Source organism: Streptomyces rubiginosohelvolus (genome assembly GCF_014649875.1).
In the GTDB taxonomy this organism is placed as follows: domain Bacteria; phylum Actinomycetota; class Actinomycetes; order Streptomycetales; family Streptomycetaceae; genus Streptomyces; species Streptomyces rubiginosohelvolus.
The window spans coordinates 1-57,497 of record NZ_BMTW01000006.1 but is presented as its reverse complement, the minus strand read 5'-3'; the positions used below and the strand labels follow the sequence as shown (position 1 = coordinate 57,497).

Sequence of the window (57,497 nt, the reverse complement as noted above, 5' to 3'; positions counted from 1 at the left end):
CGGCGTTCTGGCGGTTGCCGCGCCCCGAGCGGCTGCGGGCCTTCGCACTGCTGCGGGAACTGGAAGCGCCGGTGCTGTTCACGCCCCGGCCCGGTACCGCGCGTACCGCCGGAAAGCCGTTCTACGCGCTGGTGCGCCATGGCGATGTGCGGACCGCGAGCCGTACGCCCGGAGTGTTCGCCAGCGCTCCGGGGGTCACCACTCCGGAGCCGGCCGGCTGGGCGAAGGCGCTGTTCGGGAACTCGATGGTCAACATGGACGGGTCCGAGCACGCCGCGCTGCGCCGGATCATCTCGCGGCGGTTCACGCCGCGGCTGCTGGCGGGCGTCGAGGAGAACGTCGGACGGCTCGCCGGGCGGCTGGTGGACGAGCTGATCGCCGAACGGCCCCGGGATTTCGTGCCGTCGGCGGCCTCGCGGCTGCCGCTGGAGGTGATCTGCGACCTGATGGGCATCCCGACGGCGTACCGGGCGCGGATCGCCGAGCAGATCGACCAGGCCTCCGAGCATGTCGGCGTCGAGCGGCGGGGCCGGGCCCGGATCCGGATCCCCGGTCGGGGGCTGGCGTCCCTGGCCCGGATGCAGTGGGTCATGGGGCGGCTCGCCGCGGAACGCCGCCGTCGTCCCGGGGACGACCTCGTCTCGGCACTCGTGTGTGCGGACATCGACGGCGAGGCGCTGTCGGGGCGGCAGTTGGGGGCCTTCTTCTCGCTGCTGCTGGTGGCCGGGGTGGAGACCACGCGCAACGCCATCGCGCACGGGCTGTTCCTGCTCGACCGGAATCCGGAGCAGCGGGAACTGCTGCGGTCCGACTTCGACCGGTACATCGGCGGGGCCGTCGACGAGATCGTGCGGCATTCGACTCCGATCATCCAGTTCCGCAGAACGGTCACCGAAGAATGCGCACTGGGCGGTCGCACTTTCCTCCCGGGCGAGAAAGTCGCACTCATTTACGCCTCCGCCAATCGCGACGAGGCGGTTTTCACCCATCCGGATCGCTTCGACATCACCCGCTCGCCCAATCCCCATCTGGGATACGGCGGCGGGGGCCCGCACCACTGCCTGGGCGCACATCTGGCCCGCCTCGAAATGACGGCCCTGTTCCGGGAACTGATCGACCGACGTCCCGTCATGCGGGATCTGGGCGACCCTGGACTCGTCGATTCGAATTTCGACAACCGCGTCGGCTCGCTGCCGTTCACGTTCGGCCCCACATTCACCTGAACGGCACGCCCACAACGCCGAATACGATAAATGGACTCCCTCCGCATGCCTCCGGGGCATGATGATGAAACGCTCTCCCCACCGGGCCGAATCGACCGGAATTCATCACAGCCAGGAGGAGCAATGCCGGCAAAGCGCCGACTCTTCGTTTCCTGCATCGCGGCGCTTGCTCTCAGCCTCCTGGCGGGTGGCGGCATCGCGGGCCAGTCACCACCGGGCACCGATTCCGTCGACGGTGCGGCCCCCGGCGGGCCGCGGGCGGGGAGCAGTACGGCACACGGGGCTTATCTGGACTACGGGCCCGCCGGGGTCAGCAGGATGGCCGAGTTCTCGCGCTGGCTGGGCGGGGCGGAGCTGCGGGTGGGGCACACGTATCTGCCGGGCGACCTGTGGGTGAACATCGAGGGCTCCCCCGATTTCCTCGACTCCTGGGCGGAGTGGAGACGGGCGGACCCGGACCGGATGTTCGTCCTGAACGTGCCGATGCTGGAGCGCAACGAGGAGCGGGTCCCGGACGGCGAGGTCCGCACCCTGCTCCGGGCGGGTGCGGCGGGCGACTACGACCAGCACTTCACCCGGCTCGCGGAGCGCCTGGTGGAGCTGGGCGTGCCGGACACCGTGATCGTGCTCGGCTGGGAGATGAACGGCACGACGTACACGCACCGGTGCGGTCCCGATCCCACGTCCTGGAAGGCGTACTGGGAGCGGATCGTCACGGCGATGCGCGCGGTGCCCGGTCAGGAGTTCCGCTTCGACTTCACGCCGAGCCGGGGGCGGGACGCGGTGCCGTGGACCGAGTGCTACCCGGGCGACGACGTCGTCGACATCATCGGGATGGACTCCTACGACCAGCCTCCCGGTGAGACCTTCGACGACCAGATCACCGACCCGTACGGGCTCCAGAAGCACGTCGACTTCGCCGCGGAGCGCGGCAAGCCGATCTCGTTCCCGGAGTGGGGGCTCTTCCGCAACGGCGACAACCCCGAGTACATGCGGCGGATGCTGGAGTGGATCGACCGGCACGAGCCGCTCTACCAGACGGTCACGGACTACTGCCCGCACGGTGTCTGGCAGTGCGGGAGCAATCCGCGGTCCTCGAAGGTGTTCCGGACGATGATGACCGAGATGGCCGCGCCCGCCGAGCCCTCCCCCAGCCCGACACCGACGCCCACCCCCACCCCCACTCCGGCGGACCCGAGCCCGTCTCCGACCGTCCCGCCGTCCGTCCAGCCCTCCCCGCCGGTGTCCCCCTCGCCCACCTCGCCGGGGGCCGGTACTCCGCCCGGCCGCCGGTGGTGCGTCACCCTGCCGTCCGCCGAGTGGCTGGGGCCGTGGCTGCCGGAGCGCGAGATCTGCTTCCGCTACTGACCCCGGGCATGGAAACGGCTCCGGCCCTCCTGTCGGGGGGCCGGAGCCATCCACCCACACGGGTCCAGCGCGGGGCAGGGGGACGAGCAACCGCTTGTCACCCCACCAACGCGGGCACGTCCCGCCGCGTCACGCCGCCGAACGAGGGACAGCTCGCGCGCGTACCGCGCACGCCGCACCGGGCGCGGTCCGGGGCGACGCGCGACCATGGAAACCTACAGAGGGTGGTGAGGTGCAATGGCATCCGCCGATGAGGGCTTCCCGGCGGAGCCCGGCCCGCTGCCCTCCGGGGACGGGCGGGGACCGGCGCGGATGGCCGACGACGCGGCCGCGGTGATCGCCGGGGACGGCACGGTCATCGGCTGGACCCGCGGGGCCGAGGCGCTGCTCGGGTATCCGGCGGCCGAGGTGGTCGGCCGGTCCGCCGCGCTGCTGCTGACCGGCCCGCCGGACCCCCGCCGCACGGCCGCGGTGGCCGCCCGCTGCCGGACCGGGTCGGCGTGGAGCGGGCTGGTCTCACTGCGGGGGCGGGACGGCCGGTCCCTGGACATCGATGTGCGGGTCACCGCCTCGTTCCAGATCGCCGGGCAGGAGGTCTTCCTCGTGTCCGGGCGGGAGCTCACCCCGCACTGGACGATGAGCGGGTCCGTGCTGGACGACTTCATGTCCCGGTCCCCCGTCGGGATGGCCGTGCTCGACCCCGGCCTGCGCTACCTCTGGCTCAACGACACCCTGGAGCGGTTCGGCGGCGTACCGCGTGAGCAGCGTCTGGGGCGCCGGCCGGGCGATGTGCTGCCGACAGCTCTTGCGGCGCCCATCGAGCGGCTGATGCGGCAGGTCCTGTCGACGGGCGAGGCGATCACGGACTACGAGTACCTGGGCTGGAGCTGGGCCGATCCGCACCGCAGGCGGGCGTACGCGAGCTCGTTCTTCCCACTGGCCGACGCCCAGGACCGGCGGATCGGCATCGGCTACATGGTCCGCGACGTCACCGACCGGTGGAACGCGCGTCGGCTGCTCGCCCTGGTCAACGAGGCCGGGGCGAGTATCGGCTCCACCCTGGACGTACAGCGTACGGCGCAGGAACTCGCCGACTTCGCGGTGCCCCGGTTCGCGGACTTCGTCTTCGTCGACCTGCTGGAGAACCCGTTCGGCGGTGACCGGCCCGGGTCGGCCACACCCGCCGAGGGCGAGCGGCCCGCCATGCGCCGGGCGGGCATGAGCTCGGTGCGCGAGGGCTGCCCGGAGGCGGTCGTCCGGGTCGGGGACGCGGTGGACTTCGTGCCGCCGCCGCACGACGCGCACTTCCTGCTGGCGGGCGCCCCGGTGCTGCTGCCGTCGCTCGACCCGGACAGCCACGGGTGGACGGTGGAGCACCCGGCGCGGGCCGCCCGAATCCGGGAGTTCGGGCTGCACTCGTTGATCTCCGTACCGATGCGGGCCCGCGACACCGTGCTGGGGCTGACCACCTTCATGCGGTCGCAGAACCCGGTGCCGTTCGACGAGGACGATGTGGCACCCGCCCGGGAGCTGGTGGCGCGGGCCGCCGTGTGCGTGGACAACGCCCGCCGCTACACCCGGGAGCACACCGCGGCCCTGGTGCTCCAGCGGAGCCTGCTGCCACAGACACTGCGGGGCGGCACGGCGGTGGACGTGGCGTGGTCGTACCTCCCGGCGGACGCGAAGGACGGGGTCGGCGGTGACTGGTTCGACGTCATCCCGCTGTCCGGCGCCCGGGTCGGCCTGGTCATCGGCGATGTCGTCGGGCACGGCATCGGGGCCGCCGCGACCATGGGCCGGCTGCGTACCGCCGTACAGACGCTGGCCGACATGGACCTGCCGCCGGACGAACTGCTGGCGCGCCTGGACGATCTCGTCCTGCGGCTCAGCGAGGAGGAGCGTGCGGGGGGCCCGGCGGAGCGGGGCGGCTCGACGGTGGTGGGGGCGACCTGTCTGTACGCCGTGTACGACCCGACGAGCGGCTGCTGCACGATGGCGCGGGCGGGCCATCCCCCGCCGGTGGTCGTCACGCCCGACGGGGCCGTCACCTTCCCGGACCTTCCCTCCGGGCCGCCGCTCGGGCTCGGTGGGCTGCCCTTCGAGTCGCTGGAGGTGGTCCTGCCCGAAGGGAGCCTCCTCGGTCTCTACACCGACGGGCTCATCGAGGGGACCGACAGGGACGTCGAGAGCGGTATGCAACGTCTGGGCCGGGAGGTGTCCCGGGGCGGACTGCCGCTGGACGATCTCTGTCCGGCGGTCGTCAAGGAACTGCTGCCCGTGCCGCAGCCGGACGACATCGCGCTGCTCCTCGCCCGGACGCATGTCCTGAGCCCGGAGCACCTGGTGTCGTGGGACGTCCCCGTGGACCCCGCGGCGGTCGGGGAGACCCGGGCGAAGGTCTCCCGCCAGCTGGAGGCGTGGGGGCTGGAGGAGCTGTCGATGACGACGGAGCTGATCGTCAGCGAGCTGGTGACCAACGCGATCCGGTACGCCTCCGGGCCGGTGCGGCTGCGGCTGCTGTTCCAGGCGGCGCTGACCTGCGAGGTGTCCGACGCCAGCAACACCTCACCGCGGCTGCGGCACGCCAGGACGACGGACGAGGGCGGGCGCGGCCTGTTCCTCGTCGCGCAGCTCGCCCATCGGTGGGGCACGCGCTACACGCCCCGGGGGAAGATCATCTGGGCGGAGCAGCCGATTCCCTGAGCACCGCGTCCGGCGACTGCTCGTGGGCGAAGAGGCGGGTGAGCGGGCCTCCGGCCCGGATCAGCTCGTCCCAGGTGCCCTCCTCGACGATGCGCCCGCCGTCCAGGACCGCGATCCGGTCGGCCCTGCGGACGGTCGCCGGACGGTGGGCGATCACCAGGGTCGCCCGGGTGGCGGAGTCGGCCGCGAGCGCCCGGGCCAGTTCCGCGTCGCCCCGGTGGTCCAGATGGGCGGTCGTCTCGTCGAGGACGAGGACGCGCGGGCCGCTCAGCAGCCCCCGGGCCAGGGCCACCCGGGCGCGCTGACCGCCGGAGAGGGTGGCGCCGCGCTCGCCGACCGGGGTGTCAAGACCGTCGGGCAGGGCGTCGGCGACGGTGTCGACGCCGCAGATCCGGGCCACCGCGTCGAGTTCGTCCGCCGTCGCGCCGGGGGCTCCCAGACGGAGGTTCTCGGCGAGCGTGCCGTGGAAGAGCGGGGCTTCCTGCCCCACCACGGACACGGCGGCGCGCAGGTCGTCCTCGGCGAGGTCCCGCAGGTCGACGGGGTGAGCCGGGGCGGGGGGAACGAGTTCCAGGGTGCCTTCGGCCGGGTCCCAGTAGCGGGCCAGGAGGTGGGCGCAGGTCGACTTGCCGGCCCCGGACGCTCCGACGAGGGCCACGGTCTCACCCGGCCGGACGGTGAGGTCGACGCCGTCCAGCACAGCGTCTCCCCCGTAGCCGAACCGCACGCCGCGCAGCCGCAGGCCGAGCGGGCCCGGGGGTACGGGGCGGGGAGCGGCGGAGGCGGGCGCCCCTGCGGGGGCGTGCACGGCGGCCCTGACCCGGGCCGCGGCGGCGCGCAGACCACCCGCCCGGCCGAGCGCGGCCGCCGATTCCGCGACCGGGGCCAGGGCGCCCAGGGCGAGCGCCATGGCAGCCGGGGCCCATGCCCCGTCGAGGCGTCCGGCGGACGCGGCGTGGGCGGCGGCCGCGACGACCCCGATGACGGCGGCGACCACCAGCAGGTCGCGGGCCGCGCCCGCACCGGTCTCCCACGACTGTTCGGCGCGCTGCGCGCGGGCGAGCCGCCGTCCGGCGGACCGGAGCCCGGCCCGCCTGCGGTTCAGCGACCCCGTCATCAGGAGCTCGCGCAGTCCGTCGACGCTCTCCACGGTCTCCGACGACAGCTCGGCCAGCGCGCTCCGGGTGCGGTGTCCGCGTTCGGCCCGCCCGCGCGCTTCGACCAGCGGCGACCAGATCAGCAGCAGCGCGGCGGGCACGACGGCGAGCAGCAGCCAGGGCCCGAGAGCGGCCAGCACGGCCGCCGACACCGCGAAGACCGCACCGGAGGCGAGGAGTTGGGCGATGGCGTGGGCGTAGAAGAACTCCAGTGCCTCGACGTCCCCGAGCGCGGTGGCCGCGAGGTCTCCGCTGCGTCGGCCCGCGATCCGGGCGGGGGCGCTGCGGGCCAGCCCGTCGAAGACCCGTACGCGCAGTTCGGCCAGGACCCGGTAGGCGAGGTCGTGCGAGAGGTCCATCTCGCGCCAGGTGGCGAGTGCCCGGAGGAGGACGAGCCCGATCAGGACGGCGACGGTCCCGGGGGCGGGCGGCCGGTGCTCGGTGACGGCTGTGCCCACCGTGTACGCGGCGAGGGTGACCAGGGCCACCAGGGCGGCCTGGTCGACGAGGGCGGCCAGGCAGGTGCGCAGCACGGTGGCCCGGTGCGCGCCGAGGACCGGGAGGAGCGAGCGCAGGGCGCCGGACGGTGCCGAGTCCGGGCACTGGGTCCTGCGTGGGACCGGGGGCGAGGCCGGGTCCGGAGCCTGGGTCGTGCGCGGGGGCGGGGGCGGGTCCGGGGAATCGGTCGCGCGGGGGTTCGGAGTCATGCGGCGCGCTCCTCCTGTGCGGTGCGTCCGGCCGCGACGAGCGAGGCGTACACGCCGCCGCCCGCGAGCAGGGTGGTGTGGTCGCCCGCCGCGACCACCCGGCCGGCGTCGAGGACGACGATGTGGTCGGCGTGGCGGACGGCGTCGAGCCGGTGGGCGACGACGATGCAGGTGCGGCCGCGCCCGGCCGCCGCGAGCTCCCGGACGATGCGCGCCTGGCCGCGTTCGTCGACCGCGCTGGTGGCCTCGTCCAGGATCAGGACCGGGGCGTCGGCCAGCAACGCCCGCGCCAAGGCGAGCCGTTGGCGCTGCCCACCGGAGAGCGTGGCGCCGCGTTCGCCGACGAGGGTGGCGTAACCGTCGGGGAGCCGGCCGATCTCCTCGTCGATCCCGGCGGTGCGGGCGGCGGTGCGCAGGTGGTCGTCCGTGGCGGCGGGGCGGACGATGCGCAGGTTCTCCGCGATCGTGGCGTGGAAGAGGTACGTCTCCTGCGAGACCACGGCGATGCCCCGGCGCAGCGAGGCGAGGGCGTACGCGGCGGTGTCCGTCCCGGATACGGTGACGCGGCCCCCGTCCGGGTCCCGTTGCCGCAGCAGGAGGCTCAGCACCGTCGACTTCCCCGCGCCGGAGGGGCCCACGACGGCGGTGGTGCGCCCGGCGGCAGCGGTGAAGGACACGCCGTCGAGGGCGGGCCGGGCGCTCCCCGGGTGGGTGAAGTGCACGTCCTCGAAACGGATTTCGGGCGCGGTCTCCCAGGCGGCGGTCACGGTGCCCCGGTCCGGGACGGCCGCCTCTGCGGTGCGCAGGGCGGCGATTCCGTCGGCCGCCGACACCCCGAGGTAGCCGGCGTGCCACTCGCGGGAGAGGTCCCGGACGGGGCGGAAGCACTCGGAGGCGAGCAGCAGCAGGAGGTAGGTGCCGGTGGCGGCGGTGCGGCCGGTGGCGGCCGAGGAGCACGCCACGAGGACGGCGGCGACCGTGCCGCCCTGGACGGCCAGGTCGGTGAGGCCGGTGTCGACGAGCGAGACCCGCAGTTTGGCGACGGTGCTGCGGTGCAGGGCGGCCGACCGCCGCTCCAGCCGTTCCCGTACGCGGCCGACGGCACCGGCGTTGCGCAGCGTCGGCATCCCCTGGAGCGCCTCCAAATAGTCGGCGGCGAGGGCTTCGTAGGTGTCCCAGTGCTCCTTGCCGCGCCGCGCCAGCAGCCGGTCCCACCAGCGCGGCCCGAAGAGGGCGAGCAGCAGGGCGGGCCCGAGGGCGAGGGCGGCGTACGGCTCGACGAGAGTGACGGCGAGGAGCAGCAGCGGCGGTACGGCGGCGGTGATGAGGAGTTGGGGCAGGTAGCGCGAGATGTACGCGTCGACGCCCTCGACGCCGTCCACCAGCGTGGCGCGTACGGCTCCGGCCCGCGCCCCGGTGATCGCTGTCGGGCCGAGTGCCCCGAGCCGCTCCATCAACGTGTCGCGCAGCCTCACCCGCACAGTGGCACCGGCCGTGACGGCGATCAGGCGCTGGGCGCGGCCGAGGGCGGCGCGGACCAGGACGACGGCGATCACGGCCGTGAGCAGCGGGGCGAGGGCGGCCGTCTCCCCCTGGGCGATCCGGGAGAGCACGAGGGCGAGGAGGACGGCCTGGGCGAGGTGGGTGGCGGTGACCGCCGCGAACAGGGCGGTGGCGAGGCCGAGCGGGCGCCGCGCGGTGCGCGCTGCGCGCAGGAGTTCGGGGTGAAGCATCATGGGCGTTCTTCCTCGCCGGACGGGGTCGCGGGGGCGGCGGATGCCGTGGGTGGGGTGGTTGGTGCGGGGGCTGAAGTGGCTGCCGCCGTGGCCGCTGTCGTGGCTGGGGTGGCCGCGGGCGTGGCCGGGGTGGCCGCTGTCGTCGGGCGTGCGCCGAGGGCAAGGCCGTGCACGATCCAGTGGCGTCCGGGGGTGTCGCCGAGGGCCGCGCCCAGGTCGGCCTGTTGCCAGGAACCGATGGGGCGTGAGCACAGGCCCAGTGCGGTGGCATACGCCTGGGCCGCGCCGGCCGCGTATCCGGCGACGAGGTGGCTGCTGCGGACAGTGGTCCGCGCTGCGTCCTCGGGGCAGCCGTGGGCAAGAAGCACCGCGCCTGCGGCGCCGATCCACTGCTGGCCCGCGGCCCAGTGCGCGAGGGTGGGACGCGCGTCGCCCACGGCGCGGACGTCGAGACCCGGCCTGCCGGGAGCCGCTGCGTACAGGGCCGGGGTGGCACCGCCCACGGCCACCGTCCAGTCGGGCCCGTCCGGCCGCGCGCTCCGGGCGGTGGCCAGGATCCTGGCGAGCAGCTCCTTCCCCAACGGGCGGTTCAGGTCCTCGGGCGGGGCGCTCCGGCGCGACTCCAGAGTCTCGTAGGTCAGCTCTCCGGGACGCCGGGCCGGGTGCCAGGTGCCGTCGGGCCGCCCGGGTGTTTCGGCTATGTGGTGCAACAGGTGCCGGGCCGCGGCGAGTTCACGGGGTGGGGTGGTGTCTGCTCCGGGTTGCGGCGTCGGGGCCGAGGCCCGGGGCAGAGCGGCCCAGGCGCCAAGCGGCGGCCCGGCCTCGACGGGACTGCCCGGGGGCATCAACCGTACGGCCGCGAGCGGTAGTTCCGGCTCGGTGCCGGGCCAGATGTCCTGCCAGTCCGGGGCACCCGGCATTCCGGCTGCGGCGGACAGGAGGGGGCCGTCCGCGTCGAGGGAGACCAGCACGTCGGCGGTCGCGGCCCCGGCCAGTGCGAGGGCGGCGGCTGCATGACCCGTGTCGAGGAGCAGCAGCGGCCAGGCCCGGTGGCCGTAGTGGGCGACGGTACGGGACGCGGCCACGGTGAGGACGACGAGAGCGCCCGGGGGTACGCCGTCGGGGGCCGGGCCACGCCGGTGGGCACGGTGGGTGCGCGGGTCGTAGGCGTAACGCCCGGGCGGCAGCGAACACCCCGGGCCGAGCAGCAGATGGGCGCGCACCGGGTGCAGAGCACCCGCCGAGGGAACGGGGCGGAGCCGGCCCGGTGTGCCGGGGGGCGCGGCCAGGGAGAGCCGCAGCACATGGTCCAGGTCGATCGCGGTCCCGGGCTCGGCGTACGCAGTCGCGGCGCCGTTCCACGGGAACGGGCGCTCCGGAACGTACGGGGAGAGCTCCGGAGCACGCGGCGACCGGGCGTCCGCGAGCGCCGCGCGCAGGAGGTCCGGTGCGGCGGGCAGGACGGCACCCACCTCGCGAACGGGCGCGGCGGCTCGGTCCGGCGTATCGGGCATGGTGGCGCGCTCCATCACATGTGCGGCGGCGGGGCGAGGGTGAAGTCCTCGGGTGCTGCGGGCGGTCGGGTGCGCCAGCCCCTGGCCAGCGCCGCTTCCGCGAAACGCGGGCAGCCGAAGTAGCCGAAGGCGGCCGGAGCGTTGGGGATCAGTCCGGAGACCAGGACGCGGGCGACGCGCAGCGTGGTCTCCGCCACGTCCTCCGTGGTGAGGTCCGCGGTGATGACCCGGTGACCCCCGGCGGCGAGCGCCGCGTCGAGCGCGGTGCGGCTGCCGGGAGTGATCGCGGTGAGCGGGACGACGCCCAGGGCGGGTTCGGTGAAGCGGCGGGCGAGCGGGGCCATCCGGTCGTCCAGCCAGACCTGGACATGGGCGCCGAGGTCCCGGACGGCGGCGAACTCGGGCCCGCAGTCGTCGAGATAGCGCCGGTCGGCCCGGTGGTCGAGGTAGAGGCCGCGGGCGAGCATCCCGGCCTCGACCGCCCGGTACACCCACCCGTCGGCATCCACCGTGCCCTGTGTGAACACCCAGGTGTGCACGGCCTCCAGGACGGCCTTGCGGGCCGCTTCCGCCGGGTCGTACCGGCAGGCGAACCCCGCCGCGTACATACCGCGCCCGGGATCGTGCACGAGGGCCGCTACGCAGGGGGCGAACTCGGAGGGCATCTCCACGATGTGCACGTCCAGCCCGCAGCCGGCCAGGTCCTCGGTGAGCCCGGGGACGCTCGCCGGGTCGATGCCACGGGTGGGTCCGTCCAGGTGCCACCACAGCTCCAGCGCGTCACGCTCGACGACTTCGAGCAGCCCGCGCTCGACGGCGTCGTCGAGGCCTTGCCCGGTGGCGATGCCCGCGTAGTTGAGGTGGTGGGTGCGGGGCAGCGAACGCAGCTCTCCCTGACGCCAGTTGAGATGGGTCAGGGCGACGGGGGCCCAGCAGGGTTCCCCGTTCTCGACCACCCGGGTCCACAGCGCCGGTGTGTCGGGGGTGAGTTCGGCGTACGGGAATCCCGGACGGCCGTACTGCCACGGTGCGTACGTCGGCAGCGCGCCGGGGCCGTAGAGGCGGGCCCCCTCAGCGGTGAGCTCGGCCGCGGTGGCCCGCCGGGGCTCCTGGGGGTGGCCGGGCGGCGGGAGCCGGTTGCCGCAGTAGCGCTCCACGGCCTCGGCCACCGCGGCGATCCAGGCGCCCCGGGGGTCGCCGAACGTGGTGCCGAGCGAGACCCGGTCGGCGGGCCAGGCGCCGAGGCGGCGGGCGTCGGCGACGTCGGCGGTCATCGCGGTGTAGCGGGGCGGCGCACCGGCGGGGTGCTCGACGGGGGCGACGGCACGGACGATCCCGCTGACGGGGTCGACGAGGGCTTCGAGGGGCAGGGCGCTGGTCAACGGCATATCTCCGGTACGGGCTCGACGTAGCGGCGTCGGGCGACGACGGGCAGGTGGAGGGCGCTGCCCCGGGGGTTCACGGTGCGGCGGGAGGGGACGAGCCGGGTGGCCGTGACCGGGTCGTCGCCGGTGTGCGGGTTGCGGGCGTGGGCGGGGAAGTGGTGTCCGGCGATCTCCGCCCGCAGCCTGGTCCCGGCGGGCAGCCTGCGGCCGAGGGTGCCGAGCGGCACGGTGATGTCGGCGGCTTCGCCGGGCGGGCCGGTGCGCCGGACGATGCCGAAGGCCAGCGGACCGGCCCGGCCGGACGGGTCGAGCGCGGTCAGGCGTACGGCCCAGTCGGCCGATGGGGTGTCGGCCGTGACGGTGATCCGGGCGACGGCGGTCCCTGCCAGATCGAGCGGGCGGGGCAGCGGCGGCGAGAGCAGCAGACAGCGGTCGGCGTGATCGCCGTCGACCGGGACGGCGAGGTCGTCGGAGCGCACGGGGCGCGTCGGGTCGGCGCTGAACTCGGCTCCGTGGAGCAGCCGTAGACCGGTGGACGAGCCGAAGGGCCAGCGGCACTCCGCCTCGGGAGCGGTCTCGGGCCAGTGGGTGCCGCGCACCCGGGTGGTGTGCCAACGGCCGCTGTCGCCCAGGGCGATGGCCCCGTGCCGTGTCGGTTCCAGGCGCCCGGCGAGCGCAGCGTGGGCCCACCGTACGTACAGCGCACCGAGGTTGAGGCGTGCGCGGGCCGGCACGGACCGGTCGGCGGTCAGGTGGTGCCCCCAGGGTCCGAGCAGCAGACGTGCCGGTCCGCCCCAGCCACGCCAGAGGGCCACGGTGTCCTCGGCGAAGGGGTCACGGGTGCCGCCGACGGCGAGCAGGGGAAGGCGGGCGGCGGAGCCGAGCGCGACGAGGCGGCCGCGTTCCCGGTCGGCCCAGAGCCGGGGCCAGGACGGCAGTTCACGCCCCAGACCCGTGGCCAGCCGCTCCGCCAGGCGGGCGACCGGAAGGTGTTCGAGCAGCCGGGGGTCGTCGGCCAGGGCGCGTTCCAGGGCGTCGGGGTCGGAGTCGCGCCGGTCGCCGTGGGCCGCCCACCAGCCGGCCCGGGCCCACAACCGCTCCGGCCCCCCGGGCTCGCGCGCTGTCTCGGTGAGCCCGAGCGCCGGAACGGCGGCGATGACGGCGTCGGGGGTTCCGTCGCCCTGCACCACGCCAGGGGCCGCGTCGGGGGCGTCGAGTGTGGTGACGAGGGCGCAGTACGCGGCGTAGGAGGCACCGACGGCGACGACCTCCCCGCTGCTCCACGCCTGCGTGCGCGCCCAGGCGACCGTGGCCGCGCCGTCCGCCTTCTCCTGATCCTGGTACGGGTGCCACTCCCCCGGTGAGCCGTGGCGGCCGCGTACGTCCTGGGCGAGGGCGGCGAATCCGTGTGCCGCCCAGCCGCGCAGCTCCGCGCGGTGGGCCTCGCGCCCGTACGGGGTGCGGATCAGGACGGTGGGACGCGGGCGGTTCCCGTCCGGGAGGCATACGTCGGTGGCGAGCGGGGTGGCGTCCGGCGCGGGGACGGACACGGTACGGGTTTTCATGGGCGGGCCTCGGCTGCGCCCGCCCCGGCGCGCGTCCCGACCGGGGCCGGCGCGGGCAGCGGCGCGACGTCGGGGACAGGGAGCACGGGGTGCTCGGTGAAGGTGAGATCGCGCAGATCGACCCGCCGCAGCCGACGGCGGGCCGGAAGGCCGGTCGGAAGGCCCGCCCCATCCGGTCCCGCAGCTTCGGCTTCGGCTTCGGCTTCGGCCCAGGCGATCAGGTCGGCGGTGAGCAGCGCGGCGATCAGGGCTGCGGACGCTTCGGTGGGGTGGGGGCCGGTGTCGGGGGTGCGGTGTCCGGCCCAGTATGCGGCGAGTTCACGGTGGGCGGGGGTGGCCGCGAGTCTACGGAGACGGACATGCCGGGAGGTGACGTCCCCCGGGGCCACGGCAAGGGGCTCGATCCAGCTGTGGGAGCCCTCACGGTGGCAGCGCAGCCAGGCGATACGTCGGTCCGGCAGCCGGTCCACCGTGTCCCAGAGCCCTTCGGGCACGGGCGAGTCCAGGCACCACACCACGGCGACACGCCCTTCGGGGCGGTGGTGGTCCGAGGTCGCCCGGGCGAACCCCGCCACCTGGTCGGGGGTGATCCGGCGGACCTCGGCTCCTTCCGCCCCGGCACAGCGCGCCACAGGCCCGGTGAGCACGGGGTCGCCGAGGACGTGGACCGTGCGGCCGGCGAGCGGAGCCCGGGGCGGAGCGGACACCGCGTGTCCACCGGCCTCGAACGCCTGCACGAGCCGGGCGAGTTCGGCGGTCCGCGGGTCTTCGCCCGGCATCTGCCCGCCCGGCGTCTCCTCGCCCGTCAGCCGACGCACCAGGGCTTCCCCGGTGACGCCGCCGGTGTCGATGCGCAGGAACTCCCCTCCCGAGGTCCGGAGCACGGGGGCGGCGCCGGGAACGGTGACGATCCCGGTGCCGGGAGCGAGTCGACTGCGGGTCACGGAATCCTCCGGATCGGAAGGGGGCGGGAAGGCGGGGACGGGATGTTCGGGGGCTGAACGGGGCGGGCCCGCCCGGGTTGTCACCGGGCGGGCCCGCCCCCGCGCCACGCGGGAGACCTGCCTTCAGCGGCAGGAGTCGCTTACTTCTCGGCCGCGGTGTCGGCCTCGACGGCGTCGTCGAAGGGGTTCTCGACGAGGGCGTTCGAGTGGGTGGCGGAGAGGTGGGCGAGCTGGCCCTGGTCGGCGATCGGGCTGAACACCTTGTTCTGCTCCATGAGTTGATGCCTCCATTCAGATCGGATGGGTGTGGGTCGCGGCGTTGGTGCGTGCCGCAGCACAGACACTAATGAATATGATTTTCATTCCGCAATAGCTGGAGTGGATCGAGAGGGTGATCTGGGTAACAGACGGGCCAGCCGCCCTCGTCGTCGATCCCCACCCGGCCGTCCACGCCGAGGACTTCGGCCAGGAGATGCCGGGTGACCACCTCGGCCGGGGGCCCGTCGGCGGCGATGCGGCCTTCCCGGAGCGCGACGATCCGATCGGCGAACCGGGCGGCGTGGTTGAGGTCGTGCAGCACCATCACCACCGTCAGCCGGCGTTCCGCGCGCAGCCGTACGACCGTCTGGAGCACCTCCAGTTGGTGCCGCAGATCGAGATAGGTAGTCGGCTCGTCGAGGAACAGCACGGGGGCGTCCTGGGCCAGTGCCATGGCGAGCCGGACACGTTGGCGTTCGCCTCCGGACAGCGCGTCCACGGGCCGGTCGGCCCAGGCGGTGACACCGACGTCCGCGAGCGCCCGTGATGTCACCTCGTCGTCGCCCTCCCGCAGCATTCCCAGTGGCCCCCGGGCGGCATAGCGGCCTTGCCGTACGAGTTGGCGTACGGTCAGTCCCGGTACGGCGGGTGCTGATTGGTGGAGCAGTGCCACGCGCCGGGCGGCGGTGCGGCGGGGCAGTCGCGCCACGTTGTCACCGTCGAGCAGGACGCGCCCGCCGCTCGGGGTGAGCAGTCCGGCGGCGAGTTTGAGGAAGGTGCTCTTGCCGCATCCGTTCAGCCCGATCAGGGCGACCAGTTCACCGGCCCGGATGCTCAGGTCCACCCCACGCAGCACCGGACGTCCGGGGTAGCCGAAGGCCAGCCCCTCCGCCCGGACGACGTCCGGGGTCTTCGGTGCCGCGCTCGTCATCGCGCTCTTCTCCACTCTTCTCTCCCTTGCTCTCTCCCTCATCTCTCGTCCGCCCGTCGCCGCGCCACGACCATCAGCAGCCCCGCCCCCACGCAGGTGGTCAGGGCGCCGACCGGGAGGGTCAGCCGGTCCGCGTCCAGCGCCGTCGCCAGCAGCCGGGACAGCAGTTGGGCCGCGGCGTCCGCCCCGCACACCACCGCGGCACCGAGCAGCGCGGCGCCCGGAAGGGTGACGCGCAGATCGGCGCCGAAGACGGCCAGCGCCAGATGGGGCACCAGCAGCCCGACGAACCCGAGGGCGCCCACCGCCGACACCGCGCCGGCCGTCAGCGCCACCGCGCACACCAGTGCCGCTCCCCGGCCCCGGCCGGTGGCCAGACCTGCGGCGGCGGCCTGTTCGTCGCCGCAGCGCAGCAGGGTCAGCGGCCCGGCGAGCAGCCAGGCCGCCGCGCCCCAGAAGGCGGCCCACGGCCAGAGCAGATTCCAGTGCTGCCAGACCCGGCCCTCGGTGGAGCCGATCAACCACTGGACGACGCTGCCGAGTTCACCAGGGGCCACCAGGAGGACGACTGCGGTGAGTCCGGCGAGCACCGCTGACACGAGGACCCCGTAGACGGCGGTCTGCTCCGGGTCGCCCCGGTCCCGCCCGGCGAGCAGCCACAGCAGTCCCGCCCCGGCGAAGCCGCCGACGCAGGCCGCGACGACCACGGCGGTGGGGGACTCCCAGCCCGCGAGGCCGAGGCCGGTCGCGGTCACCGCGCCGAGCACCGCGCCGGGCGTGACGCCGGTGACCTCGGGTCCGGCCAGCGGGTTGCGCAGGGCGGACTGGAGCACGAGCCCGGCCACCCCGAGGCAGGCCCCGGCGACCAGGGCCACCAGCATGCGGGGCAAACGGAGTTGGAGCACGATGTGCTCGGCGGTGGGGTCCCCGCCCGCCCTGAGCAGCACGGCCCGCACGCCTTCGGGGGTGACGCCCCGGCCGGCGAAGAGTCCGGCACAGGCGACCACGGCGACGAGCAGCGCCAGGCCGCCGATCCGGACACCCGGTGCGCGCAGGGCCCGGCGGACGCGGCCGGCCGGGACGGGCGCGGTGTCGACGAAGGTCATCGTTCCGCCTTCCGCAGTACGGGAGCGGGGACGTCCGGCGACATCACCGGTGCGGGCAGGGACACGGGCCCCCGGTCCCGGGCGGGCCGTCTCCCCCGTTTCAGCAGGAGGACCCCGACTGGTACGCCGACCAGGGCCGTCCAGGCGCCGACGGGCGTCTCGACCGGGGCGAGCGCGAGCCGGGCCGGCTGGTCGGCGCAGAGCACGACGATCGCGCCGCACACGGCGGACCGGACGAGCCACCCGGCCGCGCCGCCGTCCGGGCGGAGACGGCGGGCGAGGTGCGGGGCGAGGAACCCGACCCAGGCCACCGGTCCGCAGACCGCGACGACGGGGGCGATGAGGACGACGGCGATGCCCAGCGCGGCCACCCGCGCCCTCTCCACCCGTACGCCCAGCGCGCGGGCGTCGTCGTCGCCGAGCCGCAGCACACCGAGCGCCGGCACGCACAGCACCAGCGCCGGGACGGCCACGGCGAGCCAGGGCAGCAGACCGGTGACGTCGTCCCAGGTCCGGGCGGACAGACTGCCCAGCAGGTAGCGGTAGATGAGCTGGAGGTCGAGCTGGTCGGCCATGACCATGAGCACCAGCAGGGCGGCCTGGAGCGCGGCGGCGACGGCGGCCCCGGTCAGCAGGACCGCCGAGGGGCTCCGCCCGAATCCGGCGGCGACCAGGGTGAGCAGACCGCCGAGCGCCGCCCCGGCCAGGGCGAGGAACGGCTGGAGCCCGAGCGGGACGGCCAGGGACAGCACCAGCGGTGCGGCGACGCCGAGGGCGGCCCCGGAGGAGACCCCCAGCATCTCGGGCACGGCCAGCGGGTTGCGCAGGGCCTCCTGGAGGACGAGGCCCGCGGCGCCCAGGCAGGCGCCCGCGATCAGCGCCAGCACCATGCGGGGCAGCCGCAGTTCGGTGACGACGAGCCCCGCGAGCCCGTCGGACCCCAGCGTGGCCGGGAGCCGGGCGGGCGGGACGTACGGCGTGCCGAGGCTGAGCGCGCAGACCACGCCCGCCAGGGCCGCCGCGCCCAGGCAGAGCAGCGCCACGGGCGGACGCCTCATCGCAGTGCGGCCGTCGCCTCGTCGAGGACGAGGCCCAGGGACCGGGTGCCGCGCCCCTTGGCCCACACCTCGGAGTCGACCTCGATGACCTTGCCGTTCTTCACGGCCGGGATACGGGACCAGAGCGGGTTCTTCGCCAGCTTGTCCGAGAGCTTCCCGTCGGGCGCGCCGAAGGACAGGGTCTCCACGAACAGGACGTCGACGTCCCGGGCGAGGATCTCCTCCAGGCTGTAACTGCCGTCGACGCCCCGGCTCTTCCAGGGGTAGTGGGAGATCTTCGGGAACAGTCCGGCCGCCACGTCGGTCTCCGGGGTGGCCACACCGAAGTTCTCGTCGCTGCCGTAGATGATCAGCGCGGTCTTGTCGCTCTTCCGCTGCTCCGCCTCCGCCAGGCGGGTGCGGAAGGTCTTCTCCGCCTTCTCCCCCTGTGCGGTGCGGCCGGTGAGCGCGGCGAGGTCGCGCAGGTAGCCGACGCTGTCCTGCCAGGATCCGGGCTGGAGCGGCCAGAAGGTCGTGGCGCCCTTCAGCGCGGGGGCCAGCTTGCCGTGCGTGTCCTCCAGGCCGATGACCAGATCGGGCTTGTGGGCGAGGATCGCCTCGACCTCGGGGCTGAGGAAGCCGCCGGGCACGACCGGTATCTTCGCCGCCTTCTCCTTGCCGAGGAACTCCGGGTGCGCCAGCACCTGGGAGTTGGTGGCGGTGGGGGTCATGCCCAGCTCGACGAGGATGTCGTCGCAGAGGGCGACCAGGCAGACGATCTTCTCCGGCGGCTTCGGCAGGGAGACCTGGACGCCCTTGGCGTCGGTGATCCGGGTGGCGGCCTCGATGGGCCGCACCTCCGTGCTCGTACGGGATCCGGCACCGGCCGCAGCAGCCGGCTCCCCGGGGCCGGGGTCGGCGTTCTCGGTGCCGCAGCCGGCCAGCAGGCCTCCCAGTACGGCGATCGCGGCCCAGCGGCGGACTCTCAGCGCGGTTCGTGGCATCGACGGGTCCCTCAACGTTCCTGTGCGGTCCCGGGGATGCGGCAGAGCGGGCGGCGGAGCCCCGGGAGCGATCCCCGCCACAAGCCGAAACCTTACACATGATTATCATTTCCAATAAAGTGAGCGGGGCTTCCGCCGGGATCTACCGGCCGCAGAAACGCCCCAGCACCCCCGCCGCCCTCACCGGCCCTGCCTGCCCCAGGAGTTCGCCATGCCCCACACCTCCTCCCCCGATCCCCACGCGCCGCCGCGCCTGCTGGTCTCCGACCATGTCGCGGGGCGGGTCAGCCTGCTCGACCTCCCGGACGGCACGGAGCGGGCGGAGGTGAACCACCGGCACCTCGCCGAGCACGCGGGTTTCCTCGCACTCCCCGACGGGCTCGTCGCCTGCGTCGACGACCGGGCGGGCGAGTTGCTGGTCCTCGATCCGTACGGACCTGGTACCGGGCGGCCGCTGGTCCGGCGGCGGATACCGGTCGCGGTCCCCGCCGAGCATCTGGCGGCGGACCCCGAGGGGCGGCGGCTCGCGGTGACCACCGGCCTCGGCCGCAACGAGGAGGCATGGACCGGACTGCTGACGGCCGTCGACCTCGACGCACCGGACGGCGCCGTCGCCGTACGCGTACGGGGGCGGACCGGCGAGCCGGGGGTCACGGTCCTCGGCGGAGCGTCCCCGCTGGTGGTGGTGCGCCACCGGGAGCCGGGCGAACTGCTGGTCCACCGGCACAGCGAGCTGATGCGGTCGGCCCCCTCCTGCCCGCCGGCGGTCCCGGTGCGACGGATCGCCCTGCCGGACGACGACGGGCACGGCGACGCCCACGACCCGCTCACCGGGCGGCTGTTCGCCGCGGCGGGCTCGGGCGTGCACCGCGCACGACGGGAGGGGGACGGCCTGATCCCCGAGGCCCCCTTGCCCTGGTCCGCCGACGGGCGTTCCGGCGGGCGCGGCTACTACCTGCGGCTCGATCCCGTACGGCGGATGCTCTGGTCGTGCGTGCGCGGCGGGCCGGGCGACCCCGGACAGTGGCCGGACTGGTCCAACGACGCCTGGTGGCATCACCTCGACACCGGCGAGTCGGGGAGGCTCGACCTGGGACCGGGGCTGGTCTTCCGGCTCGCGGTGACCGCCCGTCACATCGCGTTCACCCGGGTCCACCCGGACGGCGACGAGCTGATCCTCCTCACCGCTCCCCCGGCCGCCGGATCCCGCCCGGAGGTCGGCGCGCGACTGCCCCTGCCCGCCATGTCCGGTGCGCCCCGGCGCGGCGGGACCCCGTGGGACGGCGTGCAGCGGCGGGCGGTCGCCGCCTCCCCCGGTGGGGGTCTGGTCGCGGTCAGCCGGGGCGGCCACGGCGAGATCCACGTCTTCGACGCGGACAAGGCGGCGCTGGTCTCGACCCTGACCGTCCCGACACCGCTGGACGACGGGGGCCACCTCGCCCTCGTGACACCCGGGGACGGGGCACACGCGGACCCGGTCGGCCGCTGAGACCGGCGGGGGGCGGTGGCACGACGGAACCCGCCGCGCTCCACTGGGACCGGAGGCTCGGGCGGTGGCGCGACGGAACCTGCCGCGCCACCGCCCGCCCCACCCGGCCCGTTCAGCCCGGTGTCACCAGGAGGACTTGGTCACTCCGGGCAGGAATCCCGCGTGGGCCTGCTCCCGCATCCGGACCCGGGAGAGGCCGAACTTGCGCACAAACCCCCTCGGCCTGCCGTCGACGCTGTCCCGGTTACGGACCCGGGTGGCACTGGCGTCACGCGGCTGCCGCCGCAGCTCCTCCACGGCGGCGAGACGCTCATGCTCCGGGGTGCCGGGCCGGCGGATGATCTCCTTCAGCTCGGCCCTGCGGGCCGCGTACCGCTCGACGGTCGCCCGGCGGCTGTCGTTGCGCGCGATCTTGCTCTTCTTCGCCATCAGACCTTCTCCCCCCGCGCACGGATGCGCGCGACCGCGGCTTCGATGCCGATGCTGTCGACGGTCTTGATCGCCCGGGCGCTCAGCGTGAGACGCACATAGCGTCCCTCACCGGGCAGCCAGTACCGCTTGCGCTGGACATTCGGGTCGAACCGGCGGGACGTCCGGTGGTGCGAGTGGGAGATGTTGTTGCCGAATCCCGGCTTCGAGCCGGTCAGTTGGCAGTGGGCGGACATGAAAGTTACCTACCTCTCCTTCGACGCATCCATTATTGAAAATGGAAACCATTGCCATATAGTAGCGCCCATGGCTCGCAACGAAGTACGCCCGGTCATCAAGCTCCGCTCCACCGCGGGGACCGGCTACACCTACGTCACCCGTAAGAACCGGCGGAACGACCCCGACCGGATGGTGCTGCGCAAGTACGACCCGGTGGCCCGCCGCCATGTCGACTTCCGCGAGGACCGCTGAGGCCCGCCCGGCACCCCGCACACTCCGCACACTCCTGAAGCCCCACCCGAGGACACCGTCATGAAGCCCGGAATCCACCCCGCCTACGGCCCCGTCGTCTTCCGCGACAAGGCCGCCGACTTCGCGTTCCTGACCCGCTCGACCATGACCAGCGATCGCACCGTCACCTGGGAGGACGGCAACACCTACCCGGTGGTCGACGTGGAGATCTCCTCCGCGAGCCACCCCTTCTACACGGGCACCGCCCGCGTCCTGGACACCGCCGGACGCGTCGAGCGCTTCGAGCGCCGCTACGGACGCGGTGAGGCCCGGTGAGCGGGCGCCGCGCGAAACTGCCCGTCGTCATCGTCTGCGGTCTGCACTCCGAGGCGCGCGGCGAGGTCGTGGAAGGGCTGCTGCGGGACGTACCGCTCAGCGTCGCGCTGCACCACGACCTGTCGACGGCCACCGGCGGGACGGTCCGGCGCTCCCTGCGGGACGCCGGCGGAGAGCTGGCCTCCGGCGACACCCCGCTGGTGAACGAATGCGCCTGCTGCGCGCTGCGCGAGGACCTCGTCCCGGAACTCGAACGGCTCGCGGGGGACGGGGTGACCCGGCTCGCCGTCCTGGAGCTCTGGGACTCCGTCGAACCGAAGTCCATGGCCGAGGTGATCGCCGCGCACACCGACGCCGCCGAGGTCACCAACGTGTTCACGGCGATCGACCCCACGCTCGTCCTGCCCTGCCTCTCCAACGGCGACGATCTGGCCGAGGCCGGTCTCGCGGCGGCCCCGGCCGACCGGCGGACCATCGGCGACACCTGGGCCCGGCAGGTGGAATACGCCCCCGTCCTGGCCGTGGCGCCGAATTCGGCGGCCGACGACGAGGACCGCGCCCTGATCCGGCAGTTGAACCCGACGGCACGTCAGGCAGCGGCCGGATCGCCGGAGTTGGGACGGCTGGCGTTCGCCGGGTTCGACGTGGAGGCGGCGGCAGCGGGCCAGCACCCGGCCTGCGCCCTGCTGCCGCAGGAGGCGGAGGAGGCCGGGGTGGGCACGCTCGTCTGGCGGCGGCACCGGCCCTTCCACCCCGAGCGCCTGCTCGACGCCCTGGAGGACCTGAGCTGCGCCGCGGCCCGCAGCCGGGGCCGGTTCTGGCTCGCGGACCGGCCCGACACCCTGCTCTCCTGGGACGCGGCGGGCGGCGCGCTCTGTGTCGAGAACACAGGGCCCTGGCTCGCCTCGCTCCCGGACGCGGCCTGGTCCATGGTGCCGCCCTACCGGCAGGCGGCGGCCGCGCTCGACTGGCACCCCGAGCACGGCGACTGCTGCCAGCACCTGGTCTTCGTCTCCCCGGGCCTCGACCGCGAGGGGCTGACCGGTCTGCTGGACTCCTGCCTCCTCACGGACGAGGAGTACGGGTCGGGCCGGGAGGCGTGGAAGAGCCTGCCCGCCGCGTTCGACGCGCTCCTCGACCCGGTGCACTGAGACCGGCCGGCCCACCCCCGTAACTCCGCGGCCCCGGACCGTATCCACCGACCGCACCACCAGCACACCCATCCCACCGAGCACGAGGAAGCCTCATGGCACGTCAGCAGGACCCCCGCAAGCCGCTCAAGAACCGGCCGAACCCCCTGGACGCCGCCGGGATCACGTACATCGACTACAAGGACACCGATCTGCTGCGGCGGTTCATCTCCGACCGGGGGAAGATCCGCAGCCGCCGCGTCACCCGGATCAGCGCCCAGCAGCAGCGCCAGATGGCCGCGGCCATCAAGAACGCCCGCGAGATGGCCCTGCTGCTGTACTCCGGAACCGCCGCGGGCAAGTAGCGCGCGACGCCCCCGACCTGCGGCGGGGGCCGCGTGCGTGGCTCGGGATGCACCACGGCCGCCCCCCGGCGACCATGGACGCATGGGCAGAGACATCCCGGAGAAGGGCGCCCCGGGTCCGACGTCGTCGGATCCGGGAACAGTGGGCCGACCGGGCGGTCCGCCGAACCAGGGCCTCGCGCTCGCCGCCATGCTGTTCGCGGTGTCGATGACGTTCATCGACCAGACCATCGTGGCGATCGCCGCCCCGGACATCATCGACGAACTCGGGCTCACCTCCTCGCAGATGCAGTGGGTGGTCAACGCCTATCTGCTCACGCTGGCCGCCTTCTTCGCGCTGGGCGGCCGGTTGTCCGACATCTTCGGGCACCGCCGCGTGATGCTCATCGGCACACTCGTCTTCGTCATCGCCTCCGCACTGTGCGGTGCGGTGCCCGACGGGGACTTCGCGCAGGCCTGGCTGATCGGCTTCCGGGCCGTCCAGGGCATCGGCGCGGCCCTGATGTTCCCCGCCGCGCTCGCCGTCGTCATCGCCGTCTTCCCGGTGGAGCGGCGCGGGCGGGCACTGGCGCTCTTCTTCGGTATCTCCGGGGCGCTCACCGCCATCGGGCCGCTGCTCGGCGGCTGGCTCACCGCGTGGACCTGGCGGGCGATCTTCTGGGTCAACGTCCCCGTCGCCGTCATCGCGATCGTCCTGGCACTGCTGGCCCGGATCCCGGAGCGGTCCCGTCGCGAACCGCTGGATCTGCCCGGGGCGGCGCTGGTCGCCGTCGGTATGGGGCTGACCGTGCTGGGGTTGCAGCAGTCGTCCACCTGGGGCTGGGACTCCGTCGCCACCTGGGCCTGTATCGCGGTCGGTCTGGTCGTGCTGGCGGTCTTCTGCCGGTTCGAGCTGCGCACCCGCTTCCCGCTGATCAAACTGCGGGTCTTCCGCGACCTGGCGTTCAGCGTCGACAACGCCGTGCTGTTCTTCGCCATGATGGCGTTCGTCCCGGTGTTCTTCTTCGCCTCCGTCTACGCGCAGGTCTCGCTCAGCGCGTCGCCGAACCAGGCCGCGCTGTATCTCCTGTACTTCTTCATCGGCTTCGGGCTGGCCTCCCAGTGGGGCGGCCGGATCCTCGACAAGCGCGGCGCCCGCCCCGCGATGAAGCTCGGCACGGCGCTCGGCGCGGTCGGGTTCGCCCTGTGGGCGGGGAAGTTGACGACGCTCTCCATGCACGACCAGTGGCTGTACGCGGCCATGGCGGGCGCGGGGATCGGCCTGCTGCTGGCGCCGGCCTCGACGGACGCGGTGAACCGGGCGATCGACGCCAGTTACGGCGAGGTCACCGGCATCACCCAGACCGTGCGGAACTTCGCGGCCAGCATCGGACTGGCCGTCTACGGCACCCTGCTGACCCATACGACGATCACCAAGGTGGACGAGACCCTGCGGGACAAGGGGGTGCCGGAGGGAGCGTCGCGGGATGCCGCCGAGTCCATCGCGCAGTCGGTGACCGGTCAGGGGGACTCCCGGGGGCCGTCCGGTTCGGGACCGGTGGCCGAGACCGTACGGGACTCGATGTCGGCGATCCGGATGGACTTCGCCGAGGCGAACCAGTGGGTCTTCTACGGAATGGCCATCGCCCTGGGGATCGCGTTCCTCATCTCGCTGCGCCATCCGGGTACCCGGGTGACGCAGGAGGAGCCGTCCGGGCAGTGAGCGGGTCGAGGGGTTCGTGACCAACCGACCGGGGCGAGTCGCTGCCGGCCGCGGCGGAAACGGCCAGGGGCGACCGCAGGCTCCCGGTCGTCGTGGACGGGGGCGTGTGCGGGGCACGCCGGGCGGGACCAGAAGGCCGGACGCGGTGGGCGGGACGGTGTCGTGTCCCGTCAGCCCGGCGTCGGCAGGCCCCGGTGGATCAGAAGGCGAAGACGGCGTTGTCGTTCATGCTGCCCGCCATCTCGCAGGCGTTCCCGTACGTGGTGCTGAACTGGACCGGCTTGCCCTGCCAGACACCGTGGGCGGTCACCACGACCGGGTCCCACTGGCGGGTACAGGTGCGGTTCGACGGGCCTGCGGCGAGTTCGGCGAACTTGCCCTGCACCGCGGCCAGTTCCTTGCAGGCCGCAGCGGGGTCGGGGTGGGTTCCCTCGGCGGTGGGGGCGCAGGCGAGCGTCACGGCCCGCTCGACGGTGGCGGTCATCGGGTCCTCGCCGCGGGCGACGGTGAGGACGAGCGCCGAGGGTGCGTAGAGACTCTCCGCCTTCGCCGGCGCGGCCTGCGCGGTGGCGGTCGCGAAACCACCGAGGAGAAGGGTGCTCGCCGTGATGGTTGCGAAGATGGCGTGAGGGTTGCGTCGCATTGGTGAAAACTCCTTGCTCGGGTGCCTGATTGCGGTCAGGAGTCTTACGCATGCGGAAAGTAGGCGCACATCGACGGCCAGCTTCCAGCCGCAGACGGACGTTCGAACCGACCGAATGGTCATTCGGGCAGCTCAGAGGCCCTGCGTGAAGCGTCCAGCATATGGACAGATTTCGGCGGTTCAATCCGAAACAACCGCCTGACCTGGGAATATGCCGGAGCGGCTCGATGCACCAAACCGCCGCTTCGGCCGGAAAGTACCGCCATCCGAGGCCCCGAAGCGGCTCGACACCCTCCGGTCGTCGCTCGACGGCGGCCGTCGGCCGCTGGGCGAGCCGCCCGAGGGTCACGCGGAGGACACGATTCCGAATCCCCCTTGACCAGGGCAATTTAGGTTAGGCTAACCTCACGCTCGTGATCGCTCCTGCCCTCGACCGAGAAGACCCGCCGCCACGGCCCTCCGCGCCCGCTGCCGGTGCCACCGCACTGCCCGCCGACGACGCGGGCCTCGACGCCCGCGACATGACGATCGCGTACGACCGCACCGACGTCGTGCACGGCGCCGACCTCCGGCTGCCGCGCGGTCGTGTCACCGCCCTCATCGGGCCGAACGGCAGTGGGAAGTCCACCCTGTTGCGGGCCGTGGCCCGGCTGCACAAGGCCCGCACCGGCAGCGTGACCGTGGCGGCCGGGGCCGAGGACGGCGCGCCCGTCGACGCCCTCGCCCTGTCACGCTCCGACTTCGCCCGCCGCGTCACCCTGCTCGCGCAGAGCCGCAACGCACCGGCCGGGCTCAGCGTGCGCGACGTGGTCGGATTCGGCCGGCACCCCTACCGGGGCCGGATCCGCGGAACGGATCCGGACGGCGCCCGGATGGTCGAGCACGCGCTGACCGTCACGAACCTCACCGAGTTCGCCGACCGGGGGGTGGAGAGCCTCTCCGGCGGGCAGTTGCAGCGCGTCTGGTTCGCCTGCTGCCTGGCCCAGGACACCGACGTGCTCCTGCTCGACGAGCCCACCACCTTCCTCGACCTGCGCTACCAGGTGGAGATCCTCGACCTCGTCCGCGATCTCGCCGACACCCACGGCGTCACCGTCGGCGTCGTGCTCCACGACCTGGACCAGGCCGCCGCCGTGGCCGACCAGGTCGTCCTCCTCTCGTCCGGGCGGATCGTCGCCGCGGGAACGCCCGCCGAGGTGTACGCCCCCGAGCGGCTCACCGACGCGTACGGCATCCGTATCGACGTCGAACTCGACTCCCCCACCGGCATCCCGCGCACCCGCGCGGTCGGCCGCCACCACCTTCGTACCGAAAGGCCCTGAACACCCTCATGAAGAACCAGCACCTGACGTGGCCCGTCCTCGCCGCCGCGGCCGCGCTCGCCCTGACGGCGTGCGGCACCACCGAGGCGCCGAAGAAGGAGTCCGCCGGGGACAAGGCCGTGACGGTCACCGACTCGCGCGGCAAGAAGATCACGCTCGACGGCCCGGCCAAGCGGGTCGTCGGCACCGAGTGGAACGTCGTCGAGACGCTGGTGACCCTCGGCGTGCAGCCGGTCGGCGTCGCCGACGTGAAGGGTTACACCGCGTACGACACGGCGGCCCCGCTCACCAAGGGCGTCAAGGACATAGGCACCCGGGGCGAGCCCAGTGTCGCCACCGTGGCGAGCCTGAAGCCCGACCTCATCGTCGCCACCACCGACCTGTCCGACTCGGCCATCGCGCAGCTGTCGAAGGCCGCGCCGGTCGCCGTGGTCCGTTCGGCCGACGCGAGCCGGCAGATCGACCAGATGGTCGACACCGTCGACCTCATCGCCCAGGCCACCGGCACCGAGGACAAGGCCAAGTCCGAGATCGACTCCTTCCGCAAGGCGGTCGCCGACGGCAAGAAGAAGCTGGCGGACGCCGGGCTCGACGGCGAGAAGGTCGCCTTCGCCGACGGCTGGCAGGAGGGCAACCAGGTCTCGGTGCGCCCGTACGTCAAGGGCTCGCTGCTCTCCGACGTGAACACCGAGCTCGGCCTCGTCGACCCGTGGAAGCTGAAGGGCGACAAGGCCTACGGCCTGGCCGCGACCGACGTCGAGGGCCTCACGAAGATCGGCGACGCGCAGTTCGCCTACATCGCGAACGACTCCGACGGCGGCGACCCGTTCGCCGACGGCCTCAAGGACAACGCGGTGTGGAAGTCCCTCCCGTTCGTGAAGAACGACGAGGTCCACCGGCTGCCCGACGGCATCTGGATGTTCGGCGGCACCGCGTCGATGCGCGAGTACATCGACGCCCTCGTCGGCGCGCTGACCGCCTGACGATGAGCACCCGCACCACAACCGCTCCGCCCGCCCCCGTGAAGACGGTGGCGGGCGCGACCGGTCCCGCCGGGGCCGTGTCCCCGGCGGCGGCCGGCCAACCGGCCCGTCGCGGCCGGATGTTCCTCCTCGCGCTCGCGGGGCTCCTCGCCCTCGGCGCCCTCGCGTTGACGCACGTGAGCCAGGGCACCGCCGCCGTCGATCTGCACACGCTCTGGAACCTGGCCACCGGCTCGTCCTCCGACCGGACCGCCCACGAGCAGACGGCCGCCGTGGTCCTGGACTCCCGGCTGCCCCGGCTCGCCGCGGGGCTGCTGGTCGGCTGCGCGCTCGGTGCGGCGGGCGCCGCCCTCCAGTCGGTGTCGCGCAACATGCTGGCGTCCCCCGACACGCTCGCCGTGAACGCGGGTGCGTACTTCGCGGTGGTCACCGTCGCCGCGTTCGGCATCTCCCTGCCCGCGCTGCCCGCCGGGGCCACGGCGTTCCTCGGCGGGCTCATCGCGGCGGCCGTCGTGCTCGGCCTGTCCCGGGCGGGGGCCGGACCCATCCGGCTGGTGCTGGCGGGATCCGCGCTCACCCTCGCGCTGTCCGGCCTGAGCGGCACGATGCTGCTCCTGCGCTCCCAGCAGACCACCGGGCTGTTCGCCTGGGGCGAGGGTTCGCTCGCCCAGATCGGCATGCAGTCCATCGACCGGCTCACCCCGGTCGCGCTCGTGGCGTTCACCGGGCTCATGCTGATGGGCCGGCGCCTCGACATCCTCGCCCTCGGCGACGACGGTGCGGCGGTCGTGGGAGTGAGCCCCCGGCTGACACGGAGCATCGCGGTCACCCTCGCGGTGCTGCTGGCGGCGGTGTCGGTTGCGGTCGCGGGGCCGGTCGGCTTCGTCGGCCTGTGCGCGCCCGCGGCGGTCCGGCTGCTCAGCACCTGGATCCCGGGCCTGGTCCGGCACCGCGCGTTCATCCCGGCGTCGGCGCTCGCTGGCGTGCTCGTGGTGCTCGGCGCGGATGTGCTGCTGCGCGCGGTGTTCGGCGCCCAGGCGGGGGCGGAGGTGCCGACCGGCATCGTCACGACCTGCTTCGGGGCGCTCGTCCTGATCGTCCTCGCCTACCGGTCGCGCGACATGGGCACGGACAGCGGCTCGACGGCGTTCTCCCGGCTGCGCAGCCGGCGCGCGTTCGCCCTCACCCTGGTGGCGACGGTCGTGGGGCTGGTCGGCGCGGTGGTCGTGGCGACGCTCTTCGGCGACGCGACGCTGCTGATGGGCGATGTCGGCAACTGGCTCGCGGGCCGGTCGGGGCAGTTCGTCAGCTACGTCCTGGACACCCGGGTCCCCCGGGTCGCCGCCGCTCTGCTGGCCGGTGCGGCGCTGGCGGTCGCGGGAACGGCCGTCCAGGCGGTGTCGCGCAACCCGCTCGCGGAGCCGGGCGTCCTCGGCGTCGTCAGCGGGGCGGGGGTGGGTGCGGTCACCGTGCTCACCGTCGTACCGCTGGCGAGCTTCTGGCTGATCGGCGGCTCCGCGCTGGCCGGTGCGGCGGCGGCTGCGGCGCTGGTGTTCGGTCTGGCCTCACGCCGTGGTCTGGAGCAGAACCGTCTGGTGCTCATCGGCATGGGTGTGCACGCGGGTGCGGGCGCGGTCGTGAGTCTGCTGATCGTGCTCACCGACCCGTACAACGAGACGAAGGCGCTGGCCTGGCTGGGTGGTTCGACGTACGGGCGGACGTTCCCCGAGCTGATTCCGGTGCTGGTGGCGCTGGTCGTCGCGCTGCCCGTCCTGGTGCTGATGCGTCGTGAACTGGACCTGATCGGGCTGGACGACGAGACGCCCGCCCTGCTCGGCGTGCGGATCGGGGCCACCCGGCTGGGCCTGCTGAGCCTCGCCGTCCTCCTGACGGCGGGAGCCGTGGCGGCGGTCGGCGTGATCGGGTTCGTCGGCCTCGTCGCCCCGCACGCGGCACGCGCCCTGGTGGGCCGCCGCCACGCGCGGGTCCTGCCGGTCAGCGCGCTGCTCGGCGCGCTGCTGGTGGTCGTGTCCGACACGGTCGGCCGGACGGTCATCGCCCCGGCGCAGATCCCGGTCGGCCTGCTCACGGCCGTGATCGGCGCCCCGTACTTCATCTGGCTGCTCTGGCGGTCGAGGCGCGAGGGCTGACGGGCGGGGCGGGGGTCCCGGGAGCGCGTGCGCCGTACCGGCGGTTTCTGACCGCCGGTACGGCGCACGTCGCTCGTCCTGGCCGCCTCAGGCCGTGAAGCGGTACTGCCCCGAGCCGATCGCGAAGACCGCGCAGCCGTCGTCCATCCGCAGGAAGCGGGCGCCGGGGTGGGTGACGTCCTCGGCGCGGGCGGCCGGGATCCAGACCTCGGCGGTGGTGTTCACGGGCAGGCCCACGGTCAGGTGGAAACGGCCCTTCTCCGTCTTCCAGTCGGTGGTGACCGGGCCGTGGAGCGAGGTGAAGCGGCCCCGGGCGCGGGTGATGCCACCGCCGGGGCGTGGCCGCACGGTGACCTCGCGGAAGCCGGGGGCGGCGGGGGCGATGCCCGCGATGTGGGCGTACATCCACTCCCCGACCGAGCCGTACGCGTAGTGGTTGAAGGAGTTCATCCCGGCGTCCTGGAAGCTTCCGTCCGGCTTGATGGAGTCCCAGCGCTCCCACATGGTCGTGGCCCCGCGGTCGATCTGGTAGCCCCAGCTGGGGAAGGTCCGCTGGAGCAGCAGGCGGTACGCCACGTCCGTGTGCCCGGTGTCGGTGAGGACGGGGAGCAGACGCGGGGTGCCGAGGAAGCCCGTGGACAGGTGCCAGTCCTTGGCCTCGATGAGAGCGACGAGCCGGTCGGCGGCCGTGGTCCGCTCCTGTCCGGTCAGCAGGTCCATGGAGAGCGCGAGGACGTAGGCGGTCTGGGTGTCGCCCTTCACCCGGCCGCCGTCGGTGACGTAGGCGGAACGGAAGGCGTCGCGGATCTCCGCGAACAGTGCTGTGTACGGGGCCGGGTCCTTGCCCAGGACCCGGGCGGTACGGGCCACGAGGGCGGCGCTGTGGGCGTAGTAGGCGGTGGCGATGACGTCCTTGGGGGTGTCGTCGGCGATGTTGAGCCAGTCGCCGTAGCCGGAGGCGGGCCGCAGCCGTCCGGTGCTGTTCTCCTCCAGGTAGTCGAGCCACTTCAGCATCGAGGGCCAGGCCCGCTCCAGCACCTGGGTGTCGCCGTACGCCTGGTGGAGGGCCCAGGGGACGGTGACACCCGCGTCGCCCCAGCCGGCCGAGCCCGCGCCGAGACCGTCGACGTGGGGTGCGACGTCCGTGAAGGCCCCGTCGGCGGTCTGGTCGTCCTGGAGGTCGCTCAGCCACTTGGAGAGGAAGCGGGCGGACTCCATCGCGTAGGCGGCGGTGGGAGCGAAGACGTTGATGTCGCCGGTCCAGCCGAGGCGTTCGTCGCGGGCGGGGGTGTCGGTGGGGATGGAGAGGAAGTTGCCGCGCAGACCCCAGGTGATGTTGCTGTGGAGCTGATTGAGCATCGGGACGTTCGTCTCGAACTCCATGGTGAGCGGCGCGTCGGTGTGGATCACCCGCCCGACGATCGCGTCGAGCGGCGGCTTGCCCGGGTAGCCGGTCACCTCGACGTAGCGGAAGCCGTGGAAGGTGAAGCGCGGCTCGTACGTCTCGCGGCCGCCGCCCTTGAGGGTGTAGTGGTCGGTGGCGGCGGCGGTGCGGAGGTTGGTGGTGTAGACGGTGCCGTCCGGGTTCAGCACCTCGGCGTGGCGCAGCCGTACGGTGGTGCCGGCCCGGCCGGTGACCCGCAGGCGGGCGGTACCGACCATGTTCTGGCCGAGATCGAAGACGAAGACGCCGGGGCGGGGTTCGGTGATCTTCCGGGCCTTCAGCTCCTGGATGACGCGGCAGGGCCCGTCGGGCTCGGCGACCAGTTCGCCGGTGACCTCCTCCTCGGCGGGCACGGCCTTGGCCCAGGCGGAGTCGTCGAAGCCGGTGCGGAGCCAGCCGTCGGTCTCCAGGCGGGCGTCGTAGTTCTCGCCGGTGAGGAGGTCCGCCAGGGTGATGGGTCCGGTGGCGGCCCGCCATTCGGTGCCGGACAGCACCCGCTCGGTGGTGCCGTCCCGATAGGTCACCTCCAACTGGCCGAGGAAGGCGGGGTGTTCGCCATACTGATGCGGGCCGAACATCCCGACGTTGCCCGCGTACCACCCCGTCGCCAGCTCCACGCCGAGGGTGTTGGACCCGGAGGTGAGCAGCTCGGTGACCTCGTGCGTCTGGTACTGGATGCGCTTGGCGTAGTCCGTCCAGCCGGGGGCGAGGCGGTCCGTCCCGACCCGCTTGCCGTTGAGGTGGGCCTCGTACAGGCCGAGGGCCGTGGAGTAGAGCCGGGCCCGCGCGACGGGCTTGCGGCGGAGCCGGAACTCGTGGCGCAGCTGGGCGACGGGGGCGTAGGCGGCGGCGACCTCGCCCCAGGGGCCCGAGCCCCACGGGGCGAGGACCTTGGCGGTGGGCCAGGCGCCGTCGTCGTAGTCCAACGCCTGCCAGTCGCCTGCGGGTTCGGTGTCGGTGGCCTTCCAGCCGTCGCCGGTGGTGACGGTCCGTACGCCGTCGGCGGTGGTCAGCTCCAGGACGCCGAGCAGTCCGGCGGGGCCGGTGACCTCGTTGGTCGCGGCGACGGCGAGGACGTGACGGCCGGGGGCCAGCCGTTCGGTGACGTCGGTGACGGAGGGGCGGCTCCAGGCCCGGGCGACCTCGTCGGGTTCGGCCCGCGCCACTTCCGTACCGTCGAGGTGGGCGACGTACCCGTCGTCTGCGGTGAGCACGAGGCGGGCCCGCGTCACGCCGTCCGGTACGTCGAAGGCGCCCCGGAACCAGCGGGTCGCGGCGGGAGCGCTGGTCGCCGGGTCGCCCTCCGGGAACCAGATCCAGGAGGCCTTGTCCAGGGCGGGTGCGCCGACGAGGGCGGCCGGGGCGCCGATCCAGCGTGCGGACCAGTCCGAGGTCTCGGTGAGGCCGGTCTCCCACCAGGCGGGCTCGGACCAGCCCGAGACCCGGCCTTCGTCGTCCCAGACCCGCACGGTCCAGTAGTAGCGGGTACGGGAGCGCAACTCCGGCCCTCCGTAGAGGACTTGCGTGGACTCGGCGGACTCGACCTTGCCGCTGTCCCACACGTCGGGCCGTTCCAGGGCGCGTTCGCTCAGCGCGACACGGATCTGGTACGCGCTCTGGGTGCGGCCCGGCGCGGTGGCGGTGAGCGGCCAGCCGAGGCGGGGGCGGGCGGGGCCGAGACCGAGCGGGTTCTTCACGTACTCGGCGGTCGAACCGCCCACCCGGAGGCCCTTGGCCCCCGGCGCACCGCGTTCCGCGGCCTGTGCGGGTGGGATGGCTCCGGCGATGAGGGTGGTTCCCAGGGCGGTGGCGGTCGTGCTGAGCAGTCGTCGTCGGCTGATCACACTCGGCTCCGATTCAGCGAGGGGAAGGGGGATGGGGCAGGGAAAGCTGTCGGTCAGGCAGGCAGGGGGCGGGCGTCTTCGGTGCGGCGCGCCGCCGCCTCCCAGGCCGTCGGGTCACCCGACGGCTCGTAGCGGCTCAAGGGCTGGGTGCGGGCGATGAGTTCACGGGTGGCGGCCAGATCGCCGGGCAGGCCGTGGGCCCGCGCCTGGACGAGGACGTTGCCGAGCGCGGCCGCCTCGGCGGGGCCCGCGACCACGGGCACCCCGCAGGCGTCGGCGGTGAGTTGGCAGAGCAGGGCGTTGCGCGCCCCGCCGCCGACGAGGTGCACGACGTCGACCTCGCGGTCGGCCAGGTGCTGCGCCTCGCGGATCGCCCGCCGGTGGGCGAGGGCCAGCGAGTCGAGGACGCAGCGGGTGATCTCCCCCGGGGTGCGGGGCACCGGCCCGTCGGTCGCCCGGCAGGCGGCCGCGATCCGCCCGGGCATGTCTCCGGGGGCCAGGAACTCGGGTGCGGCGGCATCCACCACGTACCGCAGAGCGGGCATGCGGGCGGCGTCGGCCAGCAGGGGGGTGACGTCGGTCAGCTCCCAGGTGCGCATGCACTCCTGGAGCAGCCACAGGCCCATGATGTTGCGCAGGAAGCGCACGGTGCCGTCGATGCCCAGCTCGTTGGTGAAGTTCGCGGAGCGGCTCGCCCCGGTGGTGACGGGCGCGTCGAGTTCGAGGCCGGCCAGGGACCAGGTTCCGGTGCAGAGGTAGGCGAACCGCTCCCGCCGTCCGGCGGGGACGGCGGCGACGGCGGAGGCGGTGTCGTGCGAGCCGACGGCCGTCACCGGTACGGGGCCGGGCAGTCCGGTCCGTTCCTGGACGGCGGGGAGCAGCGTGCCCGCCGGGTCGCCCGGGCGGCGCAGCGGGGCGAAGAGGGCCAGGTCGATACCGAGGCGGTCGGCCAGGGGGCGGTTCCAGTCGCCGGTGCGCGCGTCGATGAGCTGGGTGGTGGAGGCGTTGGTCAGCTCGGTGCCCTGCTCCCCGGTGAGCCAGTACGCGATCAGATCCGGTATCAGCAACAGGCTTCCCGCAGAGGCGAGTTGGGGTGTCCCCTGTGCTGCCACGAGTTGGTAGAGCGTGTTGAAGGGGGCGTACTGGATTCCCGTCGCCCGGTAGAGGTCGTCGGGCGGAACCGTGGCCCACACCTGCTCCACGACGCCTTCGGTACGCCGGTCCCGGTAGTGGACGGGGTTGCCGAGGAGGGACCCGTCGGCGGCGAGGAGCCCGTAGTCCACCGCCCAGCTGTCGATGCCCAGGGAGTCGACCGGGCCCGCCGCGCGCAGCCCGTCGAGCACTCCCCCGTACAGGCCGAGGATGTCCCAGCGCAGGCCCTCCGGCAGGTGCACGGGCCGGTTGGGGAAGCGGTGGGCCTCGGTGAGGCGCAGGGTGTCCGGGCCGACGCGGCCGGTCATGACCCGTCCGCTGGACGCGCCGAGGTCGACGGCCGCGAAGGTCTTCGTACCGGCGGCGCTCATCGCAGGAAGGCCCCGGCGACCCCGGCGTCGACCGGGATGTGCAGGCCGGTGGTGTGGGTCAACTCGCCGCCGGTGAGCGCGAAGACGGCGTTGGCGACGTGTTCGGGCAGCACCTCCCGCTTGAGGAGGGTGCGTTGGGCGTAGAACTCGCCGAGCTTCTCCTCCTCGATCCCGTACGTGGCGGCGCGCTGCGCTCCCCACCCGCCGGCGAAGATGCCGGAGCCGCGCACCACACCGTCCGGGTTGACTCCGTTGACGCGAATGCCGTCGCTGCCCAACTCTGCTGCCAGCAATCGCACTTGGTGCGCCTGGTCGGCCTTGGCGGCGGAGTACGCCACATTGTTGGGACCGGCGAAGACGGCGTTCTTCGAGGCGATGTAGACGAGGTCGCCGCCGAGGCCCTGGGCCCGCATGACGCGCGCGGCCTCGCGGGCGACGAGGAAGGAGCCCCTGGCCATGATGGCGTGCTGGAGGTCCCAGTCCCGGACCGTTGTCTCGGCCAGCGGCTTGGAGATGGAGATGCCGGCGTTGTTGACCACCAGGTCGACGCCGCCGAAGGCGAGTGACGCCGCCGCGAAGGCACCGGCCACCTGCTCCTCGCTGGTGACGTCGACCGTGACGGCCACCGCCCGGTCGGGGCCGCCCAGTTCCTCGGCGACGGCGGCCCCGCTCGCCGCGTCCAGGTCGGCGACGACCACGCAGGCGCCCTCCGCGACGAGACGGCGGGCGATGGCTTTGCCGATGCCGCTGCCCGCTCCGGTCACCAGGGCGACCCGGGTGGCCAGCGGCTTGGGCGGGGGCATCCGCCGGAGTTTGGCCTCCTCCAGGGCCCAGTACTCGATGCGGAACTTCTCCGACTCCTCGATCGGGGCGTAGGAGGAGACGGCTTCCGCGCCGCGCATCACGTTGATCGCGTTGAGGTAGAACTCCCCCGCCACGCGGGCGGTCTGCTTGTCCTTGCCGAAGCTGAACATCCCCACCCCGGGGATCAGCACGATCGCCGGGTCCGCGCCCCGCATCGGAGGCGAGCCGGGCTCGGCGTGCCGGGTGTAGTAGGCGGCGTACTCCTCCCGGTAGGCGGTGTGCAGTTCGTCCAAGCGGCTTATGGCTTCGGTGAGTTCGACCGTCGGCGGCAGGTCGAGGACCAGGGGCCTGACCTTCGTCCGCAGGAAGTGGTCCGGGCATGAGGTGCCGAGGGCCGCGAGCCTCGGGTGTTCGGCACGGGCGAGGAAGTCCAGCACCGCTTCGGAGTCGTCGAAGTGGCCGACCTGGGCGTGGTCCCGGGAGGCGAGGGCGCGTACGTACGGGGCGAGGGCGGCGGCCCGCGCGCGGCGATCGCCCTCGGGCAGCGCCTCGTACCCCTCGGTCACCGGCCCGAACGGCTCGGGCCTGCCGTGCTCGGCCAGGAAGGTCTCGGCGGTACGGATGATGCGCAGCGCGTTGGCCTCGCACTCCTCGGACGTCGTGCCCCAGGCGGTGATGCCGTGGCCGCCGAGGACGCAGCCGATGGCTTCGGGGTTGGCCGCCTTCACCGCGGCGATGTCCAGGCCGAGTTGGAATCCGGGGCGCCGCCAGGGGACCCAGGCGACGGTGTCGCCGAAGCAGTCGGCGGTCAGCTTCTCGCCGTCGGCCGCGCAGGCGAGGGCGATCCCGGAGTCGGGGTGCAGATGGTCGACGTGCGGGGCGTCGACGAGCCCGTGCATGGCGGTGTCGATGGAGGGGGCCGCGCCGCCCTTGCCGTGCAGGCAGTAGTCGAAGGCGGCGACCATCTCGTCCTCGCGCTCCTCGCCCGCGTAGACGCCGCGCAGCGCGCGGAGGCGGTCGAGGCGGAGGACGGCGAGCCCTTCGGCGGTGAGGGTGCCGAGGTCGCCGCCGGAGCCCTTGACCCACATCAGCTCGACGTCGTCACCGGTGACCGGGTCGGGCGCGACGCCCTTGGCGGAGGCGTTGCCGCCCGCGTAGTTGGTGTTGCGGGGGTCGGAGCCGAGCCGGTGGGAGCGGGCCAGGAGCGCTGCGGCTTCGGGGTGGAATGCCATGGGGTTCCTCGGTGTCCTTCACGAAGGGAGGGGCGGGGAGGGTGTTCGGGTGCGGCGGGCTTTGCGGCGGGGCGTGGTGACACAGCGCGTACGGGGTGGCGTACGACGGGCCCGGGTCGGCCTACGCCCCCCACCCCGCCTGCTGCCCGCCGACCCGCTCCTCGGCGGTCTTCACCGCCCAGCCGGAGCGCCGGTAGGCGGCCATCGGGTCGCCGTCGAGGCCCTGTTCCTCACGGACCTCGGCGAGCAGGGGCCGTACGTCGGTGTTGTAGGCGTCCATCAGCACGGCGTTGGCCTCCAGGACGTCGCCCGTGCACTGGGCGTCGGCCAGGGCAGCGCGGTCCACGAGGAGCGCCTTCGCGGTGGCCTCCTGGACGTTCATCACCGAGCGGATGATCGCGGGGATCTTCTCCTCGATGTTGTGGCACTGGTCGAGCATGAAGGCGACGTCCGCGGTGAGTCCGCCGCCGCGGACGACCTCGTACATGATGCGGAAGAGCTGGAAGGGGTCGGCCGCACCGACCATCAGGTCGTCGTCGGCGTAGAAGCGGGAGTTGAAGTCGAATCCGCCGAGCCGGCCCTCGCGCAGCAGGGTCGCGACGATGAACTCGATGTTGGTGCCCGGCGCGTGGTGCCCGGTGTCCACGACGACCTGCGCCTTCGGGCCCAGCTTGAGGCAGTGGGCGTAGGCCGTCCCCCAGTCCGGGACGTCGGTCGTGTAGAAGGCGGGCTCGAACAGCTTGTACTCCACGAGCATGCGCTGGTCGTCGCCGAGCCGTTCGTACACGGCGGCGAGCGCCTCGGCGAGCCGGTCCTGCCGCCCGTGGATGTCGTCCTGGCCGGGGTAGTTCGTGCCGTCCGCGAACCACAGCTTGAGGTCCCGGGAGCCCGTCGCGTCCATGATGTCGACGCAGGCCATCAGGTGGTCCAGGGCCTTGCGGCGTACGGCGGCCTCCGGGTGGCAGACGCTGCCGAGCCGGTAGGCGTCGTCCTGGAAGGTGTTGGCGTTGATCGCCCCGACGGCCAGGCCCCGGTCGCGGGCGTGCTCGGCGAGGGCCGCGTAGTCGTCGACCGTGTCCCAGGGAATATGGAGGGCGACGGTGGGCGCGGCTCCGGTGAACTCGTGCACCTTCGCCGCGTCGTCGAGCTTCTCCTCGGGGGTGCGGGGCACGCCGGGCCGGGCGAAGACCTTGAAGCGGGTCCCCGAATTCCCGTACGCCCAGGAGGGCGTCTCGATGGACTGGGACATGAGGGTGGCCTTCACCGTGGCGTGCTCGGTCACTTCGTCGCTCCTGTGACGTCGGTGTGAACGCAAATGAATCTGAAACGATTCATGCGGGTTGAAGGTAGGAGCGCCCCTGAGGGCTGTCAACCCTTCCGGCAGACCTGACGCCGCAGAACCTTGTGAATGCAAGGGACAGTTGAGAATTTCCGTTCTACCCCATTGACGCACCCCGAGGGACCTGCCTAACGTCCCGGCAACTCATTTGAAACCTTTCACGATGCCGTGAGGACGCCCTCCGCATCGTCGAGGAGCCACCGATGACCCACCGGTCCGCCAAGGATCCGGCCCCCGTGCTGGCCCTGAGGGGCATCTCGAAGTCGTTCGGCGCCGTGCGCGCCCTGCGGGACGTGTCCCTCGACCTGTTCCCCGGCGAGGTCCACGCTCTCGCCGGGGAGAACGGCGCGGGCAAGTCGACCCTGATCAAGACGCTCGCCGGAGTGCACCGGCCCGACGGCGGCCAGGTTCTACTGGACGGCGAGCCGGTCACCTTCCACGGTCCCGCCGACGCCCGCGACGCCGGTATCGCCGTCATCTACCAGGAGCCCACGCTCTTCCCCGACCTGTCGATCGCCGAGAACATCTTCATGGGCCGTCAGCCCCGCCGGGCGCTCGGCCGCATCGACCACCGGGCCACCCGGACCGCCACGGCCGCCCTGATGCACCGGCTCGGCGTCGAGCTCGACCCCGACCGCCCGGCGCGCGGCCTCTCCATCGCGGACCAGCAGATCGTCGAGATCGCCAAGGCCCTCTCCTTCGACGCCCGCGTCCTGATCATGGACGAGCCGACGGCCGCCCTGACCGGCAGCGAGGTGGCACGCCTGTTCGGCGTGGTCCGGGCGCTGCGCGAGCAGGGGGCCGCCGTGCTGTTCATCTCGCACCGGCTGGAGGAGATCTTCCGTATCTGCGAACGCGTCACGACCCTGCGGGACGGGGCGCTGATCGCGAGTGAACCGCTGGCCGGCATGACGGAGGAGGACCTGGTCCGCCGGATGGTCGGCCGGGACCTGGACGAGCTGTATCCGAAGCAGCACGTCGAAGCCGGCGAGGTCGCCCTCAGCGTCCGGCGGCTCACCCGCGAGGGCGTGTTCACCGACGTCTCCTTCGAGGTGCGGTGCGGCGAGATCGTCGGCATGGCGGGGCTGGTCGGCGCCGGGCGTACGGAGGTGGCGCGGGCGGTCTTCGGCGTCGACCGGTGGGACGCGGGCGAGGTCGAGGTGGCCGGGCGGGCACTCGTCAACGGCGCCCCGTCCACCGCCATGGCCGCCGGGCTCGCCCTGGTCCCGGAGGACCGGCGGGCCCAGGGCCTGGTGATGGGCATGTCCATCGAGCGGAACATCGGGCTGACCGGGCTGCGCACCACCAGGCGGGCGGGGCTCATGGACCGGGGTGCGGAGCGCAGCCGCTCGCTCGACTGGGCGGTCCGGCTCCAGGTGAAGTACGCCCGCATCGCTGACGCCGTCTCCACCCTGTCCGGCGGCAACCAGCAGAAGGTGGTGCTGGCCAAATGGCTGGCGACCGGGCCTGCCGTGCTGATCGTCGACGAGCCGACGCGCGGCATCGACGTCGGCACCAAGGCGGAGGTGCACCGGCTGCTCAGCGCGCTGGCGGCCGACGGGGTGGCGGTGCTGATGATCTCCTCCGATCTGCCGGAGATCCTCGGCATGGCCGACCGGGTGCTGGTGATGCACGAGGGCCGCCTCACCGCCGAGATCCCCCGTTCCGACGCCACCGAGGAGACCGTGATGGCCGCAGCCACCGGGAGGGCCGCCGCATGACGGTGACGACGACCGAGCCGGCGCCCGTCGCGCCGATCCCCGCCTCCAGCAGCACCCGGCTGGTGGACCGCGTCTTCAAGATGCGTGAACTCGCCATCTTCGTGCTTCTGTTGGCGATGCTGGCGCTCACCCAGCTGGGCAACAGCGCGTTCCTCTCCGAGCAGGGCATCAAGGACCTGCTGCTCAACGCCACGATCCTGGTACTGGTCGCCACCGGCCAGGCGCTGGTGGTCATCACCCGCAACGTCGACCTGTCGGTCGGCTCGACCCTCGGAATCAGCGCCTTCGCCGCCGGGACGTATCTCCAGGGCGGCGGGCACCCGGTGGTGGCCGTGGTCCTGGCCGTGCTGCTCGGCGTCGGCTTCGGCCTGCTGAACGGACTGCTCGTGAGCCTCGGCCAGGTGCCCGCCCTGGTGGTGACGCTCGGGACGCTCTACATCATCCGGGGCATCGACTCGATCTGGGTCGGCTCGCGGCAGATCACGGCGGCCGATCTCCCGGACGGTTTCGTGGACTTCGGCTCCGGCGGGATCTCGGCGGTGCCGTGGCTCGCGCTGATCGCCCTGGCGGTGCTGGTGTCGACGGCGTACTACCTCAAGCACTTCGGCAGCGGGCGCGAGCTGTACGCCCTGGGCTCCAACCCGGAGGCGGCGCGGCTGGCCGGGGTTCCCGTACGCCGGCGGATCCTGCTCGCCTACACCTTCTGCGGGGCGCTGGCCGGACTCGCGGGGGCGCTGTATCTGGCGCGCTTCGGCAACGTCGACTCCGGTACGGGCAGCGGCTACGAACTCACCGTCGTCAGCGCGGTCGTGGTCGGCGGGGTGGTCTTCACCGGGGGCTCCGGCACGGTGTACGGGGCGGCACTAGGCGCACTGCTGCTGACCTCGGTGAACAGTGTGCTGCCCGCGCTCGGTGTCAGCTCCGTATGGGTGCTCGCGATCAACGGAATCCTGCTCATCCTCGCCATCGCGGTCGACCGGGTCGTGGCCCTGCGCGTGGCGTCCGCCCTGAAGAAGAGGAACGCCCGCCATGGCTGACTCCGCACGCGCGCGCGCCGTCCGCTGGGACACGGTCGTCGGCGCCCTTCTGATCGTGGTGCTGCTGCTGTCCTTCGGCTTCGTCGACGGTTTCGGCAACGCCCTCAACCTGTCGTTCCTGATCGGCAACACTCTGCCCATCGCGCTCATCGCGCTGCCGATGACCCTCCTGGTGGTCTCCGGGGAGATCGACCTCTCGGTGGCGTCGACGGCCGGCCTCTCGGGGGCGGTGATGGGGGCGCTGTGGAACCAGGGCCTGCCCATCGAGGCGATCATCCCGGTCTGCCTGCTGCTCGGTGTGGTGTGCGGGCTGGTCAACGGGCTGCTCGTGACCCGGCTCGGACTGCCCTCGCTCGCCGTGACCATCGGGACGCTGGCCGCCTACCGGGGCATCGCGCAGATCGTGCTGGGCTCGGACGCCGTCACCGACTTCCCGTCCCCCTACCTGGACTTCGCCGCCGGGCGGATCGGCGACACGTTCGTTCCGTACGCCCTCCTGCCGTTCCTGGCGCTCCTCGCCATCGCCGTCATCGCCCTGCACGCAACGCCGTTCGGGCGTTCCCTGTTCGCGACGGGCGCCAACGAGGAGGCGGCCAGGTTCGCAGGCGTACGGGTGAAGCGGCAGAAGCTGATCCTGTTCACGGTGACCGGGCTGATGGCCTCGCTCACCGGGGTGTTCTGGGCACTGCATTACGCCAGCGCCCGATTCGACAACGCCACCGGTCTTGAACTGTCCGTGGTGGCGGCCGTGTTGCTCGGCGGCATCGACTTCGACGGCGGCAAGGGCACGCTCGGTGGCGCGATCGCGGGCGTGTTCCTGCTCGGCGCGCTGCAGAACGTGATGAGCCTCGGGGACGTCTCCGCGCAGTCCCAGATCGTCGTCACCGGCGTGCTGCTCGTGCTCTCCGTGCTCGGCCCGCGTGTCGCCCGCCAGATCTCCGTCGCGAGGGCGGGGCGGCGGACCGCCTCGGCCCCGACTCCCTGACGACCCCGTGCTCGTAACCCGCCCCTCTTCCGCAAAGGACCCTGCCATGCGTACGTCATCGATCCGCCGTACCTGTGCGGCCCTGGCCGCAGTCACCTCCCTCGCGCTCGCCGTCACCGCCTGCGGGGGCACCACCAAGAGCGATGTGAAGAAGGAGAGCGGTTCGGCCGCCTCGGCCGGTGAGGCGGACCCGAACGCTCCCACCAAGAAGGGGCTGACCGTGGGCTTCCTGCCCAAGCAGGTCAACAACCCCTACTTCACCACCGCCGACAAGGGCGGGCAGAAGGCCGTCGAGGCGCTGGGGTCCACTTTCAAGGAGGTCGGCCCGACCAGCGCCACGGACACCTCCGGCCAGGTCTCCTACGTCAACACCCTCACCCAGCAGCAGGTCGACGCCATCGCCGTGTCCGCGCAGGACCCGGGCGCCCTGTGCACCGCGCTCAAGCAGGCCATGAAGAACGGCGTCAAGGTCGTCACGTACGACTCCGACACCAAGCCGGACTGCCGCAACGTGTTCGTGTCCCAGGCGGGGGCCGAGGACCTGGGCCGCACACAGGTCCAGCTGCTCGCCGAACAGATCGGCTACAAGGGCGAGATCGCGATCCTGTCCGCCGCCCAGACGGCGACGAACCAGAACCTGTGGATCGACTACATGAAGGACGAGCTGAAGGACCCGAAGTACAAGGACGTGAAGCTGGTGAAGGTGGCGTACGGCAACGACGACGCCCAGCAGTCCTTCCAGCAGACCCAGGGGCTGCTCCAGGAGTATCCGAAGCTCGCCGGGATCGTGTCGCCGACCACCGTCGGCATCAAGGCGGCGGCGCAGTACCTGTCCGGCTCGAAGTACCGGGGCAAGGTGAAGCTGTCCGGCCTCGGCACCCCCAACGATCTGCGGTCGTACGTGAAGAACGGCACGGTCGAGGCGTTCGAGCTGTGGGACCCGGCGAAGCTCGGCGAACTGGCCGGCCACGCCTCGGTCGCACTGGCGTCCGGACAGATCACCGGCAAGGAGGGCCAGACCTTCGAGGCGGGCGAACTGGGCACGTACACGATCGGCAAGGACGGGGTGGTCGACCTGGGCAAGCCGACGGTGTTCGACAAGGACAACATCGACGACTTCGACTTCTGATGGTCGCGGATAGGCTGAGGGTCCGTCCCGCGTCCCTCGCGCCTCTGGAGGTCTCCGTCTGATGGCCCAGTCGGTGGGTATCAAGGACGTGGCCCGGGTCGCCGGAGTATCGGTGGGCACGGTCTCCAACGTCATCAACCGCCCGGACACGGTCGGTCCCGGCACCCGTGCCCGTGTCCTGTCGGCGATCGACCGGCTCGGCTACGTCCGCAGCGAATCGGCGCGGCAGTTGCGGGCGGGGCGCAGCCGGATCATGGGGCTGCTGGTCCTCGACATGGGCAACCCGTTCTTCGTGGACGTGGCGCGCGGTGCGGAGCGGGCCGCGCGGGAGGCGGGGCTCGGCGTCATGGTCTGCAACAGTGCGCAGAGCCCCGGCGAGGAGGCGGAGTATCTGTCGCTCTTCGCGGAGCAGCGGGTCCGCGGGGTGCTGCTCACCCCGGCCGACGCGACCGGGCGCAACATCGCGGCGTTCCGGCGGCACGACATCCCGTTCGTCCTCGTCGACCGGGTCGCCGAGGGGACCACGGAGTGTTCGGTGTCGGTCGACGACGTGGCGGGCGGGACGCTGGCGGTGCGGCATCTGCTGGACGCCGGGCACCGCTCCATCGCGTACGTGAGCGGGCCGCCCGGCTTCAACCAGGTCCGCGACCGCCGCACGGGGGCGCTCGCCGCGCTCGCGGAGGCGGGGCTCGGCCCGGAGGCCCTGCGGGAGCTGCCCACGGAACGGCTGGACGTGGCGGCGGGGCGGGACGCGGGGGCGCGGCTGCTGGGGCTCTCCGACCGGCCGACCGCCGTGTTCTGCGCCAACGACCTGCTCGCGCTGGGGGTGTTGCAGTCGCTGTTCGCCGCCGGGGTCTCCGTACCCGATGACCTGGCCCTGGTGGGGTACGACGACATCGAGTTCGCGGCGGCGGCCGCGGTGCCGCTCACTTCGGTGCGGCAGCCGGCGGCGACGATGGGGGCGCTGGCGGCCGGTCTGCTGCTGGAGGAGACCGGGGCGGGGGCCTCGGCTGGGGCGCACGAGCACCGGCGGGTGGTGCTGCAGCCGGAGCTGGTGGTACGGCGGTCGAGCCTCGCCGCTCGCTGAGTCGAGGGCGCCGGGGACAGACCGGGGCGGGGGCCGGTGGTCAGAGGTGGGCGAGGAGCCCGTCGAGCGGCCGGGGCAGGTTGCTGAGGTCCAGGGCTTCGGTCAGCGCGCGGGCGTAGTGCTCCTTGCGGCCGCCGATGGTTCCCATGAAGCGCCGCAGCTGCGCCTCGACCGGCCGCTCCCGCTGGGCGGGCTGCCGCTGGAAGAGCCGGAAGGTCCGCAGGTCGCCCTGGTCGTCGATGACCTGCTGGACGCCGTCGGTGCCGAGCGCCCGGATCAGCTCGTCCTCCAGGTCGGCGTGGCAGGTGAAGAAGCCGACGGTCTCCAGGTCGCCGGGGGCGAGACCGCTGCCGAATCCGGTGCGCTCCAGGCCCTGGAGGAAGAAGCGCTGCTCCGCCGCGTCGCAGAGACCGGCGGGCCGGACATCGAGGCCGTCGCGACCCAGGAGCCGCAGGAAACGGGTGATGCTGGTGGCGCCCCCGAGCGGTACGACCACGACGCCCTCGGCGGTCAGGGTGCGGCCCTGGCGTTCGGCGAGCGCCTCGACCGCCGCACGGTCGCTGACACCCTCGACGAGCACCACCGTGCGCAGGCCCAGACCGGCCGCCAGCTCGCGGGCGGCCCCGGCCTCGGCGGGCGTCGGCGTGTCGCTGTCGTCCGCGGCCCAGGAGATGACCGTCTGCCTCAAGCGCGTCGCTGTGTCCACCGGGCCAGTCTCGCACCGTGATCGACGGGTACGACAAGGGTTTTCGTGTACGTCGACGAGGTCTTGGTCCACCCGGGCAGCGTTACGTCACCGGGGCGCGGGAGGCCTACGGGCCAGGTACAGGCCGACGCCCAGGGCGAGGGCCAGAACGCAGGCGGAGAAGGTCAGTCCGGCGTTCCGCAGTCCGATGCCGAGGGTGAGGGCGCCGACGCCGACGACGGGCAGGGAGATGCCCAGGTAGGCGATGACGAAGAACGCGGACACGGTCGCGGCCCGGTGCTCGGGCGGGGCCGCCGCGCTGATCGCCGCCACCGCACCCCGGAACGCCAGCCCCTGGCCCAGGCCGCCGCACAGGGCACCGGCGACCAGCAGGGGCAGTGAGGTGAACAGCAGCGAGGCGCCGACCAGGACGAGTCCGGCGACGAGGACGAAGCAGCCGCCCGGCAGGGCCCGGCGCTCGCCGACCCGCCCCATGAGCGCCTGTCCGGCCGTCGAGGCGAGGAAGACGGAGAAGACGACGAGCCCGGTGAGGGCCAGGTTGTGCACGTCGAGCGTCTCGGCGACGAACGCGGGGGCGACCGCCGTGAACAGGCCGAGCAGGGAGAACCCGGCGAAGGCGGCCAGCGCCGAGGTGGTGAACACACCGCGCATGGCGGGCGGGACGGCCAGGCCCTGGGGCCGCAGCCGTAGCCCCCTCACCCGGGCGGAAGCGACCGTCTCGGGGAGGAACCAGGTCAGCACGGCGGCCACGGCGATCAGTGCCAGGTGCGCGACGAAGGGGAGCCGCAGGGGCGAGGGGGCGTACTCGGCGAGCAGCCCCGACAGGAGCGGCCCGCAGCCGAGGCCGCCCATGTTCGCGGCGGTCGCGGCGAGCCCGGCGCGTGCGGCGCGCCCTGGCGGGGCCAGCTCCATCACCGTGACCGTCGCGGCACCGCTGAGCAGTCCGGCGGCGAACCCGGAGAGGAGCCGGCCTGCGAACAGGGCGGGGAGCCCGCCCTCGAAGAGGAAGCAGAGGGCGCTGGCGGCCGAGAAGCCCAGTGCGGCGAGGAGGACCGGCCGCCGCCCCGCCTCGTCGGACACGTTCCCGGCGAGCAGCAGGGTGGCGATGACTCCGAGGGCGTAGACGGCGAAGACCACCGTCACCATCAGCTCGGAGAAGCCGAGCTGTTCCCGGTAGAGGCCGTAGAGCGGGGTGGGCAGCGTGGTGCCCGCCATGCCGATGGCGAAGACGGCCGCGGCGGCCGGGTAGCCGAGGCGCTTCCCGCTCCGGGGCGCAGGGGTCATGAACCGGCGGGCGGGGCCGCGGGGGTGATGTGGCTGAGCACGCACCGCCAGTGCCCGTCACGCCGCACGAACACGTCGGTGGTCCATTCGTCGGCGTCGAAGCGCTGACCGCCGTAGTGGGCGGTGTTGGTGATGCGCGCGGTGACGACGGCGGTGTCCCCGTGGACCCGGACCCTCGGTGGGGCGACGGCTTCCATGGCCGAATGGGTCAGGGCGCCGGACCGTACGTAGCCGAGGAACTCCTCCCGGTCCGCGATGCCGGACTCGGAGACGATGACCCACTCGTCGGCCATGAAGGAGCCGATCCGGTCGGCGTCGTTGGCGACGATCGCGGTGGCCCAGTCGTCGACGATCGCGGTGAGCCGTGCGTGGTCGACGTCGGCCGTTCCCCGGTCCGGGGGCGGTCCGGGGGTCTGTTCCTCTCCGCTCTCTGCCATGGTGCGAGCCTAGCCCCGGGCCGCGTGCGTCGCGCGTCATGGCCGAGGGCGGGGCCGTGCGGGCCCCGCCCTCGGCGTCTCAGCGGTGGCGAGGGCTCAGCGCGCTCCGCCCTGGCGGCGTTCGAATCCGGCGAACGCGGCTTCCTGGCGCCACTCGGTGGCCGCCTTCGCGTTGTCCGCGAGATGACGGGCGCAGGCCGGTGCGGGCGGGGCCACGCCCGGCTGCGATCCGGCGCAGGCGCGGACCGGACGGTAGCCGGTGCGCGCGGAGCCGGAGGCCCAGAGGCTGTCGCCGTCGAGGAAGGCGTGCTCCAGCGAGGCGCGCGCCAGGTCCTTCAGCTCGGTGTAGCTCAGGCCGTAGGTGGCGCGGGCGTACTGGTACTCGTGGCTGATGTCGATGCGTGAGACGCCGGGGTCGTCGGTGGCGAGGACCACCGGGACGCCGTAGCGGCGGTAGGCGTTGAACGGGTGGTCGTCGCCCGCCACGCCCAGGATCTGCTTGTTGCTGCTGAACGGCACCTCGACGGCGACACCGCGCCGGGCCATCGTCCGGGCCAGCTGCTGCCAGTCGTCCTCGTGGACCAGGTCGACGCCGTGGCCGATGCGTTCGGCTCCGGCGACCTGGACGGCCTCGCGGATGTGGAACGTCAGGTCCTCGGGCTTGACCAGGCCGGGGGTCAGCTCACCGGCGTGCAGGGTGAGGCGGGCGTCCGGGTACTGGGTGCGCAGGTACTGGAGCATCCGCATCTGGAGGCGGTAGTTGCGCAGGGCGCTCTCGCCGTCCTCCGGCTGGACGAGGTTGACGGCGACGAACCGCGGGTCGCGCTCGGCGAGGCGCATACCGACGGCCATCTGCGTGAACACGCGCTCGTTCGAACTGCCGCGGGAGACCTGGGAGATCCACCGGACGGGCAGACGGCAGCCGGGGTCGGGGCGGCCGGTGTCGCAGTGCGCCGTCTCCCGGAACTGGGCGTCGGCGGCGTCCGCCTCGCGCACGGCCTCGTCGACGACCCCGTCGAGCTTTCCGCCGGCGACCAGCTTCCGGTGGAGGGCGGCGAGGTCGGCGTCGTAGCCCACGGATTCGGCGAGCTTCTTCGCGGCGTCCGATGCGGGGGTGACCAGGGTTTCCAGGTAGAACTGGTTCTGCTCCACGACGGTGTCGGCGACGTCGGCGAGCATCTTGCCGCGGTCGCGGGTCGCCTCGCCGAACTTGCCGAAGGTGTCGAAGAAGTGGTCGTGGCCCGACTGGTCGGCGGGGAAGTCCTGCATGGACCAGGCGCGGACGATCCGCTGCCGGAACTCGGCGTCCGTGCGGGCGTCGGCGGCCGGCCGGGTGCCCGGTCCGCAGGGCGGGCGCACGGCGGTGTCGGTGGCGTCGATGCACAGGCCGTTCTCGCCCGCGAGCCGGATCAGGTACTCGGTGGTGACCGCGCCCGAGAGGTGGTTGTGGAGGTCGCCGCCCTTGGGCAGTGCCGCGAAGAAGGCCTTGAGCCGGGCGGGATCGTCCCGCAGCGCGTCGAGGCGGGCGGCGGTCCTGCGTTCGGCGGGGGTGGTGACGCGGAACGCGGCCGGGGCGGCGGGGTCCTGGGCCGGTGCGGCGGTGGCGGGGACCGCGGGCAGGATCGTGAGTAAGGCGAGTGCGGCGATCCCGGCCGGGACCAGGGAGTGGGGACGGTGTGCCGTCCGAATCGTTGAGATCACCGCCGCATGATCGCGTCGGGCACGGTGCCCGCCCGCACGAAACTCATGGGCGCGCCCGGGTTCCACCCGATCGTGTGCTGTACCGCCCTGACGGCAGAAGGGCCGGAAGAAGTCTTGTGCGATCCCTTGACCGGGGTGGGGCAAGGGTCCACAGTGACTCACTAATGCGCATTACTAATACGCATTAGTGATCCGGAGGAACACCGTGGAAGAACCCAGGAAGCGGGCCAGGCCGGGCCGCGCGCCCGCCCCCGCGGGCCGTACGTCCCGGCCGCGGCAGGCAGAGGTCGCCCGGCTCGCGGGGGTCTCGCAGGCCACTGTCTCGCTGGTGCTCGGGGCCCGGAAGCAGGGCGCGACGATCTCCGAGGAGACGCGCCGCAAGGTGCTCGACGCGGTGCGGGCGCTCGGTTACGTCCCCGATCCGGCGGCCAGCCGGCTGGCGGCCGCGCGGAACAACCTGCTGGGGGTCTTCAGCTTCACGTCCACGTTCCCGACCGATGTGCAGCACTCGTACTACCCGTTCCTGGTCGGCGTCGAGCAGGAGGCCGCGGCCCGCGGCTACGACCTGGTGCTCTTCACCGGCTCCAGCACGGGCGGCGCGGGGGCGGCCGGGCCGAACGCCCTGGCCCGCGTCCGGCTCGCCGACGGCTGCCTCTTCCTCGGGCGGCACGCGCCGGCCGAGGAGCTGCGGCGGCTGGTCGCCGACGGCTTCCCGGTGGTCCACCTGGGCCGCAGGGACGAGTTGGAGGGGCTCGCCTGGGTCGGCGCGGACTACATCAGCGCGAGCCAGGAGGTCGTCGCCCATCTCGCGGCGCTCGGCCACCGCCGCATCGTGCTGGTCCGGGAGGACGACGAGGCGCCCGCCTCCACCGACCGTGAACACGGCTTCCTCAAGGGCCTGGAGGAGGCGGGGCTGCCCGGCGGTCCCGCCGCCGTCTTCCGCTCCGCCGACCCCGAGCGGGAGCTGACCGCGGAGCGGCTGCGCGGCTGGCTCGACGAGGGCGTCACCGCGTTCGTCGCGGAGGAGACGGACACCGGGGACGCCTGGCGCGCCCTGCACGGGGCCGCGCACTTCGTCGGGATCGACTGCCCGCGCGACGCCTCGCTGGCGCTGCTCGGCAGCCCGCCGCCGGACCTGGCCGAGGAGCCCGTTCCCACCGGATTCGACATCCCCCGGCCCCAGTTGGGGGCGGCGGCCGTCCGCATGCTCGCCGCGCTGGTCTCCGGGGAGGCGGCGGCCGAACCCCTGGTCGCCTGCACCTTCCGGCCCGGTTCCACGGCGGGCCCGGCCCCCGTCCGGTACTGACCTCCGAATCTGAGGGCATGTCACCGCACCACGTAAGTCCAGCACTTCAAGGAGAACCGTGATACCCGAACCCGACATCCTCATCGTGGGCGGCGGACTCGGCGGGGTCGCCGCCGCCATCGCCGCCTGCCGGGCGGGGCGCACCGTCGTCCTCACCGAGGAGACGGACTGGATCGGCGGCCAGCTCACCTCGCAGGCGGTCCCGCCGGACGAGCACCCGTGGGTCGAGGAGTTCGGCACCACCGCCTCGTACCGCACCCTGCGCGAGTCCATCCGCGACTACTACCGCCAGTGGTACCCGCTGCGTTCCGAGGCGCTGGCCCTGCGCACCCTCAATCCGGGTGCGGGCCGCGTCAGCAAGCTGTGCCACGAGCCGCGCGTCGCGCTCGCGGTGATGGAGGCGATGATCGCCCCGTACCGCTCCGCCGGACTGCTCACGCTGCTCACCGAGCACCGCCCGGTGGCCGCTGAGGCGGGCGACGACGACACCGTACGGTCCGTCACGCTCACCGACACACGCAGCGGCAACCGCCTGACGATCAGCGCCCGTTACGTCATCGACGCCACCGAGACCGGCGAACTCCTCGAACTCGCCGGGGTGGAGCATGTGATCGGCGCGGAGGCGCGGAGCGAATTCGACGAGCCGCACGCCCCCGAGGAGGCACAGCCCCTCAACCAGCAGGGCATCACGGTGTGTTTCGCGCTCTCGCACCACGAGGGCGAGGACCACACCATCGAGCGCCCGGCCGACTACGACTTCTGGCGCGCCTACCAGCCGGAGTTCTGGCCCGGTCCGCTGCTCGGCTTCCTCGCTCCGGACCCGCGCAGCCTGGAGGCGGTCCCGCGCACCTTCGTGCCGAACCCGGAGCTGGACCCGCTGGACGTCAGCGCCGACCAGTCCGCCGACGCGGGCGACAAGGAGCTGTTCGGCTTCCGCCGCATCCTGGCCCGCAAGCTGCACCGGCCCGGCGCGTTCGACTCGGACATCACCCTGGTCAACTGGCCCCTGAACGACTACTGGTTGAAGCCGCTGATCGGCGACGGCGAGGAGACTGCGGCCGCCGCGCTGCACGGGGCGCGCCAGCTGTCGCTGTCGGTCCTGTACTGGCTCCAGACCGAGGCCCCCCGGGCCGACGGGGGCCAGGGCTTCCCGGGGCTGCGACTGCGGCCGGACGTGACCGGCACGGCGGACGGCCTGGCGAAGGCCCCGTACGTCCGGGAGTCGCGGCGGATCAAGGCCGTCACCACGGTCACCGAGCACGACGTGTCGATCGACATCGTCGGCCCGTACGGCGGCACCCGCCACCGGGACTCGGTCGGCGTCGGCAACTACCGCATCGATCTGCACCCGTCGACCGGCGGCGACAACTACATCGACATCGGCTCGGTGCCGTTCGAGATCCCGCTCGGCGCGCTCATCCCCCGCCGGGTCCGCAACCTGCTGCCCGCGGGCAAGAACATCGGCACCACGCACATCACCAACGGCTGCTACCGGCTCCACCCGGTGGAGTGGAACATCGGCGAGGTCGCCGGCGCCCTGGCCGCCCACTGTGTCGCCGAGAACGTCGAGCCGCACCGGGTGCAGGCCGAGGACAAGCGGTTCGAGGTGTTCGCCCGGCTGCTGGAGCGCGACGGCATCCAGCGCCACTGGCCGGACGTACGCGGCTACTGACCGGGGACGCCCCGGCCTGCTTCATCCGCACGACCTGTTCCACCGCACGGCCCCCAGGGGCGGTCGCGGAGCGCCGGGCGGGCGCAGCTCCACCTGTACCCGCCCGGCCCAGGACCCACGGCGTCTGCCGACGCCCGGTCCTGCCGCCCTCGCCCTGCCCACCCGCACAAGGAGGTGCCCAGCCATGAACACCCACCGCATCCGCGTCGGCATCGACGTGGGCGGGACCTTCACCGACGCCGTGGCCGTAGACGCCACGACCCTGCGACTGCTGGGGCAGGTGAAGGTACCCACCAGCCACCACCACGAGGACGGTGTCGCCCACGGCATCGTCGAAGCTCTCGACCGGCTGCTGGAGCAGACCGGTCACACGCCCGAGGACGTGACGTTCCTCGCCCACGGGACCACCCAGGCTACCAACGCCCTGCTGGAGGGCGATGTGGCCACCGTCGGACTGATCGGCATCGGCACCGGTCCGGGCGCCACACTGACCCGCCGGCTGGCCGCCTTCCGCAAGCTGGAGCTGACCCCGGGCAAGCGGCTGCCGCTCGCCTACGCCCATGTCACCGACGCGGACGACGCCCCCGCCGTACGCGCCGCGCTCGACGAGGTCGTCCGCGAGGGGGCCGAAGTCGTCGTCGCCAGCCAGCCGTTCAGCGTCGACCGCCCCGAGGGTGAGGAGGCGGTCGCGGCGGTCGCCCGGGAACGTGGGCTGCCGACCACGGCCGCCCACGACATCACCTCGCTGTACGGGCTCCACAAGCGGACCCGGACGGCCGTGGTGAACGCGGCGATCCTGCCGCGGATGCTCGCCACCGCCGACCTGGTCGACGCCTCGATCACCAAGGCGGGCGTGAGCGCGCCGCTGATGGTGATGCGCTGCGACGGCGGGGTGATGTCGCTGGACGAGATGCGGCGCAGACCGCTGCTGACGGTGCTGTCGGGTCCGGCGGCGGGCGTCGCCGGGGCGCTGATGCAGGAGCGCATCAGCGAGGGCCTGTTCCTGGAGACCGGCGGCACGTCCACGGACATCAGTGTCGTCCGGCGCGGCAAGGTCGCCGTACGGCACGCGACGATGCTGGGCAGGACGTCGTACCTCTCGGCGCTCGACGTGCGGACGGTCGGAGTCGGCGGCGGTTCGATGGTCCGGATCGACGGCGGCAAGGTCGTCGGCGTCGGGCCGCGCAGCGCGCACATCGCGGGCCTGCCGTACGCCTGTTTCGCGAGCGCGGAGGACCTGCGGGACGCGAAGGTGACCACGATCCGGCCGATGGCCGACGACCCGGCGGACTACGCGGTGCTGGACGCGGCGGGCGGCCGGTTCGCGATCACCATGACCTGCGCGGCGAACGCGCTCGGGCGGGTTCCGGAGGGCGACTTCGCCCGCTGCGACCAGGAGGTGGCGCGGGCCGCGCTCGCCCCGCTGGCCGCCGCGCTCGGCACCGATGTCGCCACGGCGGCGACGAAGCTGCTGGACGCGGGCACCGACCAGGTGAAGTCGGTGGTCGAGACGATGATGCGCGACTACCGCCTGGACAAGGACACCGCGGTGCTCGTCGGGGGCGGCGGAGGGGCCGCCTCGGTCACCCCGCATCTGGCGGCGGTCACCGGCCAGGAAGGGCGCATCGCCCGGCACAACGAGGTGATCAGCCCCATCGGGGTGGCCCTCGCGCTGATCCGGGAGCAGGTCGAGCGGATCATCCCGGGCGCCGGCCAGGAGCAGATCCTCGCCGTACGGGCGGAGGCCGAGGCGGCCGTCATCGCCCAGGGGGCCGCCGCCGACGGGGTGGAGGTGGAGGTCACCGTCGACCCGCAGACCAGCACCGTACGGGCCGTCGCGACCGGTGCCACCGAGCTGCGCACCCAGGACCGCGCCCACCGGGCGGACGAGGCGGACCGGCTGCGGGCCGCCGCGACGAGCCTGCGCACCGACCCGGCGTCCGTGCGGGTCCTCGCGGGCACCCCCGCCCACACGGTGTACGGCACCGAGGTGCGCCGCCGCTTCCGCGCGGACCGGCACCCGGTGCGGGTGGTGGACGCGGACGGCGTCGTACGGCTGCACGCCCCGGACGCCCGGGTCGAGACGACCACGGTGGGGCGGGCCCCGGAGGTGCTGGCGGGCCTCGTGAAGGAGGCCACGTCGTACGGGGACGGCGGGGTGCGGGCCCCGGCGCTGCGGCTGCTGCTCGGCTCGCGGATCGCCGATCTGTCGGGGGTCCTCGATCCGGACCCGCTGCTGGCGCTGGCCCGCAGCGAGCTGCGGTCGCGGGCGGCCGACGAGCCGGTCGTCGCCGTGGTGGAGGTCCGGTCGTGACGGCCGCCCTGCTGGACCGGGCGGCACGGGCCGCGATCGCGGAGCTGGAGGCCGCGGACGACGTCGAGTTCGGCGTACGGCTGCTGCGGAACACGCCCACGCACGAGCGGCGCGATCCGGCGCTGCTGCGCCACTGGGCCGCGACGGCCGACGCGTTCGGGGCGGGGCTGGAGCCGGTCGCCGCCACAGCGCGGATCGTGGAGAGCGACGGGGGCCTGGCGAAGGGGCTGCTGGCCCGCTACACCTCGCGGCCGGTCCCGACCGTCGAGCTGTTCACCGACACGCTGGCGCTCGCCGACGAGCTGATCGACCTGCTCGGCTGGCGGCACTGGTACCCGGCAGGGTCGGTACGGGCCGCCGCCATCGCCCACGAGGCGGTGCACGAGCAACTGCACCACGGGCCACGGAAGAAGGACCTCAAGCGCGCCCTGGGCCACGTCGTGCTGCGCGCCGGACGGCACACCCTGTACGGCCATGTCGCGGGCGCCGACGAGATCGCCGCCCATGCCCACGCCCGCACGGTCTGCGGCCTCGGCCGCAGCCCCCTCCTGCTGACGGCGGCGCTGGCCACCGCGGCCGAGCCGCAGCACGGGTCCGCGCACGGATCCCCGCACGGAAGAGAGAAGTAACGCCATGGGCGTCGTCATCCTTCTTGTCATGGCGGCCGGTGTCGCCGCGATGCTCACCCGCAAACTCCCCACCGGCTTCGCGCTCGTCCTGCTGGCCGTCGCCATCGCCTTCATCGCGGGCGCACCGCTGACCGGCGAGAACAGCGTTCTGGACACGGTCCTCCAGGAGGGCGCCCCGGCGCTCGCCGCCACGATGGTCGCCATCCTGCTCGGCTCCTGGCTGGGCAAGCTGCTGGACGAGACCGGTATCGCGGGCACCCTGGTCCGCAAGATCGTCGAGTTCGGCGGGGACCGGCCGGTGGTGGTCGCCCTCGGCGTCCTCGCGGTCTCCACGCTGGTCGGTACGGTCACCGGCTCGGCCCCCGCGGCGATGCTCGCCGGGATCATCGGCATCCCCGCCATGATCGCCGTCGGCATCCCCAAGGTCACCGCGGCCGGAACGATCCTGATGGGCATCGCCGCCGGCATGCCCTTCGAGCTGCCGATCTGGCAGTTCTTCTCCACGGCGCTGGAACTGCCCATCCCGACGGTGCGCGGCTTCATGCTGAAGCTGTTCCCGTTCGCCCTGGCCGCCGCCGTGCTGTTCGTCCTCGTCGAGACGCGGCGCCGGGGGGTGGAGCACGCCTGGTCGCTCAAGTCGGCCTCGGCGAGGCCTGTTTCACGCCGCGAGCAGCTGGGCGACGCCCCGTGGTACGCGCTGCTCACCCCGGTCGTGCCGCTGGTGCTGGCCCTCGGCTTCGAGGTGGCGATCCTGCCGTCGATGCTGGCCGGCGTGCTGTACGCGCTGCTGACCACCACCCGGCCGCGCGAGATGAACAAGCGGCTGCTGCGCACCCTGTACGGGGCGTTCGAGGTCGCGGCGGCCCCGATGGTTCTGTTCATCGCGATCGGCATCCTGCTCGCGGCGGTCAAACTGCCGGGCGCGGTGGAGTCGTTGGAGCCGCTGGTCAAGGCGGTCAGCCCGCAGAACCCGGTGCTGTTCGTGCTGGTGTTCACGCTGCTCGTGCCGCTCTGCCTGTACCGAGGTCCGCTCAATGTCTTCGGTCTCGGCGCGGGCATCGCCGGGGTCCTCATCGCGGCGGGCATCTACCCGGCCGTCGCGGTGCTGGGGCTCGCCACCTCGTACAACCAGGTCTTCGGGGTGTCGGACCCCACCAGCACCCAGACCGTGTGGAGCGCGCAGTACGCCGGGGTGACCCCGCAGCAGGTGATGCTGCGGACCCTGCCGTACGTCTGGGCCGTCGCGCTCGGCGGCTTCTGCGTCACCGCCGCCACCTATCTGTGATCCATCACTTCTCGGGACGGAGAACGACATGACACAGCACCAGGACTCACCCCTCACGCCCGACGCGGGGCAGCCGAGCCGCCGGTTCTTCCTGCGCGGGACGGTCGCCGGGATCGCGGCGACCGCCGGACTGGCCGCCACCGGAGCGACGGCGAGCCCGGCAGCCGCGGCACCGGGCGGCTTCCCGGACTACAAGCACCTCAAGCCGCTCCTGACGCCCTCGCAGCTGAAGTACAACCCGACGGGCGAGATCATCTTCCCGTGCATCCGGGGCGTCTACGACCGGCTGGCCAACCCCTTGGGCCGCTACTACCTCTACTACGCCCCGCACGACGCCCCCGGCGGCATCTGCCTGGCCTACGGGAACTCGCTGGAGGGCCCGTTCACGGAGTACCCGGCGAACCCGATCGTCTCCAACAACTGGCAGCCGCACTACAAGGTCAGCCATGTCTCCTCACCGCACGTGCTGTGGAACGAGGACGTCAAGGAGCTCTGGCTGTACTTCCACGGCGAGAACCACACCACCCGCCTCGCCCGCTCCAAGGACGGCATCACCTTCACGTACGACAAGACCGTACTCACCAAGGACATGCTTCCGGCCGGCACCAGCGAGACCTCCTACGCACGGGTGTTCCGGCACAACCTGCCCGCGCGCGACGCCCGTTACGTGATGCTCTTCATGGTCAACAACCAGTCAAACCGCCGTGACATCGGCTGGGGCTGGTCCAAGGACGGCCGCGACTGGACGTTCGCACAACAGCCGTTGATCCGGCACTCCGACGTCGGCGCGAACAACATCAGCGGCGCACACCTGCTGACCCGTAACAACACCACGTACGTCGTCTACCACACCGGCAAGGACACCGGCGGGAACATGCTGATCACCGAGGTCGGCAACGACTTCTCCCGCCGCAACCACCTCGGCCTCTTTTACGATTCGAGCAACGCCGCACCGGAGAACGGCCGGGCCGCCGCGCCCAGCTTCGGTACGGACCGGGGTGTGCCGTACATGGTCTACGAGGCGGGCGAGCGCCTGAAGGGCTCGATCTGCGTGGCCCGGGGCTGACACGGGAGTGCGGGGGTGCGCCGGACGGCTGTCCCGGCGCACCCCCGCGCGTACCCCACGCCACGGGACTCCGAAACCGCCGTCGCACCTAGGAAGGCCGGCCCCTCCCATGTCCCACCACCCCAACCTGGACCCCGAGATGGCGGCCGCGCTCGCGGCCGACCCGCCGCCGCCCACCGTTCTCGACGGCCTGCCGTACGAGGAACTGGCCGCGCTACGGGCCGAGCGCGCCGCACGGCCCGCCGCCCCGCCCGTTCCGGGCGTCGTGGTGACCGACCGGTGGCTGCCGGGCCCCACCCCGCTCCGGGTCCGGACCTACCGGCCGCGGGCCGCGGGCGCCCGCGCACTGCCCTGCCTGGTCTGGCTGCACGGCGGGGGCATGGTGCTGGGCTCCCCCGAGATGGACGACGCCCGGGTCTCCGCGTACGCCTCGGAGGCCGACTGCGCCGTGATCTCGGTGGACTACCGGCTGGCGCCCGAACACCCCTATCCCGCCCCCGTGGAGGACTGCTACCGGGCCCTGCGGTGGGCGGCGGACCAAGCGGAGCCTCTGCGGCTCGACCCCGGGCGGCTGGCGATCGGCGGGATCAGCGCGGGCGGCGGACTGGCGGCCGCCACGGCCCTGCTGGCCCGGGACAGCGGCGGCCCCGGCCTGATCTTCCAGTTCCTGCTCTGCCCGATGCTGGACGACCGCAACACCACCGGTTCCAGCCGGGAGTTCGCCGAGGCCGTCACCTGGCCGCGCGCCAACAACCTCTACGGCTGGGCGGCCCTGCTCGGCCCGCTCGCGGGGAGCGACGAGGTCCCTCCGTACGCCGCGCCCGCCCGCGCCACCGCTCTGTCGGGGCTCCCGCCGACGTACGTCGACGTCGGGGAGCTGGAGGTCTTCCGCGACGAGTGCGCGCGGTACGCGCTGCGTCTGATCGAGGCGGGGGTGTCCACCGAGTTCCATCTGTGGCCGGGCGCGTTCCACGGCTTCGACGGAGTGCTCCCCCACCTCACGCTGCCGCGCCGGGCGGCCCGCGAACAGATCGCGGTGCTGCGCCGGGCGCTGGGCGGGGCTTCTCGACCGCCCGCATCCGGTCCGGGTGCACCAGCCCCCGAGGCCTGAGCGCCGAGCGGCGAGCGGCGGCTCGGAGGAATTGCCGGCCAGGTCACGGCTCTCCCCTTCGCACGGAGCCGTGGCTAGGCTCGTCCGCATGCTGAACCGGCTTCCGTTCGACGAGGCGTTGCGCTCGACCGTGGGCGTCCCCGAGCGGAGCAAGCTTCTGGACAGCAGTCCGCGGTCACGGGTGTGGCGGGTCCGGCTGGCCGA

The 57,497-nt window shown here is 73.2% G+C and carries 46 protein-coding genes (1 of these 46 running past the window's edge); 24 read left to right on the top strand and 22 right to left on the bottom strand.

Annotated elements, in window-relative coordinates; translation table 11 throughout:
* The 3 genes from IE134_RS16035 to IE134_RS16025 form a co-directional block, all read left to right on the top strand.
* Nucleotides 1–1,223 carry the 3' portion of a cytochrome P450 gene (locus IE134_RS16035; protein WP_098895533.1) on the top strand. The gene continues 67 nt to the left of window position 1, outside the view, so 1,223 of the gene's 1,290 nt are visible here — the last part of the coding sequence; its start codon lies off the left edge, out of view; its stop codon occupies nt 1,221–1,223.
* A gap of 123 nt (nt 1,224–1,346) precedes the next feature.
* On the top strand, nt 1,347–2,591 hold the full coding sequence (locus IE134_RS16030) for a glycoside hydrolase family 26 protein (protein ID WP_189430839.1): 1,245 nt from the start codon (nt 1,347–1,349) through the stop codon (nt 2,589–2,591).
* A gap of 237 nt (nt 2,592–2,828) precedes the next feature.
* Complete coding sequence (locus IE134_RS16025) at nt 2,829–5,294, top strand: SpoIIE family protein phosphatase (RefSeq protein ID WP_189430837.1); 2,466 nt, start codon at nt 2,829–2,831, stop codon at nt 5,292–5,294.
* On the opposite strand, the gene IE134_RS16020 is transcribed toward IE134_RS16025, so the two are convergent.
* The 11 genes from IE134_RS16020 to IE134_RS15975 form a co-directional block, all read right to left on the bottom strand.
* Nucleotides 5,266–7,158, bottom strand: coding sequence for an ABC transporter ATP-binding protein (locus IE134_RS16020; protein WP_229823593.1), 1,893 nt, complete (start codon nt 7,156–7,158; stop codon nt 5,266–5,268). The two genes, IE134_RS16025 and IE134_RS16020, sit on opposite strands and share 29 nt — an antisense overlap.
* Nucleotides 7,155–8,894, bottom strand: coding sequence for an ABC transporter ATP-binding protein/permease (locus tag IE134_RS16015; RefSeq protein ID WP_189430836.1), 1,740 nt, complete (start codon nt 8,892–8,894; stop codon nt 7,155–7,157). Before IE134_RS16015 ends, IE134_RS16020 begins: the two co-directional genes overlap by 4 nt.
* Nucleotides 8,891–10,408, bottom strand: a complete 1,518-nt coding sequence (locus tag IE134_RS16010; RefSeq protein WP_229823591.1) for a nitroreductase family protein — start codon at nt 10,406–10,408, stop codon at nt 8,891–8,893. Before IE134_RS16010 ends, IE134_RS16015 begins: the two co-directional genes overlap by 4 nt.
* A gap of 14 nt (nt 10,409–10,422) precedes the next feature.
* The gene (locus IE134_RS16005) at nt 10,423–11,790 is read right to left on the bottom strand and encodes a YcaO-like family protein (RefSeq protein ID WP_098019520.1); all 1,368 of its coding nucleotides are present in this window, start codon (nt 11,788–11,790) and stop codon (nt 10,423–10,425) included.
* Nucleotides 11,787–13,358 carry a CocE/NonD family hydrolase gene (locus IE134_RS16000; RefSeq protein WP_189430833.1) on the bottom strand — a complete coding sequence of 524 codons (1,572 nt, stop codon included), beginning with the start codon at nt 13,356–13,358 and terminating at the stop codon, nt 11,787–11,789. The genes IE134_RS16005 and IE134_RS16000 overlap by 4 nt, the downstream gene beginning before the upstream one ends.
* Complete coding sequence (locus IE134_RS15995; RefSeq protein WP_189430831.1) at nt 13,355–14,302, bottom strand: hypothetical protein; 948 nt, start codon at nt 14,300–14,302, stop codon at nt 13,355–13,357. Before IE134_RS15995 ends, IE134_RS16000 begins: the two co-directional genes overlap by 4 nt.
* Before the next feature lie 140 nt (nt 14,303–14,442).
* Nucleotides 14,443–14,577 (bottom strand): streptamidine family RiPP, encoded by a 135-nt coding sequence (gene amiA, locus IE134_RS34440; RefSeq protein ID WP_006129278.1) that lies wholly within the window; start codon nt 14,575–14,577, stop codon nt 14,443–14,445.
* A gap of 68 nt (nt 14,578–14,645) precedes the next feature.
* Complete coding sequence (locus IE134_RS15990; RefSeq protein ID WP_098019552.1) at nt 14,646–15,491, bottom strand: ABC transporter ATP-binding protein; 846 nt, start codon at nt 15,489–15,491, stop codon at nt 14,646–14,648.
* A gap of 38 nt (nt 15,492–15,529) precedes the next feature.
* Entirely contained in the window at nt 15,530–16,597 is a 1,068-nt protein-coding gene (locus IE134_RS15985; RefSeq protein ID WP_030717334.1) for a FecCD family ABC transporter permease, read from the bottom strand.
* The gene (locus tag IE134_RS15980; protein ID WP_189430829.1) at nt 16,594–17,655 is read right to left on the bottom strand and encodes a FecCD family ABC transporter permease; all 1,062 of its coding nucleotides are present in this window, start codon (nt 17,653–17,655) and stop codon (nt 16,594–16,596) included. The genes IE134_RS15985 and IE134_RS15980 overlap by 4 nt, the downstream gene beginning before the upstream one ends.
* Nucleotides 17,652–18,638 carry an ABC transporter substrate-binding protein gene (locus tag IE134_RS15975; RefSeq protein ID WP_030717327.1) on the bottom strand — a complete coding sequence of 329 codons (987 nt, stop codon included), beginning with the start codon at nt 18,636–18,638 and terminating at the stop codon, nt 17,652–17,654. Before IE134_RS15975 ends, IE134_RS15980 begins: the two co-directional genes overlap by 4 nt.
* Before the next feature lie 211 nt (nt 18,639–18,849).
* On the opposite strand from IE134_RS15975, the gene IE134_RS15970 reads away from it, so the two are divergent.
* The gene (locus IE134_RS15970; protein ID WP_189430827.1) at nt 18,850–20,127 is read left to right on the top strand and encodes a hypothetical protein; all 1,278 of its coding nucleotides are present in this window, start codon (nt 18,850–18,852) and stop codon (nt 20,125–20,127) included.
* Nucleotides 20,128–20,250: 123 nt separating this feature from the next.
* Here the strand turns inward: IE134_RS15970 and rpsN are convergent, their stop codons facing one another.
* Together rpsN and rpmB are read right to left on the bottom strand one after the other, a co-directional pair.
* The gene (gene rpsN / locus IE134_RS15965) at nt 20,251–20,556 is read right to left on the bottom strand and encodes a 30S ribosomal protein S14 (protein ID WP_189430825.1); all 306 of its coding nucleotides are present in this window, start codon (nt 20,554–20,556) and stop codon (nt 20,251–20,253) included.
* Nucleotides 20,556–20,792, bottom strand: a complete 237-nt coding sequence (gene rpmB, locus IE134_RS15960; RefSeq protein ID WP_030717314.1) for a 50S ribosomal protein L28 — start codon at nt 20,790–20,792, stop codon at nt 20,556–20,558. The genes rpsN and rpmB overlap by 1 nt, the downstream gene beginning before the upstream one ends.
* Before the next feature lie 70 nt (nt 20,793–20,862).
* On the opposite strand from rpmB, the gene rpmG reads away from it, so the two are divergent.
* The 5 genes from rpmG (at nt 20,863) to IE134_RS15935 (ending at nt 24,539) form a co-directional block, all read left to right on the top strand.
* Entirely contained in the window at nt 20,863–21,027 is a 165-nt protein-coding gene (gene rpmG, locus IE134_RS15955; protein ID WP_006129270.1) for a 50S ribosomal protein L33, read from the top strand.
* 60 nt (nt 21,028–21,087) lie between these two features.
* Complete coding sequence (locus IE134_RS15950) at nt 21,088–21,342, top strand: type B 50S ribosomal protein L31 (RefSeq protein WP_030584208.1); 255 nt, start codon at nt 21,088–21,090, stop codon at nt 21,340–21,342.
* Nucleotides 21,339–22,493 carry a CobW family GTP-binding protein gene (locus tag IE134_RS15945; RefSeq protein WP_098895220.1) on the top strand — a complete coding sequence of 385 codons (1,155 nt, stop codon included), beginning with the start codon at nt 21,339–21,341 and terminating at the stop codon, nt 22,491–22,493. Before IE134_RS15950 ends, IE134_RS15945 begins: the two co-directional genes overlap by 4 nt.
* 95 nt (nt 22,494–22,588) lie before the next feature.
* Nucleotides 22,589–22,837 (top strand): 30S ribosomal protein S18, encoded by a 249-nt coding sequence (rpsR, locus tag IE134_RS15940; RefSeq protein ID WP_189430823.1) that lies wholly within the window; start codon nt 22,589–22,591, stop codon nt 22,835–22,837.
* Nucleotides 22,838–22,919: 82 nt separating this feature from the next.
* Entirely contained in the window at nt 22,920–24,539 is a 1,620-nt protein-coding gene (locus IE134_RS15935) for an MFS transporter (RefSeq protein ID WP_030717305.1), read from the top strand.
* Between the two features lie 199 nt (nt 24,540–24,738).
* Here IE134_RS15935 and IE134_RS15930 read toward each other — a convergent pair whose 3' ends face one another.
* Nucleotides 24,739–25,182 (bottom strand): subtilase-type protease inhibitor, encoded by a 444-nt coding sequence (locus tag IE134_RS15930; RefSeq protein WP_030717302.1) that lies wholly within the window; start codon nt 25,180–25,182, stop codon nt 24,739–24,741.
* 413 nt (nt 25,183–25,595) lie between these two features.
* Between IE134_RS15930 and IE134_RS15925 the strand changes: the two genes are divergently transcribed.
* From IE134_RS15925 to IE134_RS15915, 3 genes are read left to right on the top strand one after another with little or no spacing between them, the layout of a single operon-like run.
* Entirely contained in the window at nt 25,596–26,504 is a 909-nt protein-coding gene (locus IE134_RS15925; RefSeq protein ID WP_179888171.1) for an ABC transporter ATP-binding protein, read from the top strand.
* A gap of 8 nt (nt 26,505–26,512) precedes the next feature.
* A complete protein-coding gene (locus tag IE134_RS15920) occupies nt 26,513–27,487 on the top strand; it encodes an iron-siderophore ABC transporter substrate-binding protein (protein ID WP_030717297.1) in 975 nt (324 codons plus the stop codon).
* Nucleotides 27,488–27,489: 2 nt separating this feature from the next.
* Nucleotides 27,490–29,637, top strand: coding sequence for an iron ABC transporter permease (locus IE134_RS15915; protein ID WP_030717289.1), 2,148 nt, complete (start codon nt 27,490–27,492; stop codon nt 29,635–29,637).
* Nucleotides 29,638–29,724: 87 nt separating this feature from the next.
* On the opposite strand, the gene IE134_RS15910 is transcribed toward IE134_RS15915, so the two are convergent.
* The 4 genes from IE134_RS15910 to rhaI form a co-directional block, all read right to left on the bottom strand.
* On the bottom strand, nt 29,725–32,925 hold the full coding sequence (locus IE134_RS15910) for an alpha-L-rhamnosidase (protein ID WP_189430820.1): 3,201 nt from the start codon (nt 32,923–32,925) through the stop codon (nt 29,725–29,727).
* A gap of 53 nt (nt 32,926–32,978) precedes the next feature.
* Nucleotides 32,979–34,448, bottom strand: coding sequence for a rhamnulokinase (locus IE134_RS15905; protein ID WP_189430818.1), 1,470 nt, complete (start codon nt 34,446–34,448; stop codon nt 32,979–32,981).
* Nucleotides 34,445–36,484: a bifunctional rhamnulose-1-phosphate aldolase/short-chain dehydrogenase gene (locus IE134_RS15900; protein ID WP_030717282.1), complete on the bottom strand. Its 2,040-nt coding sequence runs from the start codon at nt 36,482–36,484 to the stop codon at nt 34,445–34,447. The genes IE134_RS15905 and IE134_RS15900 overlap by 4 nt, the downstream gene beginning before the upstream one ends.
* Nucleotides 36,485–36,605: 121 nt before the next feature.
* Complete coding sequence (gene rhaI, locus IE134_RS15895) at nt 36,606–37,766, bottom strand: L-rhamnose isomerase (RefSeq protein WP_098019531.1); 1,161 nt, start codon at nt 37,764–37,766, stop codon at nt 36,606–36,608.
* A gap of 260 nt (nt 37,767–38,026) precedes the next feature.
* Here rhaI and IE134_RS15890 point away from each other — a divergent pair, with 260 nt between their 5' ends.
* The 5 genes from IE134_RS15890 to IE134_RS15870 all read left to right on the top strand — a co-directional run bounded on the left by IE134_RS15890 (nt 38,027) and on the right by IE134_RS15870 (nt 43,782).
* On the top strand, nt 38,027–39,544 hold the full coding sequence (locus IE134_RS15890; protein WP_098019532.1) for a sugar ABC transporter ATP-binding protein: 1,518 nt from the start codon (nt 38,027–38,029) through the stop codon (nt 39,542–39,544).
* Entirely contained in the window at nt 39,541–40,581 is a 1,041-nt protein-coding gene (locus IE134_RS15885; protein ID WP_189430817.1) for an ABC transporter permease, read from the top strand. Before IE134_RS15890 ends, IE134_RS15885 begins: the two co-directional genes overlap by 4 nt.
* The gene (locus IE134_RS15880; protein WP_030717269.1) at nt 40,574–41,566 is read left to right on the top strand and encodes an ABC transporter permease; all 993 of its coding nucleotides are present in this window, start codon (nt 40,574–40,576) and stop codon (nt 41,564–41,566) included. The genes IE134_RS15885 and IE134_RS15880 overlap by 8 nt, the downstream gene beginning before the upstream one ends.
* A gap of 46 nt (nt 41,567–41,612) precedes the next feature.
* Nucleotides 41,613–42,695 (top strand): rhamnose ABC transporter substrate-binding protein, encoded by a 1,083-nt coding sequence (gene rhaS / locus IE134_RS15875; RefSeq protein WP_030717267.1) that lies wholly within the window; start codon nt 41,613–41,615, stop codon nt 42,693–42,695.
* A 61-nt stretch (nt 42,696–42,756) separates the two neighbouring features.
* Complete coding sequence (locus IE134_RS15870) at nt 42,757–43,782, top strand: LacI family DNA-binding transcriptional regulator (protein WP_030717265.1); 1,026 nt, start codon at nt 42,757–42,759, stop codon at nt 43,780–43,782.
* A 40-nt stretch (nt 43,783–43,822) separates the two neighbouring features.
* Here IE134_RS15870 and IE134_RS15865 read toward each other — a convergent pair whose 3' ends face one another.
* The 4 genes from IE134_RS15865 to IE134_RS15850 all read right to left on the bottom strand — a co-directional run bounded on the left by IE134_RS15865 (nt 43,823) and on the right by IE134_RS15850 (nt 47,910).
* Nucleotides 43,823–44,488: an ATP-dependent endonuclease gene (locus tag IE134_RS15865; RefSeq protein WP_030717256.1), complete on the bottom strand. Its 666-nt coding sequence runs from the start codon at nt 44,486–44,488 to the stop codon at nt 43,823–43,825.
* An 87-nt stretch (nt 44,489–44,575) separates the two neighbouring features.
* Nucleotides 44,576–45,772 (bottom strand): MFS transporter, encoded by a 1,197-nt coding sequence (locus tag IE134_RS15860; protein ID WP_030717253.1) that lies wholly within the window; start codon nt 45,770–45,772, stop codon nt 44,576–44,578.
* Nucleotides 45,769–46,209 (bottom strand): nuclear transport factor 2 family protein, encoded by a 441-nt coding sequence (locus IE134_RS15855; protein ID WP_030717251.1) that lies wholly within the window; start codon nt 46,207–46,209, stop codon nt 45,769–45,771. The genes IE134_RS15860 and IE134_RS15855 overlap by 4 nt, the downstream gene beginning before the upstream one ends.
* Before the next feature lie 96 nt (nt 46,210–46,305).
* Nucleotides 46,306–47,910 (bottom strand): adenosine deaminase family protein, encoded by a 1,605-nt coding sequence (locus tag IE134_RS15850; RefSeq protein WP_030717248.1) that lies wholly within the window; start codon nt 47,908–47,910, stop codon nt 46,306–46,308.
* Between the two features lie 205 nt (nt 47,911–48,115).
* Between IE134_RS15850 and IE134_RS15845 the strand changes: the two genes are divergently transcribed.
* The 7 genes from IE134_RS15845 (at nt 48,116) to IE134_RS15815 (ending at nt 57,293) form a co-directional block, all read left to right on the top strand.
* A complete protein-coding gene (locus tag IE134_RS15845) occupies nt 48,116–49,216 on the top strand; it encodes a LacI family DNA-binding transcriptional regulator (RefSeq protein WP_189430815.1) in 1,101 nt (366 codons plus the stop codon).
* Between the two features lie 58 nt (nt 49,217–49,274).
* Complete coding sequence (locus IE134_RS15840) at nt 49,275–50,888, top strand: FAD-dependent oxidoreductase (protein WP_030717241.1); 1,614 nt, start codon at nt 49,275–49,277, stop codon at nt 50,886–50,888.
* Nucleotides 50,889–51,072: 184 nt separating this feature from the next.
* Nucleotides 51,073–53,202, top strand: a complete 2,130-nt coding sequence (locus tag IE134_RS15835) for a hydantoinase/oxoprolinase family protein (protein WP_098895229.1) — start codon at nt 51,073–51,075, stop codon at nt 53,200–53,202.
* Nucleotides 53,199–53,831 (top strand): hypothetical protein, encoded by a 633-nt coding sequence (locus IE134_RS15830; RefSeq protein ID WP_097986525.1) that lies wholly within the window; start codon nt 53,199–53,201, stop codon nt 53,829–53,831. The genes IE134_RS15835 and IE134_RS15830 overlap by 4 nt, the downstream gene beginning before the upstream one ends.
* Before the next feature lie 4 nt (nt 53,832–53,835).
* A complete protein-coding gene (locus tag IE134_RS15825; protein ID WP_030717232.1) occupies nt 53,836–55,116 on the top strand; it encodes a TRAP transporter large permease subunit in 1,281 nt (426 codons plus the stop codon).
* Between the two features lie 28 nt (nt 55,117–55,144).
* Nucleotides 55,145–56,182 carry a glycoside hydrolase family protein gene (locus IE134_RS15820; protein ID WP_189430813.1) on the top strand — a complete coding sequence of 346 codons (1,038 nt, stop codon included), beginning with the start codon at nt 55,145–55,147 and terminating at the stop codon, nt 56,180–56,182.
* Between the two features lie 109 nt (nt 56,183–56,291).
* On the top strand, nt 56,292–57,293 hold the full coding sequence (locus IE134_RS15815) for an alpha/beta hydrolase (protein ID WP_098895230.1): 1,002 nt from the start codon (nt 56,292–56,294) through the stop codon (nt 57,291–57,293).
* The last annotated feature ends 204 nt before the right edge of the window (nt 57,294–57,497 follow it).

What these genes read in the sequence shown, in the direction of transcription:
- IE134_RS16030 (WP_189430839.1), top strand. Translation starts at nt 1,347, where the DNA reads ATGCCGGCAAAGCGCCGACTCTTCGTTTCCTGCATCGCGGCGCTTGCT.
- IE134_RS16025 (WP_189430837.1), top strand. Translation starts at nt 2,829, where the DNA reads ATGGCATCCGCCGATGAGGGCTTCCCGGCGGAGCCCGGCCCGCTGCCC.
- IE134_RS16020 (WP_229823593.1), bottom strand. Translation starts at nt 7,158, where the DNA reads ATGACTCCGAACCCCCGCGCGACCGATTCCCCGGACCCGCCCCCGCCC.
- IE134_RS16015 (WP_189430836.1), bottom strand. Translation starts at nt 8,894, where the DNA reads ATGATGCTTCACCCCGAACTCCTGCGCGCAGCGCGCACCGCGCGGCGC.
- IE134_RS16010 (WP_229823591.1), bottom strand. Translation starts at nt 10,408, where the DNA reads ATGCCCGATACGCCGGACCGAGCCGCCGCGCCCGTTCGCGAGGTGGGT.
- IE134_RS16000 (WP_189430833.1), bottom strand. Translation starts at nt 13,358, where the DNA reads ATGAAAACCCGTACCGTGTCCGTCCCCGCGCCGGACGCCACCCCGCTC.
- amiA (WP_006129278.1), bottom strand. Translation starts at nt 14,577, where the DNA reads ATGGAGCAGAACAAGGTGTTCAGCCCGATCGCCGACCAGGGCCAGCTC.
- IE134_RS15990 (WP_098019552.1), bottom strand. Translation starts at nt 15,491, where the DNA reads ATGACGAGCGCGGCACCGAAGACCCCGGACGTCGTCCGGGCGGAGGGG.
- IE134_RS15985 (WP_030717334.1), bottom strand. Translation starts at nt 16,597, where the DNA reads ATGACCTTCGTCGACACCGCGCCCGTCCCGGCCGGCCGCGTCCGCCGG.
- IE134_RS15980 (WP_189430829.1), bottom strand. Translation starts at nt 17,655, where the DNA reads ATGAGGCGTCCGCCCGTGGCGCTGCTCTGCCTGGGCGCGGCGGCCCTG.
- IE134_RS15975 (WP_030717327.1), bottom strand. Translation starts at nt 18,638, where the DNA reads ATGCCACGAACCGCGCTGAGAGTCCGCCGCTGGGCCGCGATCGCCGTA.
- IE134_RS15970 (WP_189430827.1), top strand. Translation starts at nt 18,850, where the DNA reads ATGCCCCACACCTCCTCCCCCGATCCCCACGCGCCGCCGCGCCTGCTG.
- rpsN (WP_189430825.1), bottom strand. Translation starts at nt 20,556, where the DNA reads ATGGCGAAGAAGAGCAAGATCGCGCGCAACGACAGCCGCCGGGCGACC.
- rpmB (WP_030717314.1), bottom strand. Translation starts at nt 20,792, where the DNA reads ATGTCCGCCCACTGCCAACTGACCGGCTCGAAGCCGGGATTCGGCAAC.
- rpmG (WP_006129270.1), top strand. Translation starts at nt 20,863, where the DNA reads ATGGCTCGCAACGAAGTACGCCCGGTCATCAAGCTCCGCTCCACCGCG.
- IE134_RS15950 (WP_030584208.1), top strand. Translation starts at nt 21,088, where the DNA reads ATGAAGCCCGGAATCCACCCCGCCTACGGCCCCGTCGTCTTCCGCGAC.
- rpsR (WP_189430823.1), top strand. Translation starts at nt 22,589, where the DNA reads ATGGCACGTCAGCAGGACCCCCGCAAGCCGCTCAAGAACCGGCCGAAC.
- IE134_RS15935 (WP_030717305.1), top strand. Translation starts at nt 22,920, where the DNA reads ATGGGCAGAGACATCCCGGAGAAGGGCGCCCCGGGTCCGACGTCGTCG.
- IE134_RS15930 (WP_030717302.1), bottom strand. Translation starts at nt 25,182, where the DNA reads ATGCGACGCAACCCTCACGCCATCTTCGCAACCATCACGGCGAGCACC.
- IE134_RS15920 (WP_030717297.1), top strand. Translation starts at nt 26,513, where the DNA reads ATGAAGAACCAGCACCTGACGTGGCCCGTCCTCGCCGCCGCGGCCGCG.
- IE134_RS15915 (WP_030717289.1), top strand. Translation starts at nt 27,490, where the DNA reads ATGAGCACCCGCACCACAACCGCTCCGCCCGCCCCCGTGAAGACGGTG.
- IE134_RS15905 (WP_189430818.1), bottom strand. Translation starts at nt 34,448, where the DNA reads ATGAGCGCCGCCGGTACGAAGACCTTCGCGGCCGTCGACCTCGGCGCG.
- IE134_RS15900 (WP_030717282.1), bottom strand. Translation starts at nt 36,484, where the DNA reads ATGGCATTCCACCCCGAAGCCGCAGCGCTCCTGGCCCGCTCCCACCGG.
- IE134_RS15890 (WP_098019532.1), top strand. Translation starts at nt 38,027, where the DNA reads ATGACCCACCGGTCCGCCAAGGATCCGGCCCCCGTGCTGGCCCTGAGG.
- IE134_RS15885 (WP_189430817.1), top strand. Translation starts at nt 39,541, where the DNA reads ATGACGGTGACGACGACCGAGCCGGCGCCCGTCGCGCCGATCCCCGCC.
- IE134_RS15880 (WP_030717269.1), top strand. Translation starts at nt 40,574, where the DNA reads ATGGCTGACTCCGCACGCGCGCGCGCCGTCCGCTGGGACACGGTCGTC.
- rhaS (WP_030717267.1), top strand. Translation starts at nt 41,613, where the DNA reads ATGCGTACGTCATCGATCCGCCGTACCTGTGCGGCCCTGGCCGCAGTC.
- IE134_RS15870 (WP_030717265.1), top strand. Translation starts at nt 42,757, where the DNA reads ATGGCCCAGTCGGTGGGTATCAAGGACGTGGCCCGGGTCGCCGGAGTA.
- IE134_RS15860 (WP_030717253.1), bottom strand. Translation starts at nt 45,772, where the DNA reads ATGACCCCTGCGCCCCGGAGCGGGAAGCGCCTCGGCTACCCGGCCGCC.
- IE134_RS15855 (WP_030717251.1), bottom strand. Translation starts at nt 46,209, where the DNA reads ATGGCAGAGAGCGGAGAGGAACAGACCCCCGGACCGCCCCCGGACCGG.
- IE134_RS15835 (WP_098895229.1), top strand. Translation starts at nt 51,073, where the DNA reads ATGAACACCCACCGCATCCGCGTCGGCATCGACGTGGGCGGGACCTTC.
- IE134_RS15825 (WP_030717232.1), top strand. Translation starts at nt 53,836, where the DNA reads ATGGGCGTCGTCATCCTTCTTGTCATGGCGGCCGGTGTCGCCGCGATG.
- IE134_RS15820 (WP_189430813.1), top strand. Translation starts at nt 55,145, where the DNA reads ATGACACAGCACCAGGACTCACCCCTCACGCCCGACGCGGGGCAGCCG.
- IE134_RS15815 (WP_098895230.1), top strand. Translation starts at nt 56,292, where the DNA reads ATGTCCCACCACCCCAACCTGGACCCCGAGATGGCGGCCGCGCTCGCG.